Annotated in this window: 55 protein-coding genes (2 of these 55 running past the window's edge); 22 read left to right on the top strand and 33 right to left on the bottom strand. The window is 69.0% G+C overall.

The window, feature by feature from the left end; translation table 11 throughout:
* From pks13 to glf, 11 genes are all read right to left on the bottom strand, one after another.
* Positions 1-4062 carry the 5' portion of a polyketide synthase Pks13 gene (gene pks13, locus ACEWX3_RS01605; RefSeq protein ID WP_374158530.1) on the bottom strand. 1431 nt of this gene lie to the left of the window's left edge, so 4062 of the gene's 5493 nt are visible here — the first part of the coding sequence; its start codon is at positions 4060-4062; the stop codon falls past the left edge of the window.
* Between the two features lie 66 nt (positions 4063-4128).
* Positions 4129-6018 (bottom strand): long-chain-fatty-acid--AMP ligase FadD32, encoded by a 1890-nt coding sequence (gene fadD32, locus ACEWX3_RS01600; protein ID WP_207065299.1) that lies wholly within the window; start codon positions 6016-6018, stop codon positions 4129-4131.
* 196 nt (positions 6019-6214) lie between these two features.
* On the bottom strand, positions 6215-7225 hold the full coding sequence (locus ACEWX3_RS01595) for a cutinase family protein (protein ID WP_207065300.1): 1011 nt from the start codon (positions 7223-7225) through the stop codon (positions 6215-6217).
* Positions 7226-7276: 51 nt separating this feature from the next.
* Entirely contained in the window at positions 7277-7747 is a 471-nt protein-coding gene (locus ACEWX3_RS01590; RefSeq protein ID WP_374158529.1) for a DUF732 domain-containing protein, read from the bottom strand.
* A 53-nt stretch (positions 7748-7800) separates the two neighbouring features.
* Entirely contained in the window at positions 7801-8706 is a 906-nt protein-coding gene (locus ACEWX3_RS01585; protein ID WP_221359134.1) for an alpha/beta hydrolase family protein, read from the bottom strand.
* 143 nt (positions 8707-8849) lie between these two features.
* Positions 8850-9920, bottom strand: coding sequence for an alpha/beta hydrolase family protein (locus tag ACEWX3_RS01580; RefSeq protein ID WP_207065302.1), 1071 nt, complete (start codon positions 9918-9920; stop codon positions 8850-8852).
* A 260-nt stretch (positions 9921-10180) separates the two neighbouring features.
* A complete protein-coding gene (gene zomB / locus ACEWX3_RS01575) occupies positions 10181-12187 on the bottom strand; it encodes a flagellar motor control protein ZomB (protein WP_374158528.1) in 2007 nt (668 codons plus the stop codon).
* Entirely contained in the window at positions 12165-13100 is a 936-nt protein-coding gene (locus ACEWX3_RS01570) for a decaprenyl-phosphate phosphoribosyltransferase (RefSeq protein WP_207065303.1), read from the bottom strand. Before ACEWX3_RS01570 ends, zomB begins: the two co-directional genes overlap by 23 nt.
* Entirely contained in the window at positions 13097-13612 is a 516-nt protein-coding gene (locus ACEWX3_RS01565) for a phosphatase PAP2 family protein (RefSeq protein WP_207065304.1), read from the bottom strand. Before ACEWX3_RS01565 ends, ACEWX3_RS01570 begins: the two co-directional genes overlap by 4 nt.
* Positions 13605-15545, bottom strand: a complete 1941-nt coding sequence (locus tag ACEWX3_RS01560) for a glycosyltransferase (protein ID WP_374158527.1) — start codon at positions 15543-15545, stop codon at positions 13605-13607. Before ACEWX3_RS01560 ends, ACEWX3_RS01565 begins: the two co-directional genes overlap by 8 nt.
* 2 nt (positions 15546-15547) lie before the next feature.
* Complete coding sequence (glf, locus tag ACEWX3_RS01555) at positions 15548-16765, bottom strand: UDP-galactopyranose mutase (protein ID WP_374158526.1); 1218 nt, start codon at positions 16763-16765, stop codon at positions 15548-15550.
* Between the two features lie 217 nt (positions 16766-16982).
* Between glf and ACEWX3_RS01550 the strand changes: the two genes are divergently transcribed.
* Entirely contained in the window at positions 16983-17873 is an 891-nt protein-coding gene (locus ACEWX3_RS01550) for a hypothetical protein (protein ID WP_207065307.1), read from the top strand.
* Between the two features lie 199 nt (positions 17874-18072).
* Complete coding sequence (locus ACEWX3_RS01545; RefSeq protein ID WP_373889021.1) at positions 18073-19644, top strand: N-acetylmuramoyl-L-alanine amidase; 1572 nt, start codon at positions 18073-18075, stop codon at positions 19642-19644.
* A 7-nt stretch (positions 19645-19651) separates the two neighbouring features.
* On the opposite strand, the gene ACEWX3_RS01540 is transcribed toward ACEWX3_RS01545, so the two are convergent.
* The 3 genes from ACEWX3_RS01540 to ACEWX3_RS01530 are packed head-to-tail and all read right to left on the bottom strand — an operon-like array spanning position 19652 to position 22003.
* Positions 19652-20464: an HAD family hydrolase gene (locus ACEWX3_RS01540; RefSeq protein ID WP_207065309.1), complete on the bottom strand. Its 813-nt coding sequence runs from the start codon at positions 20462-20464 to the stop codon at positions 19652-19654.
* Positions 20461-21207, bottom strand: a complete 747-nt coding sequence (locus tag ACEWX3_RS01535; RefSeq protein WP_207065310.1) for a 1-acyl-sn-glycerol-3-phosphate acyltransferase — start codon at positions 21205-21207, stop codon at positions 20461-20463. The genes ACEWX3_RS01540 and ACEWX3_RS01535 overlap by 4 nt, the downstream gene beginning before the upstream one ends.
* A gap of 7 nt (positions 21208-21214) precedes the next feature.
* On the bottom strand, positions 21215-22003 hold the full coding sequence (locus tag ACEWX3_RS01530; protein WP_207065311.1) for a 1-acyl-sn-glycerol-3-phosphate acyltransferase: 789 nt from the start codon (positions 22001-22003) through the stop codon (positions 21215-21217).
* A gap of 135 nt (positions 22004-22138) precedes the next feature.
* On the opposite strand from ACEWX3_RS01530, the gene ACEWX3_RS01525 reads away from it, so the two are divergent.
* Positions 22139-23701: a Rieske 2Fe-2S domain-containing protein gene (locus ACEWX3_RS01525; protein ID WP_374158525.1), complete on the top strand. Its 1563-nt coding sequence runs from the start codon at positions 22139-22141 to the stop codon at positions 23699-23701.
* The gene (locus ACEWX3_RS01520; protein ID WP_207065313.1) at positions 23698-24036 is read left to right on the top strand and encodes a hypothetical protein; all 339 of its coding nucleotides are present in this window, start codon (positions 23698-23700) and stop codon (positions 24034-24036) included. Before ACEWX3_RS01525 ends, ACEWX3_RS01520 begins: the two co-directional genes overlap by 4 nt.
* Here the strand turns inward: ACEWX3_RS01520 and ACEWX3_RS01515 are convergent.
* Genes ACEWX3_RS01515 through serS form a run of 3 tightly spaced genes read right to left on the bottom strand, consistent with a single transcriptional unit; the run spans position 24033 to position 26721 of the window.
* A complete protein-coding gene (locus ACEWX3_RS01515) occupies positions 24033-24461 on the bottom strand; it encodes a DUF3592 domain-containing protein (protein WP_207065314.1) in 429 nt (142 codons plus the stop codon). The genes ACEWX3_RS01520 and ACEWX3_RS01515 overlap by 4 nt on opposite strands.
* Complete coding sequence (locus tag ACEWX3_RS01510) at positions 24458-25444, bottom strand: MOSC domain-containing protein (protein WP_374158524.1); 987 nt, start codon at positions 25442-25444, stop codon at positions 24458-24460. Before ACEWX3_RS01510 ends, ACEWX3_RS01515 begins: the two co-directional genes overlap by 4 nt.
* Positions 25445-25461: 17 nt before the next feature.
* Positions 25462-26721, bottom strand: coding sequence for a serine--tRNA ligase (serS, locus tag ACEWX3_RS01505; RefSeq protein WP_207065316.1), 1260 nt, complete (start codon positions 26719-26721; stop codon positions 25462-25464).
* A gap of 124 nt (positions 26722-26845) precedes the next feature.
* Here serS and ACEWX3_RS01500 point away from each other — a divergent pair, with 124 nt between their 5' ends.
* The 3 genes from ACEWX3_RS01500 to ACEWX3_RS01490 are packed head-to-tail and all read left to right on the top strand — an operon-like array spanning position 26846 to position 28866.
* On the top strand, positions 26846-28252 hold the full coding sequence (locus ACEWX3_RS01500) for a septum formation family protein (protein WP_221359132.1): 1407 nt from the start codon (positions 26846-26848) through the stop codon (positions 28250-28252).
* Between the two features lie 4 nt (positions 28253-28256).
* A complete protein-coding gene (locus ACEWX3_RS01495) occupies positions 28257-28607 on the top strand; it encodes a metallopeptidase family protein (protein WP_207069459.1) in 351 nt (116 codons plus the stop codon).
* Positions 28608-28665: 58 nt separating this feature from the next.
* The gene (locus tag ACEWX3_RS01490; protein WP_207069458.1) at positions 28666-28866 is read left to right on the top strand and encodes a hypothetical protein; all 201 of its coding nucleotides are present in this window, start codon (positions 28666-28668) and stop codon (positions 28864-28866) included.
* On the opposite strand, the gene ACEWX3_RS01485 is transcribed toward ACEWX3_RS01490, so the two are convergent.
* Together ACEWX3_RS01485 and pheA are read right to left on the bottom strand one after the other, a co-directional pair.
* The gene (locus ACEWX3_RS01485) at positions 28846-29547 is read right to left on the bottom strand and encodes a histidine phosphatase family protein (protein ID WP_221358916.1); all 702 of its coding nucleotides are present in this window, start codon (positions 29545-29547) and stop codon (positions 28846-28848) included. The two genes, ACEWX3_RS01490 and ACEWX3_RS01485, sit on opposite strands and share 21 nt — an antisense overlap.
* The gene (gene pheA, locus ACEWX3_RS01480) at positions 29544-30476 is read right to left on the bottom strand and encodes a prephenate dehydratase (protein WP_221358914.1); all 933 of its coding nucleotides are present in this window, start codon (positions 30474-30476) and stop codon (positions 29544-29546) included. The genes ACEWX3_RS01485 and pheA overlap by 4 nt, the downstream gene beginning before the upstream one ends.
* Positions 30477-30589: 113 nt before the next feature.
* On the opposite strand from pheA, the gene ACEWX3_RS01475 reads away from it, so the two are divergent.
* From ACEWX3_RS01475 to ACEWX3_RS01460, 4 genes are all read left to right on the top strand, one after another.
* Complete coding sequence (locus tag ACEWX3_RS01475) at positions 30590-31405, top strand: DUF2470 domain-containing protein (protein WP_207069455.1); 816 nt, start codon at positions 30590-30592, stop codon at positions 31403-31405.
* A 49-nt stretch (positions 31406-31454) separates the two neighbouring features.
* Positions 31455-32222, top strand: a complete 768-nt coding sequence (locus ACEWX3_RS01470) for a CPBP family intramembrane glutamic endopeptidase (RefSeq protein WP_374158523.1) — start codon at positions 31455-31457, stop codon at positions 32220-32222.
* Positions 32223-32248: 26 nt separating this feature from the next.
* Entirely contained in the window at positions 32249-33532 is a 1284-nt protein-coding gene (locus ACEWX3_RS01465; protein WP_374158522.1) for an LCP family protein, read from the top strand.
* 124 nt (positions 33533-33656) lie between these two features.
* Positions 33657-34211: a ferritin gene (locus tag ACEWX3_RS01460; protein WP_374158521.1), complete on the top strand. Its 555-nt coding sequence runs from the start codon at positions 33657-33659 to the stop codon at positions 34209-34211.
* On the opposite strand, the gene ACEWX3_RS01455 is transcribed toward ACEWX3_RS01460, so the two are convergent.
* The 3 genes from ACEWX3_RS01455 to ACEWX3_RS01445 form a co-directional block, all read right to left on the bottom strand.
* The gene (locus ACEWX3_RS01455; protein WP_207068647.1) at positions 34208-35029 is read right to left on the bottom strand and encodes a glycerophosphodiester phosphodiesterase; all 822 of its coding nucleotides are present in this window, start codon (positions 35027-35029) and stop codon (positions 34208-34210) included. The genes ACEWX3_RS01460 and ACEWX3_RS01455 overlap by 4 nt on opposite strands.
* A gap of 4 nt (positions 35030-35033) precedes the next feature.
* Entirely contained in the window at positions 35034-36062 is a 1029-nt protein-coding gene (locus ACEWX3_RS01450) for a DUF4328 domain-containing protein (RefSeq protein ID WP_221358910.1), read from the bottom strand.
* A 71-nt stretch (positions 36063-36133) separates the two neighbouring features.
* Complete coding sequence (locus ACEWX3_RS01445; protein ID WP_207068645.1) at positions 36134-36475, bottom strand: rhodanese-like domain-containing protein; 342 nt, start codon at positions 36473-36475, stop codon at positions 36134-36136.
* A gap of 388 nt (positions 36476-36863) precedes the next feature.
* Here ACEWX3_RS01445 and ACEWX3_RS01440 point away from each other — a divergent pair, with 388 nt between their 5' ends.
* Positions 36864-37019, top strand: a complete 156-nt coding sequence (locus ACEWX3_RS01440) for a hypothetical protein (protein ID WP_170311186.1) — start codon at positions 36864-36866, stop codon at positions 37017-37019.
* Between the two features lie 10 nt (positions 37020-37029).
* On the opposite strand, the gene ACEWX3_RS01435 is transcribed toward ACEWX3_RS01440, so the two are convergent.
* Complete coding sequence (locus tag ACEWX3_RS01435; RefSeq protein ID WP_221358908.1) at positions 37030-37389, bottom strand: S26 family signal peptidase; 360 nt, start codon at positions 37387-37389, stop codon at positions 37030-37032.
* A gap of 22 nt (positions 37390-37411) precedes the next feature.
* Here ACEWX3_RS01435 and sodN point away from each other — a divergent pair, with 22 nt between their 5' ends.
* From sodN to ACEWX3_RS01420, 3 genes are all read left to right on the top strand, one after another.
* Positions 37412-37834: a superoxide dismutase, Ni gene (gene sodN, locus ACEWX3_RS01430; RefSeq protein ID WP_207068644.1), complete on the top strand. Its 423-nt coding sequence runs from the start codon at positions 37412-37414 to the stop codon at positions 37832-37834.
* Positions 37835-38035: 201 nt separating this feature from the next.
* Positions 38036-38569: a peptidase gene (locus tag ACEWX3_RS01425; protein WP_152519180.1), complete on the top strand. Its 534-nt coding sequence runs from the start codon at positions 38036-38038 to the stop codon at positions 38567-38569.
* Positions 38570-39116: 547 nt separating this feature from the next.
* Positions 39117-39515, top strand: a complete 399-nt coding sequence (locus ACEWX3_RS01420) for a helix-turn-helix transcriptional regulator (protein WP_152519182.1) — start codon at positions 39117-39119, stop codon at positions 39513-39515.
* A 40-nt stretch (positions 39516-39555) separates the two neighbouring features.
* Here ACEWX3_RS01420 and ACEWX3_RS01415 read toward each other — a convergent pair whose 3' ends face one another.
* From ACEWX3_RS01415 to ACEWX3_RS01405, 3 genes are read right to left on the bottom strand one after another with little or no spacing between them, the layout of a single operon-like run.
* The gene (locus tag ACEWX3_RS01415) at positions 39556-40758 is read right to left on the bottom strand and encodes a hypothetical protein (RefSeq protein ID WP_374158520.1); all 1203 of its coding nucleotides are present in this window, start codon (positions 40756-40758) and stop codon (positions 39556-39558) included.
* On the bottom strand, positions 40755-41246 hold the full coding sequence (locus ACEWX3_RS01410; protein WP_152519184.1) for an ImmA/IrrE family metallo-endopeptidase: 492 nt from the start codon (positions 41244-41246) through the stop codon (positions 40755-40757). Before ACEWX3_RS01410 ends, ACEWX3_RS01415 begins: the two co-directional genes overlap by 4 nt.
* A gap of 33 nt (positions 41247-41279) precedes the next feature.
* Entirely contained in the window at positions 41280-42359 is a 1080-nt protein-coding gene (locus ACEWX3_RS01405) for a hypothetical protein (protein ID WP_374158519.1), read from the bottom strand.
* Positions 42360-42569: 210 nt separating this feature from the next.
* Here ACEWX3_RS01405 and ACEWX3_RS01400 point away from each other — a divergent pair, with 210 nt between their 5' ends.
* From ACEWX3_RS01400 to rraA, 4 genes are all read left to right on the top strand, one after another.
* The gene (locus ACEWX3_RS01400) at positions 42570-43226 is read left to right on the top strand and encodes a DUF6474 family protein (protein ID WP_207068641.1); all 657 of its coding nucleotides are present in this window, start codon (positions 42570-42572) and stop codon (positions 43224-43226) included.
* Positions 43223-43780 (top strand): copper resistance protein CopC, encoded by a 558-nt coding sequence (locus ACEWX3_RS01395; RefSeq protein ID WP_374159989.1) that lies wholly within the window; start codon positions 43223-43225, stop codon positions 43778-43780. The genes ACEWX3_RS01400 and ACEWX3_RS01395 overlap by 4 nt, the downstream gene beginning before the upstream one ends.
* Before the next feature lie 61 nt (positions 43781-43841).
* Positions 43842-44294, top strand: coding sequence for a hypothetical protein (locus ACEWX3_RS01390; RefSeq protein WP_374158518.1), 453 nt, complete (start codon positions 43842-43844; stop codon positions 44292-44294).
* A 12-nt stretch (positions 44295-44306) separates the two neighbouring features.
* The gene (gene rraA, locus ACEWX3_RS01385) at positions 44307-44801 is read left to right on the top strand and encodes a ribonuclease E activity regulator RraA (RefSeq protein ID WP_374158517.1); all 495 of its coding nucleotides are present in this window, start codon (positions 44307-44309) and stop codon (positions 44799-44801) included.
* A gap of 19 nt (positions 44802-44820) precedes the next feature.
* On the opposite strand, the gene ACEWX3_RS01380 is transcribed toward rraA, so the two are convergent.
* Positions 44821-46299: a flavin-containing monooxygenase gene (locus tag ACEWX3_RS01380; protein WP_374158516.1), complete on the bottom strand. Its 1479-nt coding sequence runs from the start codon at positions 46297-46299 to the stop codon at positions 44821-44823.
* A 76-nt stretch (positions 46300-46375) separates the two neighbouring features.
* Between ACEWX3_RS01380 and ACEWX3_RS01375 the strand changes: the two genes are divergently transcribed.
* Both ACEWX3_RS01375 and dinB read left to right on the top strand, forming a co-directional pair.
* Entirely contained in the window at positions 46376-47014 is a 639-nt protein-coding gene (locus tag ACEWX3_RS01375) for a TetR/AcrR family transcriptional regulator (RefSeq protein ID WP_373889107.1), read from the top strand.
* Between the two features lie 24 nt (positions 47015-47038).
* Positions 47039-48250 (top strand): DNA polymerase IV, encoded by a 1212-nt coding sequence (gene dinB / locus ACEWX3_RS01370; protein WP_374158515.1) that lies wholly within the window; start codon positions 47039-47041, stop codon positions 48248-48250.
* Positions 48251-48254: 4 nt separating this feature from the next.
* Here dinB and ACEWX3_RS01365 read toward each other — a convergent pair whose 3' ends face one another.
* From ACEWX3_RS01365 to ACEWX3_RS01355, 3 genes are all read right to left on the bottom strand, one after another.
* Complete coding sequence (locus ACEWX3_RS01365) at positions 48255-49259, bottom strand: PHP domain-containing protein (RefSeq protein ID WP_374158514.1); 1005 nt, start codon at positions 49257-49259, stop codon at positions 48255-48257.
* Between the two features lie 39 nt (positions 49260-49298).
* Entirely contained in the window at positions 49299-49994 is a 696-nt protein-coding gene (locus ACEWX3_RS01360; protein WP_374158513.1) for a hypothetical protein, read from the bottom strand.
* Positions 49995-50083: 89 nt separating this feature from the next.
* A complete protein-coding gene (locus ACEWX3_RS01355; protein WP_374158512.1) occupies positions 50084-50656 on the bottom strand; it encodes a TIGR03086 family metal-binding protein in 573 nt (190 codons plus the stop codon).
* 68 nt (positions 50657-50724) lie between these two features.
* Between ACEWX3_RS01355 and ACEWX3_RS01350 the strand changes: the two genes are divergently transcribed.
* Positions 50725-51582 carry an LLM class F420-dependent oxidoreductase gene (locus ACEWX3_RS01350; RefSeq protein ID WP_374158511.1) on the top strand — a complete coding sequence of 286 codons (858 nt, stop codon included), beginning with the start codon at positions 50725-50727 and terminating at the stop codon, positions 51580-51582.
* A 79-nt stretch (positions 51583-51661) separates the two neighbouring features.
* On the opposite strand, the gene ACEWX3_RS01345 is transcribed toward ACEWX3_RS01350, so the two are convergent.
* From ACEWX3_RS01345 to gltB, 3 genes are all read right to left on the bottom strand, one after another.
* Positions 51662-51802 carry a hypothetical protein gene (locus ACEWX3_RS01345; protein WP_207068631.1) on the bottom strand — a complete coding sequence of 47 codons (141 nt, stop codon included), beginning with the start codon at positions 51800-51802 and terminating at the stop codon, positions 51662-51664.
* 256 nt (positions 51803-52058) lie between these two features.
* The gene (locus ACEWX3_RS01340; protein ID WP_207068630.1) at positions 52059-53525 is read right to left on the bottom strand and encodes a glutamate synthase subunit beta; all 1467 of its coding nucleotides are present in this window, start codon (positions 53523-53525) and stop codon (positions 52059-52061) included.
* On the bottom strand, positions 53518-56856 hold the 3' portion of the coding sequence (gene gltB, locus ACEWX3_RS01335; RefSeq protein WP_374158510.1) for a glutamate synthase large subunit. The gene runs 1245 nt beyond the window's last position; the window shows 3339 of its 4584 coding nt (coding positions 1246-4584); the start codon falls outside the window, past its right edge; it ends in the stop codon at positions 53518-53520. Before gltB ends, ACEWX3_RS01340 begins: the two co-directional genes overlap by 8 nt.

The raw sequence follows: 56856 nt of genomic DNA, 5'->3' as shown, positions 1-56856 counted from the left end.
CTGTTCGGCGGTCTTGCCCTTCTGCGACTCGGCGAGATCGCCCACCTCGTCACGGTGCTCGACGGCGTAGGCGATCAGTTTCTCCACCGCGTACAGGTTGGCGTCGCGCACCGCGGTCAGCTGGATCGGCGGCAGGTCGAAGTCGTACTCGACGCGGTTCTTGATGCGCACTGCCATCAGCGAATCCAGGCCGAGCTCGATCAGCGGCACCTCCCAGGGCAGGTCCTCGGGCTCGTAACCCATGGCGGCGCCGACGATGTGGCCCAACCGGTCGCCGATCGTCTCGCCCGAATCCGGGCTCCACTTGGCGAAGTCCGCGCCGAGATTCGCGCCGGCGGTGAGGTTGTCGGCGACGAACGCCTCGTCGGCCTCGGGTTCGGGTTCCGGCGTCGCCGCGGCGGTGACCTCGGTGACGGTTCCGGCGCCGACCGCGGTGGGCAGCGCGGTCTGCTGACCACCCCGGGTCACGATCGCGTCGTAGACGAGGGTGAACGATTCGTCGATGCGGGCGTGCACCTGCACGCCGGCGCCGCCCGGGTGCCGGGTCAGCGTCGTGACCAGGCGCGCCCCGTCACCGGGCACCGCCCGCTGCTCCGAGGCGGTGAGCTTGGCATCCGGAAGCACCGCTGCGGCAGCGGCTTTCACCAGTGCCGACAGGTCGGTGGCGGCGTTGGCGCGCGGCAGGTACTCCCACACGTGGCGCCCGTCCGGGGTGGCGACGTGATTACCCGGCATGACCGTCGAGCTGTCACCGGTGAACTGCGCGTCGAGCCAGTGCGGCTTGCGCTTGAAGCGGGTGGGCGGGATGTCCGCGTAGTCGGTCGCCGGGTCCAGCGGGCGATCCGACGGCAGCGGGAACAGCGTGCGGAAATCCAGATCGTGGCCGTGGACGAACAGGTGCGCCATCGCGGTCGTCATCGAGTCGACCTCGTCCTGCTTGCGCGCCAGCGTCGGGATCAACTGTGCGTCGTGCAGTCCGGCCGTCGCGGTGGTGAGACCGACCTGCATCAACGCCACCGGGTTCGGCGCCAGCTCCAAGAACGTGGTGTGACCGTTGTCCACGGCGTTACGGATGCCGTGGGTGAAGTAGACGCTGTGGCGCAGGCCCTTCTTCCAGTAGTCCACGTCGTGGATGGGCTCCGACCCGGCACGGATCAGGCTGCCCTCGTGCACGGTGGAGTAGTACGGCGTCTGCAGCGGATGCGGTTCGATGCCCTGCAGTTCGGCGGCGAGCTCACCGAGCAGCGGGTCCATCTGCGAGGTGTGGCTGGCGCCCTTGGTCTGGAACTTCCGCGCGAACTTCCCCTCGGACTCCGCGCGGGCGATGATCGCGTCGATCTGATCGGGCGGCCCGCCGATGACGGTCTGCGTCGGTGCGGCATACACGCACACCTCGAGACCGTCGAAGTCGGAGAACACGGTCTCGATCTCCTCGGGCGAGTACTCGACCAGGGCCATCAGGCGGATGTACTCGCCGAACAGCATGGCCTCGCCCTCGCCCATCAGGTGCGAGCGCGAGCAGATGGCGCGCGTGGCATCCTCCAGCGACAGCCCACCGGAGAAGTAGGCCGCGGCGGCCTCGCCGAGCGACTGGCCCACCAGCGCACCGGGTTTCGCGCCGTGGGCCTTGAGTACCTCACCGAGGGCGATCTGGATCGCGAAGATGACCAGCTGGACCTTCTCGATCGGGAGCTCGGTCGTCTCGTCGGTGTAGTCGATCGCGTCGTCGAGGATCAGTTCGAGGATCGAGTGTCCGCGCTCGTCCTGCACCAGGGAGTCGACCTTGTTGATCCATTCGGCGAAGGTGTCGTCGCGCAGGTAAAGACTCTTGGCCATCTTGCGGTGCTGGGCGCCGAAACCGGCCAGCACCCAGACCGGCCCGTTGGTGACCGGCCCGTCGGCGGCCAGCACCATCGGGTTGGTCTTGCCCTCGGCCAGCGAGCGCATGCCCTTGATCGCCTCGTCGTGATCGTGGGCCAGCACCACCGCGCGCGAGCGCCCGTGGTTGCGCCGCGACAGCGACCGTCCGATCGATTCCAGCGACGACGCCCGACCTTCCGGGCTGTCCAGCCAGTCGGCCAGCTCGGCCGCGGTGGCGCGCTTACGCGAGGTGAGGAAGCCCGAAACTGCCAGTGGCACAATCGGCTTCGTCGGGTTCTCGGCTTCCGCGGCGGCCAGCTCCTCGCGCGCGACCTCCAGCAGCCGCAGCGCCTCGTCGGTCAGCCCGGGCAGCTCCGGCTCGTCCTCGACGACGCGGCCGTAGAAGTCGTCATCACCCCGCGCGTCATCGTCATCATCATCATCTGATATGAACTCGCCGTACTCGTCCATCCGCACACCGCCGACGTAGACGGCCTTCGCGTCCTCGTTGGCCGGCGTGACGACCGCGACGTCGGGCTCGGGCATCGGCTCCACCAGGTCGGTGGGCAGCACCTCACGCAACACCAGGTGCGCGTTGGCGCCACCGAACCCGAATCCGGAGACCCCGCTGATCGCGTGCCCGCTGTAGCGGGGCCAGTCGGTCACCGTGTCGGCGACCTTGAGGTGTTCGCGGTCGAAGTCGATGTAGGGGTTGGGGCCGCTGTAGTTGATCGACGGCGGAATCTTGTCGTGGTACAGCGCGAGCGCCATCTTGGCCAAGCTGGCGGCACCCGCAGCCGATTCCAGATGTCCGACATTGGATTTCACGGCGCCCAGCAGCGCAGGCTTGTCCGCGGCGCGGCCACGGCCGATCACCCGGCCCAGCGCGTCGGCTTCGATGGGGTCACCGAGAATGGTGCCGGTGCCGTGCGCCTCGACGTAGTCGACGGTGCGCGGATCGATCCCGGCGTCCTTGTAGGCCTTGCGCAGCACGGCTTCCTGCGCATCCGGGTTGGGGGCCAGCAGGCCGTTGGACCGGCCGTCGTGGTTGACCGCGCCGCCGGCGATGACGGCGAGAATCTGGTCGCCGTCGCGGCGCGCGTCGGCCAGGCGCTTGAGCACCAGCATGCCGCCGCCCTCGGAGCGGGCGTAGCCGTCGGCGTCGGCCGAGAACGACTTGATCCTGCCGTCGGGCGCCAGCACGCCGCCCACCTCGTCGAATCCGACCGTCACCAGCGGGGTGACCAGGGCGTTCACGCCACCGGCCAGCACCACGTCGGCGTCCCCGGCGCGCAGCGCCTTCACTCCTTCGTGCACGGCGACCAACGACGACGAGCAGGCGGTGTCGATGGCCATCGAGGGTCCGCGGAAGTCGTAGAAGTACGACACCCGGTTGGCGATGATCGAGCTCGCGGTGCCGGTGATGGCGTACGGATGGGCGGTCGACGGATCGGCGACACCGAGGAAGCTGTAGTCGTTGGTGGAGCTGCCGACGTAGACCCCGACGCTCTCCCCGCGCAGGCTGGAGGCGGGAATCCTGGCATGCTCCAACGCCTCCCAGGTCAGCTCGAGCGCCATCCGCTGCTGCGGGTCGATGTTGTCGGCTTCCATCTTCGACAGCGCGAAGAACTCGGCATCGAAGCCCTTGATGTCGGACAGGTAGCCGCCACGGGTGCGCGCCTTGGCCACCCGCTCGGCGACGCGTGGCTCGGACAGGAATTCCGACCAGCGCCCGTCGGGCAGATCGGTGATGGCGTCGCGGCCTTCGAGCAGCGCCTGCCACATCTGGCTCGGCGTGTTCATATCGCCGGGGAAGCGGGTGCCGACGCCGACGATGGCGATGTTCAGCCGGTCCTCGTCGCCGTCACGCGACCAGTCCTCGGCGTCGAGCGCGGCGGTGTCCTCTTCGGGCTCACCCTCGATGATCACCGTGGCCAGCGACTCGATCGTGGGGTGGCGGAAGGCGACCGTCGCGGTCAGCGTCACACCGGTGAGATCCTCGATGTCACTGGCCATCGCCACGGCGTCGCGCGACGACAAGCCGAGTTCCACCAGCGGCGCGGTTTCGTTCACCGAATCCGGGGACTGACCGGTGGCATTGCCGACCCAGTTGCGCAGCCAGGCACGCATCTCGGCGACCGTCATGTCCGGGCCGCCCACCGGGGCCGCCGGGTTCACCGAATCGTCTTGTGGATCAGTCATCGTCACCTCACGATCGATCCGGCCGCCCCCGCGGGCCGGCATTGGGGAGTCACTTCAGTGGAAACGTCAGTCGGTCTCGTCCGGGAAGGCATTGGCCACCTTGCCGCTGCGCAGGCTGCCGTCCAGGTACGCCGAGCGGCAGGCGCGCCGACCGATCTTGCCGCTGGAGGTCCTGGGGATCGCTCCGGCCGGGGTCAGCAGCACGTCGCGCACCGTCACACCGTGGCGCACCGCGATCGCCGCGCGGATGTCGTCGGCGATCGGGGCCATCTCGAGCTTGTGCGCGCCCGGGGCGCGCTCACCGACGATCACCAGTTGCTCGGAGGTGTCGTCGGGGTCGCGCTTCAGCCCGGCGTGCGCGTCCTCGAACACCTCGTCGGGCAGCTGGTTGGCCGGGACCGAGAACGCCGCGACGAACCCGGTGCGCAGGGCCTTGGTGGACTCCTGGGCGGAGTACTCGAGGTCCTGCGGATAGTGGTTGCGGCCGTCGATGATCACCAGGTCCTTCGTTCGGCCGGTGATGTAGAGCTCGCCGTCGTGGTAGGCGCCCAGGTCGCCGGTGCGCACCCAGGTGGCGTCGTCGGTGGCGCCCTCGGCGTGGGACGGGTTGGTGCGCGACTTGAGCGTGTTCTGGAACGTGGCGACGGTCTCCTCGGGCTTGCCCCAGTAGCCGGTGCCCATGTTCTGGCCGCTGATCCAGACCTCGCCGATCTGGCCGTCGGGCAATTCGGTGGCGCTGTCGTTGTCGACGATGACCGCCCATTCCGCGACACCGATCTGACCGGCACCGGCCTGCGCGACCGCCTTCGGTGAGTCCGCGGGCACCTCGACGAAGCGGTGCCGGTTGAGCTCGTCACGGTCCACGTGGATGATCCGGGGCTCGGCGTTCATCGGGGTCGTCGACACGAACAGCGTGGCCTCGGCCAGCCCGTAGGACGGCTTGATGGCCTGCGGCTTGAAGCCGAACGGGCCGAACGCGTCGTTGAACCGGTTCACGGTGGCCGCCGAGATGGGCTCGCTGCCGTTGAGGATGCACTTGATGTTGGACATGTCCAGCGGCGGCTCGCCGTCCTTGGGCACCCCCCGCACGGCTGCGTGGTCGAACGCGAAGTTCGGCGCGACGGAGATGGTGCCGCCGGTGTCGCTCTCCTTGCGGGCCATCTCGCGGATCCACCGGCCCGGGCGACGCACGAACGCGGCGGGCGTCATGAACGTGATGTAGTGGCCCAGCATCGGCGACAGCAGCACCGTGATGAGCCCCATGTCGTGGAAGAACGGCAACCACGAGACGCCGCGGTCGCCCTCCTGGCCGTCGAGCGCCTCGATGACCTGGACCACGTTGGTGGCCAGGTTCAGGTGGGTGATCTGCACACCGGTCGGGATCCGGGTGGACCCCGAGGTGTACTGCAGGTACGCGATCGTGTCGTGCTGGACGTCGACCGGCTCCCAGGTGGCGCCGACCTCGTTGGGCACGGCGTCGACGGCGATGACGCGCGGCCGCTGGTTGGCCGGCCGGGTGCGGAAGAACTTGCGCACCCCCTCGGCCGCGGCCGTCGTGGTCAGGATGGCTGAGGGCTCGCAGTCGTCGAGCACGGCGTGCAGACGGCCGACGTGGCCGGGTTCGTTGGGATCGAACAGCGGTACCGCGATCCGCCCGGAATAGAGCACGCCGAAGAAGGCCACGAGGTACTCGAGGTTCTGCGGGCACAGGATCGCGACCCGGTCTCCGGGTTCGGTGACCTGCTGCAGGCGGGCCCCGACGGCCTTGTTGCGGGCGCCGAAGTCGGCCCAGTTCAGATCGCGCTCGACGCCGTCGCGCTCGGTGGAGAAGTCGATGAACCGGTAGGCGAGCTTGTCGCCCCGAACCCGGGCCCATCGTTCGACGTGCTTGACCAAGCTGCCGTTGTCCGGGAACTTGATCAGTCCGTCTTTGATGAACGGGTTGTGGAAGGCCATCTCAATACTCCAATCAGGCGGGAGCGCTGTCCCAAACCCCGAAGATCGTACCGGTCCGACAGCTCCCCGCCCGTGAACCGCCAGCCGTCGCTCTTAGATGTTTCTTAATCTCACGTAATGCTAGGCGACCTGCGGGGCTGCGCCAAATCTGGACACCGCACCGTCACGAAACGTTGCCAAAAAGATGTGGCACACCTCACCCGTGCTTGGGCTGTGGGGCGTCGGCGATGAGGTTCTGCGCCCAGTTCAGCGTCCACTGAGTGGCCGGCATCCCGTCGATGTTCCAGAAGTCCGGGGTGGCGTACATCGCGTGCACCGGCTGACCCGCGCCCCCCGACAGCACCTCCAACGTCTTCGGCAGCGCGGTGATGTTGAACGCCGACTCGGGTGCCGCGCAGATCAGGTCGCCGCGGGCGCAGATCTCGTTGGTCCGGTCGTTGAGCGCACCGAACCCGCCGGGGCGCGGTCCGGTCATCGTCAGCCCCAGCGCCGACAGGGTCGGCACCTCGTGCAGCGTGATCTCCGCACCCTGGCCGTCGGGGTTGGGACCGACGTCCTGCCCCACCCCGTCCTGGCGGCGTCCGTCGGCGATCAGCGTCACACCGAGCACCAGATCCTGGTCCACCGGCCCGCGGCCGTTGCCGATGTCACTGGCGATGTCCCCGGCGATGACGGCGCCCTGGGAGAACCCGACCAGCACGTAACTGGTCAGCGGGCACCGGTTGTTCATGTCCGTCATCGCCCGGACCGCCGCCTGGGTGCCCTCGGCGCGGCTGTCGTTGTACGACATCTGCGCATCCGCGGACAGCGGATTGTGGAACTGCGCGGTGTAGGGAACGGTGAACACCTCGAGGCGGTCCGCGCCGAACTGCGCGCGCAGCGGGTTGGTCACGTTGAGCAGCAGCGCGGCCGGGAACTGCACCGGGTTGAACGGGTCCAGTTGCACCGAGGATTCCCAGGTGCCCGGTATCGAGATCAGCTGTACATCCGGGCAGCTCGCGTCCTGGAATTCGGGCCGCGGCTTCGAGATCGTCGGAGGCACCGCGGTGGGCGGCTGCGCGCTCGGCGGCACCGCGGTCGGCGGGGCGTCGGGCCTGCGCAGCACCACGACCACGATCGCCACGATCAGCACGACCACCATGCTCACCGCGCCTGCCGCGAACAGCGCCAGAAGGCGGTGGCGTTTGCGCCGGTTGGACTTGGCCATGACGTTCTTCGTTCTCCTCGCCTACGCGGGTGCTGGGATGTGGTCGACAGCTCAGCAGAGCTGGTCGGTCGCGATGCGGATGTAGTCGTCGGTCAACGTGTTGACCTCTCCCGCCGACGGCGTCATCGCCGTGGCCGACGAGCCGACCTCGTTGCGCACCAGAGGCAGTACGAAATCCCACACCTGCTGGTCGGTGTGCTTGGCGAAGCGGGCCTGGCACACGTAGGACCCGATCCGCAACGCGGCGAGGTCACTGCTGGGCTGCACTCCCGCACCGTGCAGCGCATCGAGGTAGTGGCGTTGAGCCGGGGTCACGACCAGCGTGTGGTCCTCGGCCCCGAGGTCGTCGGGACCGGGCACCGCCGCGGGGGATTCACTCTGCGCGGCCTCGGTCTGCGAGCCCAGCCCCATGACCATGTCATCGGTCATCGAGCAGCCGGACAACCCCGCCGCCGCCGACGCCACCAGCAGCGAGAAGCCGGCCAACCCGGCGATCCCCGATCTGCGTGACGCGTTCTGCACTCCTCCAAAGTACCGGCTGGCCCGTGCCCGACCGGTGCGCCGAGCCCTCGCCACTACCGGATGGTCGCGACCAGCTCACCCGTCATGGCGGCCAACTGGCCGCTCCACGAACCCCAGTCGTGATTGCCCGACGTCGGGAAGTCGAAGTGGGCGTTGCTGCCGCCGATCGAGCGATAGTGCTGGTAGAAGGTCCGGTTGCTGCCCTGGGCCTGATCGCAGTAGCCGATCATCGCGGCGGGGTCGGTGCACGTCACCGTGGCCGGGCTGTACACCCACAGCCGGGTGTTGTTGTTGGCCAGGAGTTGGGCGTGCACGTCTGGGTCGTGCCACTTCCACCGGCCCAGCTGTGGCAAACCCCACATGTTGCGGGTGTCCACCCCACCGAAGCGGGCGAGCCCTGCGGTGATCGCGCCGTTCATGGTGGTGGCCGACGGGGTCAGGAAGCCCGACAGCGTCCCGGCGAAGCGGTAGCGGTTGGGGTGGAACGTCGCCATGGTCAGCGCGCCGGTGCCGCCCTGGGCGGCGCCGACGATGCCGTGCCCGCCCGGAGCCAGCCCCTTGTTGGCGGCGAGCCAGTTGGGCAGCTCGTCGGCCAGGAAGGTCTCCCACTGCTTGCTGCCGTCCTGCTCCCAGTTCGTGTACATGCTCCACGCCCCGCCGGCCGGGGCGGCCACCGAGATACCCAGACCCGACAGCGTGTTCATGGCGTTGCCGGCGGTCACCCAGTTGCTCACGTCCGGGGCGGCGTTGAACGCGTCGAGCAGCACGACGGCGTGCGGGCCGCCGCCCTGGAACGCCACCGGGATGTCGCGGCCCATCGCGGCCGAAGGCACCATCAACATCTCGACGCCCTGCGCGGAGGCGGCCGGGGCGCCCGGCAGCGACGGCGTCGCCCCCGCGCCCCACAGCGTCACCGCCAGTGCGGCGGCCAGGGTCATTCGCACCAGGATCATCCGCATCAGCGCGCGCATCCGCCCCACCTCGTTCGTCGTCGACATCGCAAGGTAGTGAACCACATCACCGGTGGCAGCCGAGGACGAAAAGACTGACGGCGGTGACCCCACCCGGGGATCACCGCCGTCAATAATGCTGTCGCGTGGCGTCAGCCGCCGTTGGCGGCCGGCTCAGCTGCGGCCTCGGCCGGAGCCGGCGGAGCCGACGGCTGCGGCACCGCGCCGAGCACCCGGGCGATGTCCGGCTTCATCTGCTGCAGCTGCTGACCCCAGTAGGCCCACTGGTGGGTTCCATTGGAGGGGAAGTTGAACACGCCGTTCTTGCCACCCGCGGCGATGTACTCCTCCTGGAAGGTCTTGTTGGTGCGCAGCGTGAAGCCCTCCAGGAACTTCGCGTTGAACAGGTTGCCCGAGCTCATCCCGGAATCGAGTTCCGCCGGCTTGCCGTTGCCGCAGAAGATCCAGATGCGGGTGTTGTTGGCGACCAGCTTGTCGATGTTGACCATCGGGTCGTTGCGCTTCCACGCGCTGTTGGCGTCCTCGGTCTTGCCCCACATGTCGTTGGCGTCGTAGCCACCCGCGTCACCCATCGAGATGTTGACCAGCATCGGCCACCAGCCCTCGGACAGGTTCAGGAAGCCCGACAGCGAGCCGGCGTACTGGAACACCTGCGGGTGGTAGATCGCCATGGTCAGCGCGGCCGAACCGGCCATCGACAGGCCCACGGCCGCGTTGCGGTTCGGGTCGACACCCTTGTTGGCCGCCAGGTAGGCCGGCAGCTCCTGGGAGATGAACGTCTCCCACTTGTAGGTCTGGCAGCCGTTGTCGCCGCAGGCCGGGCTGTACCAGTCGCTGTAGAAGCTGGACTGCCCGCCGACCGGCATGATCACGGCCATGCCCGAGTCCAGGTACCACTCGAAGGCGGCGGTGTTGATGTCCCAGCCGTTGAAGTCGTCCTGCGCACGCAGACCGTCGAGCAGGTACACGCCGGGTGCGTTGGGCCCGCCGCTCTGGAACTGCACCTTGATGTCACGACCCATGCCTGCCGACGGCACCATCAGGTACTCCACGGGCAGACCGGGACGGGAGAACGCTCCCGCAGTCGCCGTGCCGCCGACGGCGGCGATCAGGCCGGGCAGCAGCGTGGCCGCCAGGGCCGCCACCGTGACCCGACGCCACGTCATCTTCGCTGCGCCGCGCAGCCTCCCAACGAGCTTCATGGTTGTATGTCTTTCCCATCTTTCGTAAAGCAGCAGCTAGCGGGCCCTGGAGTCGCCCAGGCGCCCGGCCTCGTTGCCCGTGTAGTCAACCACACCTTTGTGGTGACTTCTCCTCACCGCGGGGCCGCATCACGTCACCGTGCTGCGTTCCGCAGTGTCCGTTCCGGTCGGTCCTATGTCCTTATCCGAGCGACATGGCGTCAGCGTTACGAAAGCAGAAAACCCTCTCCGCCAACAAATCGCGCACGCCAGAGGCCTGCTCACGGTCCGGTGGCGGGCAGCCCGGTGTAGGGCGGGTTCACCGGCTCGGGCAGCGGCAGCCCGCACCGGGCCAGTTCGTACAGCGGCACCCGGTCGATGCGGTAACGGGTGAACTCCGCGGCATTGGCCAGGTTCGACAGGAACCGGCGCGGGCTCATCGGCGCTCGGACCGCGTTGAGCACCGACTCGGTTTCCGGGCAGGCCAGCGCCGCCTGAGCCTGCCGGATCCAGTCCTCGTCCAGGTACTGGGGAATCCACGGCTCCTCCTTCAGGAACGGCCCCTCGGCGACCGCCCAGTCCGGGAAGAGGTTCTTGTCGTGGCCGATCCTGCCGTCCTCGATGCGGGCGGTGTGCGCGGCCAGCGGATTGGCCAGGCCGATCTGATCGATCACCCGCACATCGAGCCCGACGTTCATCCCGAGCATGCCCAGATTCGTGAAAAACACGGTGTGGGGGCCGTTTCGGTCCCCGTCCGGTCCGGTGGGCGCGTCCGGTGGAGGCGGGATCGCCGGCACCACGTCCCAGGTGTCGTAGTTGCCCGCCGGCAGCAGCAGTGCACCGTCGGGTGTGTTCCGGATCGCGGTCAGCACCGCACGCATGCGCGGGTAGTCCAGGTAGTCCGCCGCCGTCAGCGGGTGCGCGTGCCCGGTCGCCTGCGCGTAGAAGCGCCTCTCGTCGACGATGCCGGTGGCGGTCACCCGGGTGGCGTCCGGCCCCATTCCCGGCGAGTTGGCCGCCCACAGCGCCCAGCCGACCACCGCCAGCCACAGCACGCCGGTGGCACCGGCATACAGGTACCCGGCGCCGCGGGCCATCCGCGAGGCTTCCGGCACCAGCAGCGGGATGACCGCGACCGGCGCCAGCAGGCAGAACAGCGGGGTGAGCAGGACCCGCCCATGCATGAAGTCGCCGCCCTGCCGGATCCAGTACACCGCCTGCAACACACCGCTGATCAGGATGAACGCGACCACCGCCGGCGGACTCTGCACCAGGCGCGCCAGCCGCCCGGCCTCGCCCCGGGCCGGTGTGCTCGGCCTGCCGGGGCGCCCGCGCAGCAGCAGCACCATCAGGGCGAGCCCGACCAGGAGCATCGCCGGCGCCCACAGCAGATAGGGCTGGTTGAAGTTGGCCAGGTACACGAAACCCTGGTGCCATTTCGACCCGCTGGCGTCCTTGGCCAGCGCGGTGCCGGGCACGAGCAGTCCGTAGTAGCCCATCCGGAAGATCTGGTAGCCGACCGGCAGCAGTCCACCGACGACGACGACGAGCAGCCGCCGCCGCCAGTCGGGCGCCGCGATGAGCATCATCACCAGAGCCAGTCCGCCGATCAGCGCCAACTCGGGGCGCACCAGCACGCTGAGCCCGGCCACGAACGCCAGCGCGCCGTCGAACCACCGTGTGGTGCCCCGAGCAGGTGTCGGTCTACGCGGCCCGCCGTGGGCAGCCTGCGACCAGCACACCATCATCCACCACAGCAGCCCCAGATAGGCGAGCACCAGACCGTTCTCCAGTCCGGAGGTGGCGAAGTCCCGCGCCGGGGGCACGGCGATGTAGACCAGGGCGCCGGCGGGCAGCAGCACCGCCGCCCGCCCCTGCAGCCCGGGCGCATAAAGCCGGGCGGTGCCGAGCATGACCATCACCACGCCGGCGACGCTGAACACCAGCGCCAGCGTCAGCGCCACGTACTCCAGCCGGGCCGGACCGGCCACCCAGCCGCCCAACCACATCAGGTACGACCACACGGTGGAGGTGTTGGCCTCCACCCGCTCGCCGGCGTTGAACACCGGACCGTTGCCGGCCAGCATGTTTCGCGTGGTGCGCAGGACGATCAGGCCGTCGTCGGCGATCCAGCGGCGCTGCCAGGCACCCGCACCGAACAGCACCGCCGTCACGGCCACGCTCGCCCACAGGCTGGTCCTCGTCCAGACGTCGTACGGGAAGGCGGGCCAGCGCTTGCGCCGCCCCGCCAGGCCGTCCTGCCGGTCAGCTGAGGAAGACGGCGGCACCGATGGTCCCGATCCAGGCCAGCGCCAACAGCTGGAGCACCCGGTCCTTCAACGCGATCTCCTCGGGCTCGCCGGCCATGCCGCCGTCGACGTCGACGGCGTAGCGCAGGATCGCGATCGTGAACGGCACCATCGACACGACGAACCAGGAGGCCCCGCCGGTGGCGTCACGCTCGAAGGCCCACAGCCCGTAACACAGCACCAGCGAGGTGGCCGACAACGTCCACACGAAGCGCAGATAGGAGCTGGTGTAGCTCTCCAGGGACTTGCGGATCTTGGCTCCGGTGCGTTCGGCCAGCTGCAGCTCGGCGTACCGCTTGCCGGCGGCCATGAACAGTGAACCGAACGCCATCATCAGCAGGAACCACTGCGACAGCGGCACTTCGGCGGCCACACCGCCGGCGATGGCGCGGATCAGGAAGCCCGAGGACACGATGCAGATGTCGATCACGGGCTGGTGCTTGAGCCCGAAGCAGTAGGCCAGCTGGATCGCGATGTAGACGGCCATCACCAGGGCGAGGTTGGGGGTGACCAGCCACGAGACCGCCAGGGACAGCACGCCCAGCACGCCGGCCAGCGTGTAGGCCAGCCACTCCGGAACCACGCCGGCGGCGATCGGGCGGAACCGCTTGGTGGGGTGCGCCCGGTCGGCTTCGACGTCACGGGCGTCGTTGACCAGATACACGCACGACGCGGCGAGGCTGAAGACCACGAAGGCCAGCGCCACCTTGACCAGCACCTCGCGGTAGTCGTAGACGTAGCGGTCATCACCGAGAGCGGCGACCGGGGCGGCGAAGACCAGCACGTTCTTGACCCACTGGCGGGGCCGTAGGGCCTTGACGATGCCCGAGACCAGGTTGTTGGGCGGTCCCGCCGCCGCACCGGTCTCCTGGCCGACCTGGGATGCGCTCACCGGCGCCCTCCTTCGAACCTGGCGACGGCACCCCCGACGGCGGCGCCGACCGCCACACCGGCGAGCACATCGCTGGGGTAATGAACTCCGAGCACCAGCCGCGACAACGCCATCGGCGGCACCAGCAGCGCCGGCAGCGGCCACCCGGTGGGTCGCGCCAGCAGTACCGCGGCCGCGGTCGTCGACGTCGCGTGCGCCGACGGGAAGCTCAACCGGCTCGGGGTGCCCACGTTGACCGCGATCGCCGGGTGGTGCGGACGTTCCCGGCGCACCACCCGCTTGATCAGCACCGCACAGGCGTGGGCGGTGAATGCGCCCACACCCGCGGCCAGGTAGTCGCGGCGCTGCGTCGGCCGCAGCACGGCCCCCAGCGCGGCGAGCGCGAGCCAGCCGAGACTGTGCTCACCGAAATGGGACAGCGTGCGGGCGGTGGCCAGCACCCCGGGCCGGCCGGCCAGCCCGCGCTGCACGGCGACCAGCACCGCGTCCTCGCCACGCGCCTGGTCAGGCATCTCCGACTCTCACCGCCGCCTTGGGCGCACCCGCGTGCCCGTTGAGCACCGACTCCCACTTCTGTTGGCTGGTCATCATCGGCAACGCCTCCCGGTACACCCGGCGCATCCGGTTGTACTTGCGGATCAACCGAACCTGGCGTTTCAGGGACGCACGAAGCAGTTCGAACATCTTGGCGCGGTCACGCTGGCGGTAGACCACACCACGACCGTCGGCAGTCGTCACAGTGACGCCGTCGACCTTGCACAGTACGAACCAGCGCGCATCCTGGGTGGCGACGTTGAGTTCCGGTCGCTGGTGATGGGCGGGATCGTGGTGGGTGAGCTGGTGGGCGACGCCGCGGGCCAGCCGAAAACCGATGGCCGGCAACGAGGTCGGAATCTTGATCTTCTTCCGGCGCCGGTCCGACGGCGGCGGCAGAGCGGTGGCGCCGGGCAGCACCACGGCGTCGGGGTAGTGCTGGCGCATCGCACGCACGTCGGGCAGCGCCGACTCGAGGATCGAGAAGATGTGCTCGGGCCCGGCGAGGAAGTCGTCCATCGCCCTGTTCTGGATGGCCACCGTCGAATACTCGAGGCAGAGCAGATGTTTGAACGTCGCCTTGAGATGGCTGGCGACCAGGCCGGTGACCTTGCCGTCCCAGTGCAGCGCCGAGACGACCAAGCGGTTGCGCAGGTGGAAGTACGCCTGCCAGTCGATCGCGTCGTCCTTGTCGCTCCACGCCATGTGCCAGATCGCCGCCCCCGGAAGGGTGACCGTGCCGTACCCGTGCTCGGCGGCGCGCAGCCCGTAGTCCGCGTCGTCCCACTTGATGAACAACGGCAGCGGCTGACCCAACTCCTCGGCGACCCGGCGCGGGATCATGCACATCCACCAGCCGTTGTAGTCGACGTCGACCCGACGGTGCAGCATCGTGCTGCGGTCGTCCTCGTCGACCAGCGGGTACTTGGCGAAGTCGTGGTCGTACTCGGTATTGGGCGCGTTGGTCCACATGAAGTTGGCCTGATCGACGACCTCGCCCATGACATGCAGATGAGACGGCTCCTGCAGGTTGAGCATCTGTCCGCCCACCAGTGTCGGCGACTTGGCGAACCGGTTCATGGCCAACGCGCGCAGCACCGAATCCGGTTCGATGCGGATGTCGTCATCCATGAACAGGATCTGTTCACACGCGGTGTTGTTCAGCGCTTCGTACATGACCCGGCTGTAGCCGCCCGAGCCGCCCAGGTTGGGCTGGTTGTGCACCGTCAGCCGGCTCCCCAGCGCGGCGGCGGCCGCGTCGAAACCGGGGTGGTCCTTGGCCTTGCTGGTGCCCTGGTCGGACACGATGACCGCTCCGATCACCTTGTCCACCAAGGGATCCGAAGTCAACGCGGTCAGCGCGTTGACGCAGTCGGCGGGCCGGTTGAAGGTCGGGATGCCGACCGCCACGTCGGCGCGCCCGGGCGCGGGCACCGGCGCGTACCACCCGGCGTGCTGCAGCGTGACGGCGCTGTCGGTGGTGATGTCGAACCAGATCCAGCCGCCGTCCTCGAACGGGTCGAGACCGATCTCGAACTCGACCGGTTCACCCGAGAACTCCGCGCCACCGACGGTGATGCGGGCTCCGGTGGCCTTGGTGCGGTACAGGTCGACGCGGCCGCTGCCGGTCAGCTCGACGCGCAGCACCACCGACTGCAGCGTCGACCAGCGCCGCCAGTAGCTGGCCGGGAAGGCGTTGAAGTACGTGGCGAACGAGACCTCGGACTCGGGCCCGATCTCCAGCTCGGTGCGCGCCGGCGCGTGTGCGCGGCGGGCGTTGGTGTCCGATTCGTTGATGTAGAGCTTGCGCACGTCGAGCGGCTCGCCTGGGCGCGGCAGGATGACACGGGCCAGCAGGCTGACCGCCCGCGAGGCGCCGGCATCCAGCGCGCCGGACGGGATGTCACTCATAGTCAACTGCTTTCTGTCTCGGCGCCGGCCAGCGGCGCCCCGTCGCGCAGGTGGGGCGCGAGCACGTTGTCGTACATGTTCAGCGCGCTGGCGATGGCCATGTGCATGTCCAGATACTGATAGGTGCCCAGCCGCCCACCGAACAGCACTTTGGCCTCGGCCGACTCGGCCTTGGCGCGGGCCCGGTAGGCCGCCAGCAGGGCGCGGTCGGCCTCGGTGTTGATCGGATAGTAGGGCTCGTCGTCGTCGGCGGCGAAGCGTGAGTACTCGCGCATGATCACGGTCTTGTCCGTGGGGTAGTCGCGCTCGGGGTGGAAATGCCGGAACTCGTGGATCCGGGTGTAGGGCACGTCGGCGTCGTTGTAGTTCATGACCGGTGTGCCCTGGAAATCACCCGTCGGCAGCACCTCGAGCTCGAAGTCCAGCGTGCGCCACCCCAGCCGGCCTTCGGCGTAGTCGAAGTAGCGGTCCAGGGGGCCGGTGTAGACCACCGGCGCGTCGGGGTTGGCGGCCCGCAACTGGTCACGCACGTCGAACCAGTCGGTGTCGCACCGCACCTCGATGCGCTCGTCGGCGGCCATGTTCTGCAGCCAGGCGGTGTACCCGTCGACCGGCAGGCCCTCGTAGGTGTCGTTGAAATAGCGGTTGTCGAACGTATAGCGCACCGGCAGCCGGGTGATGTTCGAGGCGGGCAGTTCCTTGGGATCGGTCTGCCACTGCTTGGCGGTGTAGTGCTTGACGAACGCCTCGTAGAGCGGGCGGCCGATCAGCGAGATCGCCTTCTCCTCCAGGTTCTGCGCGTCCTCGGTCTCGATCTCCGAAGCCTGCTCGCGGATCAACGCGCGCGCCTCGTCGGGGGTGAAATAGCGGCCGAAGAACTGACTGACCAGCCCCAGCCCCATCGGGAACTGGTAGGCCTGGCCGTTGTAGAGGGCGAACACCCGGTGCTGGTAGCCGGTGAACTCGGTGAACTGGCGCACGTAGTCCCACACCCGCTGGTTGGAGGTGTGGAACAGGTGCGCGCCGTAGCGGTGCACCTCGATACCGGTCTCGGGCTCGGCTTCCGAGTAGGCGTTGCCGCCGAGGTGGGAACGTCGCTCGAGGACCAGGACGCGCTTGTTCAGCTGCGTGGCCGCCCGTTCGGCGATCGTCAGGCCGAAGAAACCGGAGCCGACGACGAAGAGGTCCCAGTGTTGATCGGGCTGGGGCAGAGCTGTCATCGGCAGCAAGGGTATCCGACCGCCGGTGGCGGCCCCGAGTAGGCCGAGCCGCGCAGGTCGCAATTAGCTCACGATTCCGCATCGTCACTCTAGTCACAGCATTCACTTCATTAACATCGAGGTCGTACGAAGATCCAGACGCTCCCCGACGGTCACCGCACCGGTTGGCCGCGGCAGGAGGGCTGCATCTTTACGTCCAGATATTGAGGAGACTTCCGTGCCGAACCGACGTCGACGCCGGCTCTCGACCGCCTTGAGCACAGTCGCCGCGCTGGCAGTCGCGAGTCCAGTGGCCGTCGTGGCCCTGTCCGACATCTCCGAGCGTCAGCCGCAGCACCGCGAGTTCGTCCAGGCCGCCAGCATCACCGACCTGCCCGGCGAGTTGATGAACGCCCTGTCGCAGGGCCTTTCGCAATTCGGCATCAACCTGCCGCCGATGCCGACCGGCCTGCTGACCGGGACCAGCCCGGCACCGACGACGGTGACGCCCGGCCTGGGCACCCCGGGGTTGACTGCGCCCGCGCTGACCACCCCCGGTCTGACCGCACCGACGCTGACCGATCCGGGCCTGGCCAATCCCGCGTTGACCAACCCCGGCCTGACCAGCCCCACCGGTGTCGCCCCCACGCTGACCGACCCTGCGCTGGCCTCTCCGGACCTGACCGCCCCCGGCGGACTGACCACCCCGGGCGTGACGCCGACGCTGACCGATCCGGCGGTGACCGTGCCCGGACTCAGCACACCCCCCGCGTTGACCGACCCGACGCTGGGGGCGGCCCCGATCTCCACCTCGGCACTGCCCGCCACCGGCGAGATCCCGATCTCGGCGCCGGTCGGTCTGGATCCCGCGCTGGGCGCCTACCCGATCCTCGGCGATCCGTCGCTGGCGGCCCCGGTGGCACCGGCCAGTGGGGGCCTGCTCGGTGACCTGACCAGCGCCGCGAACTCCCTCGGCGCCGGTGAGGCGATCGACCTGCTCAAGGGCATCGTGATGCCCGCGATCATGTCTGCGGTCAAGCCGCCGGCCGAAGCCGCGGCACCGATCGCCGGGGCGGCCGCCGAGGCCGCCGCACTTCCGGCGGAGGCCGCTGTCACCCCTGGTCTGTAACCGGCACGCGGACAACGAAGTCCTGCCCCCTGACGGCACCGCAGAAGCATCCGCTCTGCGGTGCCGTTGCCGGTCGAAGTTGGTACCCGTTTTTGCCGTGTCGAAACACCAGCACCATCTAGCACATACGTAACATCGCCCTGTGCCGTGCCGCCGACCCGCACCATCGATCCTGTTCACCGCGATAGCGGCGACGGTGATGCTGCTGCCCTGGGCGATCAACGGCATTCCGGAGGACTCCGAGACGCCGGCCGTGGCCGCGCCCACGATGGTCCAGCAACCCCTGGCCGACCTCGGCGGCGGCGAGACGATCCGCGAGATCCACCAGGACACCCCGTTCTCCCTGGTGGCGCTCACCGCCGCGGACCTGACAGCCACCAGCGCGCGGGTGCGCGCCAAGAAGGCCGACGGTTCCTGGGGGCCCTGGTACGAGACCGAACAACTCCAGGGCGTGGGCGCCGATCTGCCCGGCCCCCGCGGCACCGAGCCCGTCTTCGTCGGCCGCACCACCACGGTCCAGATCGCCGTGACCCGACCGGCCGACGCCCCGCAGACCTCGCCCGCCCCGCCCCGCCGCGACGATTCCGGGGACGACCGGCCCGAGCTCGGCTACGTGCCCGCCACCACCGAGCAGCCGTTCGGCCAGAACATCAACGCGGTGCTGATCAGCCCTCCGCAGGCACCCGCCGACCTGGCGCCGTTGCCCAACGCCGCCACTCCGCCGGGACGCCCGCCGGCCATCATCGGTCGAAGCCAATGGGGCGCCGACGAATCGATGCGCTGCGGGCAGCCCCGATATGACGCCCGCATCCAGGCCGGCGTCGTGCACCACACCGCTGGCAGCAACGACTACACGCCGCAGGACTCCGCCGGGATCATCCGGTCGATCTACGAGTACCACACCCGCACGCTGGGCTGGTGCGACATCGCCTACAACGCGATGGTCGACCGATACGGGCAGGTCTTCGAAGGCCGCGCCGGCGGGATGGCCCGACCGGTGGAGGGCGCACACACCGGCGGGTTCAACCACAACACCTGGGGCGTGGCGATGCTCGGCGACTTCGAGGTCGACCCGCCCACCCCGATCCAGCTGCGCACCACCGCCCGCCTGCTCGGCTGGGTACTGGGGGTGGCCGGTGTCGATCCGCTCGGGACGGTCGTGCTGCCCTCGGAGGGCGGCTCGTTCACCAAGTTCCCGCTCGGTGCTCCCATCACGCTGCCGACCATCTTCACCCACCGCGATGTCGGCATCACCGAATGCCCGGGCGACGCGGCCTACGCGCTGATGGGGCAGATCCGCGACATCGCCGCCCGGTTCAACGATCCCCCGGGTCCGTCGCAGTTGGCCGAGCAGCTGCGCGGCGGAGCGATCTTCGCCAAATGGGAGGCGCTCGGAGGCAAGGACAGCTACCTCGGTTGGCCAACGTCTCCCGAGGCGTTCGGGCAGGGCACCAGCCGGTATGTCACGTTCGAACGCGGCGCCATGTACTGGTCCCCGGAGACCGGGGCCGAACCGATCACCGGCGAGATCTACACCGTCTGGGGATCGCTGGGCTTCGAGCGTGGCGCGCTGGGGCTGCCGACCAGCTCCGAGATCGCCGAACCGCAGTGGATCGTGCAGAACTTCCAGCACGGCACCCTGAACTTCGACCGCGAGAAGGGCACCGTGGTCCGCGTCCTCGACGGCGTTCCCGTCGAACTGCCGAGCACCGAGTCCGGCTTCGCGCCGATTCAGCTGGAGCGGTTCACCCCGCCGACCAACCCGGCCTGACCGCCGCTCAGGGCCACCACCGCTCCAGAACGCGCGCCACTCCGTCGTCGGCGTTGGTGGCCGTCACCTCGTCGGCCGCCGCGACCGCGTCCGGGTGGGCATTGCCCATCGCCACGCCCAGTCCGGCCCAGCCCAGCATCGGCACGTCGTTGGGCATGTCACCGAACGCGACCACCGCGGCGGCCTCGATACCCTGCGGGCGGGCCACCTCCTCGATCCCGGTGGCCTTGCTGATGCCCAGCGGCACCACCTCGATCAGCCCGTTGTTGGTGGAGTACGTGATGTCGCCCTCGGTGCCGATGTGCTCGAGCAGCGCCGCCGCCATGTCGGCGCTGCGCGCCCCGGCCTTGCGGATGAGCAGCTTGACCGCCGGGGCGCTCAGCAGATCCTCGACCGACACCTCCGTGTTGTCGGGGTTGAGCCAGGCGTGCTCGTAGCCGGGCGAACTGACGAACTGCGGGGTCGCGGCGTCGTGAGCCGAGCGCCCCACCCGTTCCACGGCGAGCCCGGCGCCCGGGATCACCCGCGTGGCGATCTCGGCGAGGCCGGCGAGCGCCTCGGCGGACAACGTGCGCGCCGAGACGATCCTGTCGGCCGACGGGTCGTAGAGCACCGCGCCGTTGGCGCACACCGCCATCGGAGCGAAGCCCAACTGATCCACGATCGGCGTCACCCAGCGCGGCGGCCGGCCGGTGGCCAGCACGAACTGCACCCCCGCCGAGACCGCGGCGTGCACAGCCGACCGGGTCCTGGCAGTGACCTTCTCGTCGTCGTCGAGGAGTGTGCCGTCGACATCGGTGGCGATGAGCTCAGGGGTCATGGGCGCTCGGCCCGCCTGCGTGCCCGCTCCGCGAGCTCCTCGGCGTCGAGGACCTTGGCTTGCTCGGGGGTCGGCGCAGAGCCGCCCAGTCGGCGTGGCACCCAGAACGCTCCCTTCGGCCGGGGATAACCGGCTTGCACATCATGCAGCAGACGCGTCATCTCCGCCCGCAGGGCGGCGTCGAGCGCCTCCACACTGCCCTCAGGCGCCAGCGGATCGCCCACCGCGACGCTGACCGGGGTCTTGGTCCGGCCCAGCGCCCGCGGGTGGTCTTTGGTCCATTTCCGGTGAGCGCCCCAGACGACCAGCGGGACGATCGGCACCTGCGCCTGCAGCGCCATCCGGGCGGCACCGGTCTTGAACTCCTTGAGTTCGAAGCTGCGGCTGATCGTGGCCTCCGGATAGACCCCGACGATCTCACCGTCCCGCAGTGCCTGCACGGCCGCGGCGAACGCTTCGGCCCCGGCCTGCCGGTTGACGGGAATGGTCTTGGTGTGCCGGATCAGCCAGCCGATGACCGACACATCGGCCATCTCGGCCTTGATCATGAACCGCATCCGGCGACCCCGGTTCTCGGCGGCCAGCGCCGCGGGAAGCCAGTCCACGTAGCCGGTGTGGTTGATGGCGATGACCGCACCACCTGACCTGGGCAGGTGGTGCAGCCCGTGGTAGGTGATCCGCGTTCCGGTGGCCCGGACCACCGCGTGGGCCGCGATCTCCAGCGTGCGGAAGACCGGCTCCATGGCGCGCCTAGCCCGGCGCCCCGGTGGAACCGTCACCCGCCTGCGGCGGCTGCGCCCGTCGCGCGGCCTTGGCCGCTGCTTCCTCGGCGTCCATCCGGTTGGCCTCGGCCAGCGACGGCGCCCCGCCGCCCATCCGGTGCGGAACCCAGAACTCACCGGGCGGGTGCGGGCCGTACGCATCCTGGACCTGCTCGAGCAGGTGCTGCATCCGCGAGTGCAGCAACGCGGTCAATTCCTCTGCCGGCAGTGTCGGCTCGATCGGCTTGCCGACGGCCACCGAGATGGGCACCTTGGGCCGGCGCAGATTCTTCGGGTGCCCCTTCGTCCAGATCCGCTGGGCACCCCAGACGATGTGCGGCACGATCGGCACCCCGGCGGCGATCGCCATCCGCGCGGCCCCGGATTTGAACTGTTTGATCTCGAAGCTGCGGCTGATGGTCGCCTCGGGGTAGACGCCGACCAGCTCACCCTCCTTGAGCATGCGGCACGCCGCTTCGAACGACGCCGCCCCGCTGTCCCGGTCGACCTCGATGTGGCGCAGGCTGCGCATGATCGGCCCGGTGATCTTGTGGTCGAAGACCTCTTTCTTGGCCATGAAACGCACCTTGCGGCCCAGATGCTGCCGGTAGGCGGGCAACCCGGCGAAGGTGAAGTCGAAGTAGCTGGTGTGGTTGATCGCGACCACGGCACCACCGGTGCGCGGCAGGTTCTCCACACCGGTCACGGTGAACGTCAGCCCCTGGGCGCGCCAGACCAACCGGGCCAGCTGGATGACTGTGCCGTATACCGGTTCCACAGTCGCCAGCGTAATCCGACGACCGGCTCACCAGAACGACGGGGCCCATCGGACAGGACTAAGCTGCGATGCGGAGTACGCAGCTGTTCAGACGATCCGCGACAGCGTCGTCGAGGGCGTATCGAAGGGGTATTTGTGCAGGTCACCAGCGTCGGACACGCCGGATTCCGGATCGACACCAAGGCCGGGTCCATCCTGTGCGACCCGTGGGTCAACCCGGCCTACTTCGCGTCGTGGTTCCCGTTCCCCGACAACAGCGGGTTGGATTGGGCGGCGTTGGGCGACGTCGACTACCTCTACGTCTCCCACCTGCACAAGGATCACTTCGATCCGCAGAACCTGCGTGAGCACGTCAACAAGGACGCCGTGGTGCTGCTGCCCGATTTCCCGGTGCCGGACCTGCGTCGCGAACTGGAGGGACTCGGATTCTCCCGGTTCTTCGAGACCACCGACTCGGTCAAGCACCGGGTGAGCGGACCCAAGGGCGACCTGGACGTGATGATCATCGCGCTGCGCGCCCCGGCCGACGGGCCCATCGGGGACTCGGGACTGGTCGTCGACGACGGCGAGACGGTCGCGTTCAACATGAACGACGCGCGGCCGGTCGACCTCGACGTGCTCCACACCGACTTCGGCCAGATCGACGTGCACATGCTGCAGTACTCCGGAGCCATCTGGTACCCGATGGTCTACGAGATGCCCGCCCGCGCCAAGGAGGCGTTCGGAACGCAGAAGCGCCAGCGCCAGATGGACCGCTGCCGCCAGTACATCGCCCAGGTCGGCGCCACGTGGGTGATCCCGTCGGCCGGGCCGCCCTGCTTCCTGGACCCGGACCTGCGCGACCTCAACGACGACCACGGCGACCCCGCCAACATCTTCCCCGACCAGATGGTCTTCCTCGAGGAGATGCGGGCGCACGACCACCACGGCGGGTTGTTGATGATCCCCGGCTCCACCGCCGATTTCCGCGGCGCACAGCTCGATTCGCTCACCCACCCGCTACCTGAGGGCGACGTGGAGGCGATCTTCACCACCGGTAAGGCGGACTACATCGCCGACTACGCCGAGCGGATGGCGCCGGTGCTGGCCGCCGAGAAGGCCCGGTGGGCACCCGCGCAGGGCGAGCCGCTCCTCGAACCGCTGCGCGAGCTGTTCGAGCCGATCATGGTGCAGAGCGATCAGATCTGCGACGGCATCGGATACCCGGTGGAGCTGCGGCTCGACGGTTCCGGCCACTCGGAAACCGTGGTCATCGACTTTCCGAAACGCGCTGTGCGCGAACCCATTGCGGATGAGAAGTTCCGCTACGGTTTCGCGATCGCGCCGGAGCTGGTGCGCACCGTGCTGCGCGACCGCGAACCGGACTGGGTGAACACGATCTTCCTGTCCACCCGATTCACCGCCTGGCGGGTGGGCGGTTACAACGAGTATCTGTACACGTTCTTCAAGTGCCTGACCGACGAACGGATCGCCTACGCCGACGGGTGGTTCGCCGAGGCGCACGACGACAGCGCGTCGATCACGCTGGACGGCTGGGAGATCCAGCGCCGGTGCCCGCACCTGAAAGCCGACCTGTCGAAGTTCGGTGTCGTCGAAGGCGCCACGTTGACCTGCAACCTGCACGGGTGGCAGTGGAATCTGACCAACGGACGGTGCCTGACCACCAAGGGCCACGAGTTGCGGTCGGCCAAGGCATGAGCGCCCCCGCGCGGCAGTTCTACGACGACGGCCGGATCCAACTGGATCGGGAGGCGTTGACGTTGCGCCGCTACCACTTTCCGTCCGGCACCTCGAAAGTCATCCCGCTGCGCGACATCCGCAGTTACCGGGCCGAGCCGTTGGGGTTGTTCCTGCAGCGGTTCCGCCTGTGGGGCAGCTCGGATCTGCGCCGCTGGCTGCCGCTGGACATCTACCGGCCGATCAAATCGACGCTGGTGACCTTCGACGTCGCCGGTTCGTTCCCCGACCCGGCGTGTACCCCGGTGCGCCCCAAGGAGTTCCTGGCCCTGCTCGACGATCTGCTGCCGAGTTAAGACCGCCGCGCGCGGTGGATCAGGCCGGCGCCCACGCCCGCCCCGACGGCGACGCTGACCATGACGGCCGACCCCGCCGCGGCACCGATCGCCACTGCTCGATTCTCCGGACGGCCGGCACGCACCGCGTCGCGCGGATCCCACGGGTCGTAGACGACGGCGATCTCGTCACCGACCCCCGGTGCCCCCGGCGCCCACCACCGCACCACGGCCACCGACCGGGACCCTCGATAATTGGCGAACTCGACCGAGACCGAGGTGACGTCGCTGTCGACGACCCTCGCCTGGGTCGCCAGGCCGTCGCGGTCCAGGTACCGGCCGTAGGCCCACGTCCCGTAACTGAACGCGGCCAGCAGCAGCGCCGCGAACAGCGCTGCGGCGGTGACCGCCCACAGCAGCAGCGCCCAGTACCGCGGCGGCGTCATCGCCCGCGCAGCAGCGTCGCTTCCAGCACGCTCTGCAGTCCCCGCATCGTGGCCTGCCCCGCCGCCGCCGCGGTCCGGCGCCACACCCCGGCCGGAGCGGGCACATCGACCTGGACCGGGTCGCCCACCTGCACCACACCGGGACCGGTGACGTCGGCGTAGACCCCGAGAAATCGGTCGGTGGCCTGCGCCAGGCGCCTGGTCAGTGCGCGATCCGGTGGCAGCCCGGGCTGGGCCCGGGTCGGCACCACGCACCGGATCGTCGGATTGGTCACCCGCACCGTCACCGCACCGACGGTGACCTCCGCGCCGACCCAGCCGCTCTCGGGGTAGCCGCCGCCCGGCTGCGTGACGTCCACGAGCACATTCGGCCGGAATCGACGTACGTCGTAGGGCAGGCCCTCACCGGCCAGCGACGCCAGGCTGGTGGTGCTGAGCAGGTGGACCGGGCTGAGATCGACGAATGTCCCCGGCGGGGTGGCGAAGCGGGCCAACGTCAGCATCTGCCTGGTGGAGAACACCGATGTGTCGGGCAGCGCCTCGGTATCCGACAGACCGAAGTCGCTGCGCACCTCGCTGGGCGCGAAACCGGCACGGCTCTGGCGAATCGACAGCCGGTGCAGGCTGACGTCGCCGGCGGCCGGCAGCGACGTCAGGCGCACGTCACGGTCGGCCACCGCGGACAGCGCAGCGTCGACGCCGGGATCGGCGCTGGACACCTCGGTGCCGTCGGGCAGCGTGATGATGACCTCGGGGGCGTTGCCCGGTCCGGCGTCAGGTCCGGGTTCGGCGGCGTAGCGCGCCGAACAGCCCAACAGGGCGGGCACTTTGCGCGCCGACGCGGTGATGTCGCGTTCCACGTCGCGGACCGCCCACAGCCGGTCGGCATGCACGCCGCGCCGGTCGATGCGGAGCCGGTCGACCGGTGCGCCGCCCATCGACTTCACCGGGAAACGCCACAACTGCACCACCGACGCGGTCATGGGCAACCCTAACCGGCTCAGCGCGCCGGGGTCAGCACCTCGGCGCCCACGTAGGGCACCAACGCCGCGGGAACCCGCACGCTGCCGTCGGGCTGCTGGTGGTTCTCCAGGATCGCCACCAGCCAGCGGGTGGTGGCCAGCGTCCCGTTGAGCGTCGCGGCGGTCTGCGGCCTGCCGTTCTCGTCGCGGTAGCGCACCGCCAACCGCCGCGCCTGAAACGTCGTGCAGTTCGACGTGGAGGTCAGCTCGCGATAGGTCTTCTGAGTCGGCACCCAGGCTTCGCAGTCGAACTTCCGCGCCGCCGACGACCCGAGGTCCCCGGCGGCGATGTCGATCACCCGGTAGGGCACCTCGATGTGGGCCAGCATCTGGCGCTGCCACCCCAGCAGCCGCTCGTGCTCGGCCTCGGCCTCCTCGGGACGGCAGTAGACGAAGCCCTCGACCTTGTCGAACTGGTGCACTCGGATGATGCCGCGGGTGTCCTTGCCGTAGCTGCCGGCCTCGCGCCGGAAGCACGACGACCAGCCGGCGTAGCGCTTGGGTCCCGCCGACAGGTCCAGGATCTCGTCGGCGTGGTAGCCGGCCAGCGGGACCTCCGAGGTGCCGACCAGGTAGAGGTCGTCGGCCTCGACGCGGTACACCTCGTCGGCGTGGGCGCCGAGGAACCCGGTGCCGGCCATCACCTCGGGCCGCACCAGCACCGGCGGGATCATCAGCGTGAACCCGTTGTCGACCGCGACGCGCACCGCGAGCTGGAACAGTCCCAGCTGCAGCAGTGCTCCGACACCGGTCAGGAAGTAGAAGCGGGAGCCGGACACCTTCGCACCGCGCTCCATGTCGATCAGCCCGAGCGACTCCCCGAGCTCGAGGTGGTCTTTGGGGTCCGTGATCGCCGGCGGTTCGCCCACCGTGTCGAGCACCACGAAGTCGTCCTCGCCGCCGGCGGGCACACCGTCGATGATGACGTTCGAGATCGCCATGTGCGCCGAGGTGTAGGCGCGCTCGGCCTCGGCCTGCGCCGCCTCGGCCGCCTTCACCTTCTCGGCCAGGTCCTTGGCCGCGGCCAGCAGAGCGGGCCGCTCCTCGGCAGAAGCCTTGCCGATCTGCTTGCTCGCCGATTTCTGCTCGGCGCGCAGGTTGTCGGCCGAGGAGATCGCCGCCCGGCGGGTGGCGTCGGCCGCGGCGAGCGCGTCGACGAGACCGGCGTCCTCCCCGCGGGCCTGCTGCGAGGCCCGCACCACATCGGGGTTTTCGCGAAGCACCTTGAGGTCGATCACGGCCAGAACCCTACGGGGTGAGCACCCCGCCCGGCACAACCGCATCACGTTACAACTGCATCTCTTGGCACAGCACCTGACACGCCTGTCACAATGGAGCGCGATGGCGGAGGGACCCGAACACATGCACGACGAATCCGGGGCGAACCACGGACAGGCGCAGGCGCCGAAAGCGCGGTGGTGGCGCAGCCTGCAGGCGGAGTCGACCCGGCGCGCGTTGCTGCTCACCGCGCTCGGCGGACTGCTGATCGCCGGCGTGATCACCGCGCTCCCGCAGTCCGAGCGCAGCAGCGGGCTGACCGCCAACGCGATCTCGCTGGGCCCACGCGGCAACGACACCTTCGATCACGCGAAGGCAGGCGACTGCCTCAGCTGGCCAGAGCGCACCCCCGATGCCGCCGAGATCGTCGACTGCGCCGCCGAGCACCGGTTCGAGGTCGCCGAGTCGGTGGACATGCGCACCTTCCCCGGCAGCGAATACGGCCCCGAGGCGCCCCCGCCGTCCGCGGCGCGCATCCAGCAGATCAGCCAGGAACAGTGCTCGGCGGCGGTGAAGCGTTATCTCGGCCAACGTTTCGACCCCAACAGCCGGTTCACCATCAGCATGCTCTGGTCCGGCGAGAAGGCCTGGCGCACCACCGGGGAGCGCCGGATGTTGTGCGGCCTGCAGTTACCCGGTCCGAACAACCAGCAGCTGACGTTCACCGGCAAGGTCGCCGAGATCGACCAGTCCAAGGTGTGGCCCCCCGGAACCTGTCTGGGCATCGACCCGGCCACCAATCAGCCGACCGACATCCCGGTCGACTGCGCAGCCCCGCACGCGATGGAGGTCACCGGCGCGGTGAACCTCGCCGAGCGTTTCCCCGACGCGCTGCCGCCCGAGCCGGAGCAGGACACGTTCATCAAGGACACCTGCACCAAGATCACCGACGCCTACCTGGCCCCGATCGAGTTGCGCGAGACCACGCTGACCCTGGTGTACAGCACCATCTCGTTGCCGAGCTGGTCGGCGGGTAGCCGCCAGGTCTCCTGCAGCATCGGCGCGACGCTCGGCAACGGTGGCTGGTCCACGCTGCTCAACAGCGCGAAGGGGCCGCTGTTGATCAACGGTCAGCCGCCGGTGCCGCCGCCGGACATCCCGGCCGAGCGGCTCAACCTGCCGCCCATCCCGATCCCCGACGAATCCCCGTCCCAGTCGTCGTCGCAGTCCTCGCAGTCGTCCTCGCAGGGGTCTCAGTCGTCGCAGGGGTCCCAGTCCAGCGACAGCCAGAGCGATCAGACCCAGCATCTGCCGCAGCTGGCCACCGGTGGCGGGGCCCCGCAAACCGAGCAGGCTCCCCCGGCCGACGGCCCCGCCCCGAGCGGCAACACGTTCCTCAACGGTCCGCCACCGCCGCCGCTGCCACCGCCCGGTGACGTCGCGGCGCCCCCGCCCGCCGATGCGCCGCCGCCCGCCGATCCTGCTGCGCCGGCGCTGCCGCCGCCACCGCCGGCGCCTGCCCCCCTGCCGCCGCCACCGCCGGGGATGTAGTCCGGTGGCCGTGCGGATGAGCCCGCAACGGTTCGAGGAACTGGTCGGTGACGCACTCGACCTGATCCCGCAGCAGCTTGCCGCGGCGATCGACAACGTGGTGATCCTGGTCGCCGACCGCAATGCCGAGGAGCCCGACCTGCTGGGACTCTACGAGGGTGTTGCGCTCACCGAACGGGACTCGTTCTACGCCGGGGCGCTGCCCGACACCATCAGCATCTACCGCGAGGCATTGCTGGACGTGTGCGACAGCGAGGCGCAGGTGGTCGACGAGGTCGCGGTCACGGTGATCCACGAGGTCGCCCACCACTTCGGCATCGACGATGAACGCCTGCACGAACTCGGCTGGGCGTGAGGCGAAAGGCTGCGCGCGGCAACCTGATTCTGTCGGCGACAGGTGCTATGAACGGATCATGACCGAACAGTGCCGCGCCTGCCGGGCGGGCTTGGAGCACTGTCACGGTGCGTTGATCCACCATCCGTACCGCCGTGACGAGTGCACCGAGCCCGACTGCTTTGTCACCGATGTCGCTCATGCATTGCACCTGGACTGTGACGCGGTGGGCTGCACGTGCGACGTCGCGGTCGCGGTGTCAGCCCATCGGGTCGGCTGACACCGACGCGCCGCCGTCGCGCACCGTGACCGCGCTGGGTTCGGGGTGAAACGGCGGGCTCGCCGTGCCCCACTGCAGGCAATCCCACCGCTGTCCGTCGACCGGGGCCAGCACCACCGACTCGGTGTTGGCCAGGTGGTGGTCGATCGCGAAGGCCCCGTCCACGTCGCCCAGGACCGCCGCCACCAGCCGGATCGCCGCGCCGTGGCTGACCACGACGATGTCGTGGTGCCACCCGTCGTCATCGAGGTACTGCCTGCGAAGCCGGTCGAGGACCGGCAGATAACGTTCCAGGACCTGGTGGCCGTTCTCTCCGCCGGGCAGCGCCAGGCTCAGTTCGCCGCCGTGCCAGCGCCGGTAGGTGCCGTTGAACTCGTCGTGGGCAGCCTCGTCGCTGCGGTTCTCCAGGTCACCCACCTGGACCTCGTGGATTCCGTCGAATTCCTGCAGCCCGTGCACGACGGCCGGGGCCGCGGCGTGGACCTCGCCGGCGGTCTGCACGGCCCGGGTCGCCGTCGAGTGCACGATCAGTCCAGGCGGTTCGGCCAGAGCTGCCGCGAAGCCCCGAGCCTGCTCGCGGCCGAGGTCGGTCAGTTCGGCACCGGGCGGCCGGGTGTCCAGGCGCCGCGCCACATTGCTGTGCGACTGGCCGTGCCGCACCAGTACCAGCCGGCCGCTCACGGGTGTCCCTCGCGCAACCCGTCGAGCCATGCTGTCGCCTCGTCCATCGGGGGCGGCACCGCGCCGGCGACCTCTCCGGTCGGCCACGAGCCCAGGTAACGGACGTCGGCGCAGCGCCGGTGCAGTGCGCGCAGCGCCTCGGCGACCGAGTCGTCGTCGATGTGTCCGACGAAATCCAGGAAGAACATGTAGGTACCGAGTTCCGTGCGGGTGGGTCGGGACTCGATGCGGGTCAGGTCGATGTCGCGGATGGCCAGTTCTGTCATCGCCGCGACCAGCGCCCCGGGCGCGTTGTCCAGCCGCAGCACGACCGAGGTGCGGTCCGCTCCGGTGCGCTTCGGTGGCCGGGCGGGCGCGCCCACGAGTACGAACCGGGTGCGCGCGTTGGCCTCGTCGACGACGTCGCCGGCCAGGGCCTGCAGCCCGTACCGCTGGGCCGCCAGCGCGGTCGTGACGGCGGCGTCGGCCTGACCGGCGGCGACGTCCTTGGCGGCGGCGGCATTCGAATTGGCCGGCACCAGTTCGGTTTTGGGCAGGTGGGCGGCCAGCCAGTGTTTGACCTGGGCGGCGGCCACCGGGAAGGCGGCCACGGTCCGCACGTCACCGGCTGCGGTTGCCGGTCGCACCGCGATGGTGAACGACACCTCGAGTGTCAGCTCGGCGAAGATCTGCAGCGGTGCGTCAGCGGCGAGGCTGTCCAGTGTCGGGGACACCGACCCGTCGATCGAGTTCTCGATCGGCACGACGGCGTAGTCGGCGTCTGCGGCACGCACCGCGGCCAGCGCGGCGACGGTGCTCTCGGTGGGAATCGGAGTCAGCGGCGAGGGATCGAGCGTCTCGGCGGGCGGGATCAGGCCCTGCGCCTCGATGGCACGCAGCGCCGCCTCGGTGAACGTTCCTTCGGGGCCGAGATAAGCGATGCCGGGCACCGCACCAGCGTATCCGGTCGGCCCGGTAATGCCGTTCCGCTGCGGGAAAGCCTTGCATCGCCGGCGGACATCGAGTTAAGTTAGCCTCACCTTACCAACAGAAAGGTGTTGCGATGGCCGCTTCCGCACCGACTTCGGCGCCCACCACAGCGGAACGGATCCGCAGCGCCTGTGTCCGCGCCGACGGGGCGATGCTCGCGGTGGCCGGGGGCGACCCCACCCCCACCCCCGTGCACCACCTGCTCGACGACGGCTCGTTCGTGGTCGTGGCACCCGACGACGCCACGCCCGGAACCGTCCTCTCTGCCACCGCGTGCGCGGGTGCCGCCGGGGTACCCGCCGTGCTCGAGATGACCGACTACGCGCCGCTTGCGCTGCGTGAACCGGTGCGCGCGCTGGTGTGGATCCAGGGCCGACTCAGACAGGTGCCGGCCGGTGAGCTGCCCGCGCTGCTGGACCGCGTCGCCAGCGCCGACCCCAACCCCGCTCTGCTGCAGGTCAATTCGGACGAGTCCAACATCGGGCCGGAAGGCGACGTCCGGCTCGCCCTTCTGCGGCTGCAGATCGAATCCGTGGTGGTGGCCGATGCCACCGGCGCCGAGTCCGTGCCTCCGGCGGCCCTGCTGACGGCCCGACCGGATCCGTTCTGCGCGATGGAGTCCTGCTGGCTGCAGCATCTCGAGGCCGCACACCACGACGTGGTGGACCGACTGGCCGCCCGCCTGCCGAGCGCATTGCGCCGGGGGCGGGTCCGGCCGCTGGGCCTGGACCGCTACGGCGTCCGGTTGCGCATCGAATCCGCCGACGGTGACCACGACGTCCGCCTGCCGTTCACCCGACCGGTCGACGACGTGACCGCTCTCAGCCAGGCGATCCGCGTGCTGATGGGCTGCCCGTTCCTCAACGGGCTGCGCGCCCGCGGCGCCTGACCGCTGCCGGAGACCGCGGCCTTTCCCGGGGGCGGCTACCGTGGCTGCGGTGACCGGCCCGACCGACGAGCTGACCGATGAACAGCGACGTGCGCTGCGCATCGAGATCGCCGTCGTCCTGGCGGTCACCTTCGCGCTCAGCGCCTACACGTCGCTGCTGAGCCTCATCGAAAGTGTCCTGTTGGGGCTGTCGGGCCAGATCGTGGCGCTCAACCCACGTCGCTCACCGTTCGACCTCATCGACCTCGGCCTCAATCTCGCCAGTCTGTTCCAGTTGCTGGCCTGGGGCGCGCTGGCCGTCTACCTGCTGTGGCGAGGCGGCGACGGGCCCGCCCGCATCGGCCTGGGCCGGATCCGTTGGCGCGGCGACGTACTGGGCGGGCTCGGGTTGGCCACCCTGATCGGAGTGCCGGGGCTGGCGCTCTACCAGATCGCGCGCGTCCTCGGTGTCAACGCAGCTGTCGAACCGGCCGAGCTCAACGACACCTGGTGGCGTGTCGCGGTGTTGCTGCTGCTGTCGTTCGGCAACGGCTGGGCCGAGGAGGTCATCGTCGTCGGGTTCCTTCTGACGCGGTTGCGCCAGCTTCGCGTCAACCCCTGGCTCGCCCTGCTGATCTCGAGCCTGCTGCGCGGCGTCTACCACCTCTATCAGGGGTTCGGCGCCGGGCTGGGCAATGTCGCGATGGGACTGGTGTTCGGTTACGTCTGGCAGCGCACCGGGCGCCTGTGGCCGCTGATCATCGCCCACACACTGATCGACGCGGTGGCATTCGTCGGATATTCCCTGCTGGCAGGCCGGCTGGGCTGGCTTCAGTAGTCCCCGGCGGCGCGTACATTCTTGCTGTGACCGACGAGCGGCCGCCGTATCCGGGGTTTCGCCGACCCCCGGCAGGCTTCCCCGAGCGTCGGGAGCCCCCACCGGCGATCCGTCGCGACCCTCGTCACCAGCCGCCTCCGCCTGCACCTCCGCCGCCGTATCGGCCACCGCCACCGCCGCAGCACCACCGGCCGCCACCGCCACCGCCGGGACCCGCGCGGCGGCCCGCGCCGCCGCGTCGCCCGGCGCCCCCTCCTCCGCGACCCCCTCGCTCTGCGCAACCTGCTCCCCCACCACCGGCACCCCCGCAGCGACCCGCGCCGCCGCCGCGTGCCCGGCGCAAAACCGGACGCCTCCGCCGCTTCCTTCGGGTGGCGCTGGTCTGTGTGCTGCTGGCAGGCGTCGCGCTGGTCGGCGCGGCGTTCTGGGTGGATTCGACGATGACGCGCGTCACTGCGCTCACCGACTACCCCGACCGACCGGCCCAGGGCGCCGGCACCACCTGGCTGATCGTCGGCTCCGACAGCCGCATCGGACTGACCCCGGAGCAACAGGCCCAGTTGGCCACCGGCGGCGAGGTCGGCGAAGGACGCACCGACACCATCCTCGTGGTGCACCTGCCGGCCCTGTTCTCCGATTCGACGGCCACCATGGTGTCCATTCCCCGCGACTCCTATGTGGAGATCCCGGGCTACGGCAGCGACAAGATCAACGCCGCCTTCGCCGTCGGCGGGCCTCAACTGTTGGCGCAGACCGTGGAGCAGGCGACCGGCCTGCGCATCGACCATTACGCCGAGGTCGGCTTCGGGGGTTTCGCCGGACTGGTCGACGCGGTGGGGGGCGTCGAGATGTGCCTCAGTGATCCGATCACCGACCCGCTGGCCGGGATCGACCTCCCCGCCGGCTGCCAGCAGCTGGACGGCCAACAGGCCCTGGGGTTCGTCCGCAGCCGCGCCACGCCCCGCGCCGACCTCGACCGCATGGTGCATCAACGTCTGTTCATGGCCGCACTGATCCACCGGGCGGCCAGCCCCGCGGTGTTGCTCAATCCGCTGCGCTGGTACCCGCTGGCCAGCGCTGCCGGAGCCACCCTCAGTGTCGGCGACGGCGACCACGTCTGGGATCTGGCCCGCCTGGCGTGGGCCCTGCAGGGCGACCCGACGACGGTCACGGTTCCGATCGGCGAGTTCACCGAGAACGGCTCGGGGTCGATCGTGGTCTGGGACAGCGACGCCGCGCAGCGGCTGTTCGGCGCGCTCGCCTCGGACTCCTCGGTGCCCGCCGACATTCTGCAATCGGGCACGCCCTGAATTCAGCAAACCCCTTGCCGTATTGTGCCCATCGTCACGCTGGCGACCCTAACTTAGGAAACGCTCTCCTGCATTAGGCCTACCTCAGTCAAAAACAGCATCTGAGCTGCGATAGTCTGCGCGCATGACGAACCTCGCAGTCGACCGCGCACTGGATTCGAAGTTCCACCACCTCCTGCAGGACCAGATCGGCAGCGAACTCGGCGCGTCCAACCAGTACCTCGCGATCGCCGTCTACTTCGACGGCGAGGACCTGCCACAGCTGGCCGCGTTGTTCTATCGCCAGTCGGTCGAGGAACGCAATCACGCGATGATGCTCGTGCAGTACCTGCTCGACCGCGACCTGCCGGCCGAGATCCCCGCCCTCGAGCCGGTTCAGAACACCTTCGCCGCGCCGCGGGAGGCCCTCGCGTTGGCGCTCACACTCGAACGCGCGGTCACCGACCAGATCAGCCGCCTCGCGGCCACGGCCCGCGACGAGGGCGATTACCTCGGCGAACAGTTCATGCAGTGGTTCCTCAAGGAACAGGTGGAAGAGGTGGCGCTGATGACGACCCTGCTGCGGATCGCCGAACGGGCCGGGACCGATCTGTTCCATCTCGAGGACTTCGTGGCGCGCGAGGTGTCGGCACCGGCCTCAGATCCCGCCGCACCGCGAGCAGCCGGCGGCGCGCTCTAATCGCGGCCCGCCCCCGTCAGTCCGTTCTGCAGCCACGTCTTGGTGCGGCCCGGGTGGTTCGTGGCCACCCACGCCACCCCGAGATCCCGGCAGTACTGCACGTCCTCGTAATGGTCGACGGTCCAGCAGTACAGCGCGCGCCCCTGCGCTGCGGCGCGATCGACCAGTTCGGGATGCTCACGCAGCGTCGCGATCGACGGTCCGACGGCGGTGGCGCCGACCGTCGTCGCTGCGCTGCCACCCAGGTAGCGGGAGGTGTCGCCGAGCAGCACCGTCGGCAGTAGCGGCGCCGCCCGGCGGATCCGCCACACCGCCGCGGCAGAAAACGACATGACCACCGCACGCGACAGATCCGCCGAGGCGGGTGAGGCGATGCCGTAACGATGCAGCAGGGCCAGCACCTTGCTCTCGACCAGCGCGCCGTAGCGGACGGGGTGCTTGGTCTCGATGAACATCTTCACGGGACGGTTCCAGTCCAGCACCAACGAGACCAGGTCGTCGAGGGTGAGCAGGCCGGTGTCCCCGTGGCTGCCGTCCGCACGCCAACTCGGGTGCCACGACCCGTACTCCAGGTTCCGCAGTTCGGCCAGCGTCATCTCGCTGACCAGCCCGCTCCCGGTCGAGGTCCGGTCCAGGCGACGGTCGTGGACGCACACCAGGTGCCCGTCCCTGGTCAGCCGGACATCACACTCGACGCCGTCGGCCCCTTCGGCAAGGGCGCGCTCGTACGCCGCGCGCGTGTGTTCGGGGCGATCCGCTGACGCGCCGCGGTGCGCCACCACGAACGGATGGTTGCCGACCGTCGGGCCCGGGCTCATACCGCTATGCTGCCGGGTCTTGCCCTTCGGGCTCAACCGCACGCGCGGAACGGGAGTCTTTCGGGTTCGGCGGCTCGGCGGCCACCATGACCCACCGGTGGGCGGGTTTCTCCACCGGCTGGCGTTCGAAACCGAGGAAGACCTGCAGCGCCAGCAGCACCGCCGCCATGCCGAACAGATAGGCGACGATGGTCGCCATCGTGTTGTCGGCGATTCCCTGGGCGTCGGTGGTGAACGCGGTCGCCGTCGAGAAGGCCGAGACTCCCGTGGCAACCAACCAGGCCAGCCACCACACCACGATCGGCCGGCGAAGCCACCGCTGTCTGGCTTCCACGTCGGCCAGCTCGATGACGAAGGTCGGCGCCCAGGCCAGGTTGAGCACCGGGATCAGACAGCCGGCCCGCAACGCCCACGTCGGTCGTGGGTCCTGCTGACCGCGGTGCGCGTAGGCGGCGGCCCGCCGGGCGATGAGCCAATTGGTCAACACCACCGCGCTCGCCACGACCAGGAAGGCGGCCAGGACACTCACGACGATCCCGCCCCACGTCGCCGCCCCGGCCACCCAGGGATTCAACAGGACACTGCGGTTGATGATGAGCAGCACGTAGCGCACCAGGTGCACGAATGCCGCAGCGCCCAGCACCGCAACGGTCGCGAGCAGAACCTTGCGCACCGCGGCCGCAGAGGGACCCGAGCGCGCCACCTGCTTCTCTTCGGGGGTATCGAAATGCTCGACCAGGCCCCAGCGCGGAATGCTCAGATACCGCGGGGTCGGGCCCAGGTCGCGTCGCCGGCCGCGGGGCGGCGGCGGAGCGCCGGGACGTACCGCCACCCAGCGGTAGCCGGCGGGCAGTAGCGGGCCGGTGCGGCGCGGGCCCTGCTGCGAGGACCCGGCCTGCGCGGGCGGGCCCCACTGCGACTGGGGTGCGGCGCCCGACGGCGCAAGCAACGTGCCGTGGCAGCGGGGACACCACACCCGCTGCTTGTCACGGACGTTCCACCGCGTCCCGCACTGGGAGCAGACCTGGATCACCGGACCAGCCTAATGGCGGCCCCGCCGGGCGTCAGAAATCACGTGGAAGAGATCCGGTGACGGGTCGCGCGTCACACACTCCCGGCGTTCCCGTCGCCGGTGACCACCGGACGTCCCGCCTCGACCCAGCTGAGCATGCCACCGGAGACGTTGACCGGTTCGAAGCCGTTACGGGCCAGGTACTGAGCGACGCGCTGCGAACGGCCGCCCGCATGGCACACCACGAACAACTGGGCTTCGGTGTCGATCTCGGCCATGCGGGCCGGAACCTCACCCATCGGGATGTGCTGCGCGCCGGGCGCGTGCCCACGCTGCCACTCGTCGTCTTCGCGCACATCGAGGAGCACCACGGTGTCGTCGAACGTCGTGGGCACATCACCGATAGCTGCCTGGGGCACCGTTGCGTCGTCCATACCTCTCATGCTGACACGGGTCGAGTAGCCCGAACGATGGACCTCACCGGCGCGTCGACCGGGGGCAGCAATGTGCACGCTATCCACAGTTTCCACAGATTCATCCACAGGCCGAGTTCCCGGCCTCACCCGCTGTGAGCCGCCCAGTCGGGGCGGCGGCGACAGTTTTCTGTGGACAAGTCCGGCCCGCGAGGCGCATGTGATCAACAGGGCTGGGCGAATGCGAGCGAAATCGCTCGCTACGCTAACTATTCGCTACGCTGGCGCTCAGCAGTCTGTGCCCGATTTCTCAGCAGCGAACAGCTGGGGTTATGATCGGCGTCACACGAGTCGCATGTGACAGATCTCACTGGGGGAGGTATTACAGCGTGCAGGTGAAGGACCACTGATGGCGTCGTCGACCGGCTCAGGCCCCGCGTTCCGGCCATCCGAATGGCAATCGGCATCGCGCGTCTACACCCGCAGTCAGCTGATGGCCTTCCTGCGTGCGGGCATCATCGCGCTGATCCTGCTCGGCGTCCTCGCGCTGATCGTCCTGTACTGACCCTGCTCCCTCAGTGCCGTCGCTCGCCCGGTGCACGAGCCGTCCAGATCACCAGGTAGGACCCCGCTGCGGACACCCAGCCCAGTTCGTGTGAGTCGACCGCACCGCGCGCGTCGGGATTGTCGGACCGGAACTCGAAGATTGTTCTGCGGCCGTCGCCGTAGACCGCCGAGACCCGTTTGACCAGCCAGCGGGTGGACCGGCGAGGGTCGCGGAACAACCGCAGCTGCCCCACCTTCGGAGCGCCGAGGCGCACCGCCACCAATCCGTCGCCGGGCTGCAGAGCCGGGCGCATCGAGTCCTCGGCGACGACGAAACGGCGCAGCGGCCAGCCGGATCCCCTGGGACCCCACCCATGGTTTCGCCGCATGCCGTAAGGGTAAGTTAGGACCATGCTGCATCGACTTTTCGCCAACTCAGAACCCGCCCATGCCCACTGCGATCTGTACTGCGGCGTCTATGACCCCGCGCAGGCCAAGATCGAGGCGCTGTCATGCCTCAAAACGCTGCAGAAGTACCACGACTCGGATGACGACCACTTCAAGACGCGCGCCATCCTCATCAAGGAGCAGCGCGCTGAAGAGGTCAAGCACCACCTGATGGTGCTGTGGGCCGACTTCTTCACCAAGGATCACTTCGAGCAGTTCCCCAACCTGCACCAGCTGTTCTGGGACGGCGTGCACGGTGCCGGCGACGTCAAGAAGTCGCTGGACGTGGCTGTCGCCGAGAAGCTGCTCGCCACCATCGACGAGATCGCCGACATCTTCTGGCAGACGGAGAAGGCCAAGGGAATGGGCGTCTACCCGCCCGCCTGACCACGTATCCGTCCACTCGGGCATCAGGGACCCGGCGCAGTCTTCGGACTGGGCCGGGTCCGTTGTTTCCGGCGTGTTTGCGCCCCCTTCGGTCGGCGTTAGCAGTCGTGTCCTCTTGCGTGCCAGCCAGGACCTGCCGCATCCTGAGCTCATCGACCCACAGGCGTGTCGGGCGACAGCTCTGCGATGCCGGGAGGCGAGATGGATTTCGGGTCCGGGCGGGCGATCGAGATCGCCCCGTTTCATTCGCGCGGGTCTCTCAAGGGTTTCGTGGTGTCCGGGCGGTGGCCGGACTCGACCAAGGAGTGGGCGCAGCTCCTGATGGCGGCGGTGCGGGTTGCCTCCTTACCCGGGCTGCTCTCCACCACAACGATTTTCGGGGTGCGAGAAGAACTCCCCGAAGAACCCGAACCTGGCACCGTCGGGCTGGTCCTCGCCGAGGGCACCGTGGTCGGCGATGCCGCGGTGGGCCCGGGCCATTTCGCCCAGCGTCAGCCGCCGGCGTTGATGATGCTGCATCCGCCATCGGAGACGACCCCCTCGCTGCCGGAGTGCAACGGCGCCGCCTCGGGGTGCGTGCTGCTGCCGGGGCTGCCTCATCTGGGTCTGGAGCACCGTGCGGCGTGGGTCGAGGCCGAGTCGGACGGCACGGTCACATCGATGGTCAGCCGCGTCGGCGTCGACCCCATCAGCCACCCCGACACCGCCATCCTCGCGATGCTGCTCGCCGCCTGAGGGCGCACGGCACCCCGGTTCCCGGGTGCGTCGTCGTGTCCTCGTTCGTCCTCCCCCGTACTCCCGGGACAGCACAATTGTGGCCGCCGACGGCGTCGCCACCGGCGATGCCACTGGCTACTGACAGTTTCCGCACCTGCGCGACATCTCCGTGCGCCCACAGTTACGCCTGCGACATGGCGTGAAGCCACGGTGCCGGGAGCCCGATCAGGCGATGTAGAACAAATGACCAGCAAACTTTACGCTTCGTGCGAGTCCGATCCGTGACCGTTGCCGGCGGAAACAGCGGGGCCCACGTCGAGGACGAGTGTGAAATTGGCGGGCGACTAATAGCTACGCTCCCGTTAGTATTTGCTTAACAGCACTGTAGACACGCGGTGCGAAGTGCACGCGGCGGCACCGCTCGGGGAGGCCGGAACGGGGTCGCGGTGCGAGCCCGGTTATCTTTTGCCTGGTTTGCACTTGGTTGTGCAGACAACTGTCGCTACGATGATCAGCAAATACGCCGCCCCGATGTACCGCTCGTCTTTCTGTGGAGGTCACACCCATGAGCAACACGTTCGCCGCTCGCCTCAATCGGCTGTTCGACACCGTCTACCCGCCCGGACGTGGCCCGCACACCTCTGCCGAGGTGATCGCAGCGCTCAAGGCCGAGGGCGTCACCATGTCTGCGCCCTACCTGTCGCAGCTGCGTTCCGGCAACCGAACCAACCCGTCTGCGACGACGATGACGGCGCTTGCCAACTTCTTCCGGATCAAGCCCGCCTACTTCACTGACGACGAGTACTACGAGAAGCTCGACAAGGAGCTCACGCTGCTCGCCGGGATGCGGGACGAAGGGGTTCGCCGAATCGCGGCCCGCACGGTCGGGTTGTCCGCCGAAGCCAAGCAGGACATCGTGCAAAAGGTCGACGAACTGCGTCGCCGGGAGAACCTCACCGATTAGCCTGTCGGCGGTGCCGAGGGAGTTATCGGCGAACCGCGGCTCACTGCGGTGCCGACTGCCGTTCGGAACCTCCTTCTCCGCGGGCGCACTGCCGGTACTGGTCGGCGATCTCGAGGATCCACTCCCGGTCGGAGTACGAAGGCGGCTGGCGTAACCACGCGAGACCCGGAAACGCCGCACGCCCGGCGTCCGTCTCGCCGTCGCGACCCGCGCAGATCCAGGAAGCGACCGCCGCGGCCTGCTCGCCCGGTGACACGTGCGGGGAATCCTCGGAGTCGTCGGGGCCACCGTTGTCGTCACGAGGTTCGCTGTCGTCGCGAGGTTCGTCGGGGTCGGCCGCCGAGCCCACGCTGTCGACCCGGCGCAACGCGCTTCGCGCAGCCGTGGCCTCCAGGAACAGCGCGTCAGAGATCAGCGACATCCGCTCGGCGACCCGGAACACCAGCGGACCGCGGGGCCGTACCCCGATTCCGACGTCGGGATGGCGGCGGCCCAGTTCGTCGAGCAACGGCCCGATGACACGCAACTCCCGGCGAGCCCCGAACCAGTCCTCCAGGCTGGGCAACAGCGAGCCCGCGGCGACCACCAGCATCGCGCAGCCCAGCAGGGTGGCCGCCGCACCGACGCCGACCAGGCCGGTGGTGCCGACCGCGCGCAGGACGAAGAACGCCAGGGCCAGCGCGATCAGCACTATTCCGACGGTGAAGACGAACAGGGCGCGACCGCGCCGGGTGCGGTTGGAATGCCGCAGCCCGGCCCACACCACCAGGCTCAAGGCGAGCAGGACATACAGCAGCGGCAACAACCACGGCAGGGCGGTGCCGTCCGAGCCGAGGTTCCGTCGCAGGTATTCCTGCGGCGCCATCTCGGGTTGGCGGCCCGCGGCGAAGAACACCGCCAAACTGACCACGGCGATGACCGCGGCCACGCCGTATTGGGCGAGCGCGATCTTGCGGATGGCGGCCGCACTGCGAACCGACGACACCGACGTGATCATCACGCAACTACCCGCGGCACAGCCGATCAACGCGACCTGACTCAGGCCGACGGAGATGTTGGGCCAGCGCAGCACGGTGTCGATCAACAGCGTCAGTGGCGGCCAGTTCAGGGCCGCGACGGCGCCGAGGCTGCCCAGCGCAACGATCATCGCCGTACTCACCAGCGACTGCTTGTTGACCAGCGCCCAGCCGATACGCAGGCCGGTGGCCAGTCCGAGCAGACCGGCGATCACCCAGATGATCAACCAAACGCCTCTCCGAGGCGCACCTGGACGATCGAAGACCGGTCCGACGGCAGTCGGCCCAGCCGATAGATCAGCAGCGCGGCGAAGTCCTCGGCCTCCTGCTCGGCGTCCTCGCCACTGGGCCCCATACAGCCGGTGCGCTGGTTGAGCATGTACCCGATCAGGTCCGACGTCGCAAGCTCGGTGCTCTCCTGCGCCGCCTGGGTGATCGAGATCCCCTCATGCCCGAGCACCAGGTGCCCCAGTTCGTGGGCGAGGGTGCGGTCCCAGGCGGGTAGTCCGCGCTGGATCAGGAAGACGTCGTGATCGCTGTACTGGCGCCACTGGCCACAGACGCCGGGCGGCAGATCGGCGTGTGCGATGTCGATCGTGCGGCCGCGGCTGTCGCTGACGGCCTCCACGAGTCGCGTCAGCGAGACCTCACCATGGCGCGGCGCCAGTGCGAGCACGTCATTGACCGCGCGGGTCACCACACGACTCGCTGGCATGCGTTCCCCTCTCCCTCGTCGGCCCTGCTCCGTTCAGCGGCCCGGCTGGTTCATGAACCGTGCCACCCCACTGGGCCGCACCACATGCCCCGCCTTGGCCTGCCGGTACCCTACTAATCCTCCCGCCCCGGTGAGTACGAGAAGGCCCGCCAGACCCGGCAGTGCCAGCGCCGCGATCTGCGAAACACCGGCGGTGCGCAGGTACTCCGCATATCCCACGCGATAGGACGTCGCCGGCATCGTGACGTTGCTGCCCGCCGAGGCCGGCAGAGGTTGCCGGGCGCGGGGTGGCGCAGCGGTCGCCTGCCGCGGCGCCGCGGGCAGCCCCGCGACGCCGCCACCGGCGCCTGCACCGGCGGCCGCTGGTCCCGCCACCGGCGCGGGTCCCGCAGCGACGGGCGCTGGAACGATCAGTGGCATGTTCACCGGCGCCCCGGCCGCCGGGATCCCCACCCCCGGCACCACATCCAACACATCCGGGTCAGGCGGTTCCTGGATCGGCGGCACCACTTCGGGCGGTTGTGCGCCACCGAGAGGCGGCCGCACCACCGGCGGGCTCATCGGCGCGCCCCCGCCGTAACTTCCGTCCGAGCCGGTCGAGTCTTCGACGGGTTCCTCGGGGTCGGGCTGCGGCCACGGCCACGGCCAGCCGCCGTGTCCGCAGTCGTCGTCGTCAGCGCAGCAGGGCGGGCGGGGGCCGGCGTCCTCGTCCTCCTTGCCGATCGAGCCTTCCTTGTCGATCGAGCCTTCCTTGTCGATCGGGCCCGCCTCACCCTCGTCGGCCTCGGCCTCCACGTCCGGCGCATCCGCGGCGTCCTGCCCATCGGGATCGTCGAAGGCGACCGGGTCGTTCTCGTCGTCCGGCCCGGTCTGGACGTCCGGGTCGGTCTGGTCGTCCCCGTCGGCGCGAACGTCGCGGTCCCTCGAGTCGGCGGCGCCGCCGCTGTCGTTCGCGCGGCCACCGTCCGTCGGCGACGCGGCGCCCCGATCCCCGGACTCCTCGCCGGCCGACGAGCCCGGGTCGGCCGAGGCGGTCGCCGCCGCGGGTACACCCACGACCAGCCCAGAGGCCACCAGGCAGGCTGCCGCCGCGACGCGCGTACGCGAACCCACCTCGTCACCACCCCTTGAGGCATGGCGCCCCGTCCGACCCGATGATGTGTCGATTCTCGCACAATCACCTCAGCCGGTTTGCTGAGAACGGCATTCCGTCCGGGGGTCGGGGCGCGGACACGCCCGGCTGCGCTGACCGCTAGGGTTGGTCGTTGTCACCGTCGGTTCGGTGGCGACGACGTGCCGATGACATGACGGGAGGCCGCTGGGATGGGTCTGTTCACGCGACGTAAATCCCGCGCCACCCGAAGGGCGGAAGCCCGGGCGATCAAGGCCAAGGCCAAGCTCGAAGCCAGACTGTCGGCGAAGAACGACGTCCGCCGCTTCAAGGCCGAGCAGAAGGCGCAGGCGCGCGCCCTCAAGGCTCAGCTCCGCGCCCAGCGCGAGAGCGACCGCGCTGCGCTCAAGGTTGCCGAGACCGAGCTCAAAGCGGTTCGGGAGGGCAAACTGCTCTCGCCGACGAAAATTCGCCGAGCGCTGACCGTCTCACGTTTGCTGGCGCCGATCCTGGTTCCGCTCGCCTACCGGGCATCCATCGCGGCGCGAGGCCTGATCGACGAACGCCGCGCCGACCGACTGGGAGTGCCGCTCACCCAACTCGGGCAGTTCTCCGGTCACGGCGCGCAGCTGTCGGCCCGAATCGCCGGCGCCGAACAGTCGCTGCGAACCCTGACGGAGAAGAAGCCCAAGGACGCCGAGACCAAGCAGTTCGTCGCGGCGATCACCGAACGCCTCAACGATCTGGCGGCCGCGGTGACCGCGGCCGAGCGCATGCCGACCGCCCGGCGTCGCGCCGCGCACGCCTCGATCACCGAACAGCTCGACGGCATCGACGCCGACCTGATGGCCCGCCTGGGTGTGGGCTGAGGCCGGTGACCCGCCTGTTCGGACTGGCGGCCGTCGCGACTCTCGCGTTCGGCCTGTCTGCCATCGCGTTGACCTCGGCCGGCCCTGCGTGGTCGCACGCCACGCTGGTCTCCAGCAGTCCCGCCGACGGTGAGCAGGTCTCGGTGCCGCCGTCGAGGGTGAGCGCGACGTTCAACGAGCCGATGCAGACCCAGTTCGCGGCCATGACGCTCATCGGCCCCGACGGCCTCCAGTACGGCGCCGGTGAGCCCACCGTCGAGGGCACCGTGATCAGTGTCGCGGTGCGCCCCGGGGGACCCGCGGGTGACTACACCGCGAACTACCGGGCGACGTCCGCCGACGGGCATGTCGTGTCGGGATCCTGGACCTTCCGGGTGTTGGCCGCGGCGCCGACCACGGACGATCCCGCACCCACCGCGACCACCGCACCCCCGGACACCGCCGCACCCACCGACACCTCCGGGGACGGCGGGACCCCGGTGTGGCCGTTCGTCGCGATCGCGACGGCGGTCGTGGCCGCCGGCGCACTCTGGGCGGTCCGGCGCCAGTCGTAACCCCGGCGCTGGCATGATGGGGTCCACTGCCGCGTGCCTACACACTCGAAGGAGCAGCGACATGGCAGATCAGCCGGATCCGCCCGACGACACCCCGGACGCCGTGCCGCCAGTTCAGCCACCCGCCGCCGAGAAGGCCGACCCGGCGAAGAAGACGCCGGCCAAGAAGGCTCCGGCGAAGAAAGCCGCCGCGAAGAAGACGCCGGCCAAGAAGACCCCCGCCAAGAAAGCACCGGCGAAGAAAGCCGCGGCCAAGAAGACTGCGCCGGCCGACAAGGCGCCGTCCGCGCCGGCGATCGCGAAGACCAACGGCGATCTTGCCTCGGCCGCCAAAGCGGCCGCCGCGCAAGCCAAGTCGACCGTGGCCAGCGCCAGCGACGCCGTGTCCAACCCACCGGCGCCCCAGCCCGACCGTGATGATTCGCCGGTGAAGCCGATCGCGGCGGCGTTGATCACCGGCCTGTTGGCGGTGGTGGTGGTGCTTTGGGTGGCGCGGCGCGGCGGAGATGACTGAAATACTGTCGCGGTGACATCGACACCGCGCCCGCAACCGCGTCCCACCGCCGACCTCGTCGACGACATCGGTCCGGAAGTGCGCAGCTGTGACCTGCAGATGTTCCAGTACGGTGGCCGGCCGCAATTCGCCGGGCCGATCACCACGGTGCGCTGTTTCGAGGACAACGCTCTGCTCAAGTCGGTGCTGTCGGAGCCCGGGGACGGCGGGGTGCTGGTCATCGACGGCGACGGCTCGTTGCACACCGCGCTGGTCGGCGACGTGATCGCCGACCTCGGCCGCTCCAACGGGTGGTCGGGTCTGATCATCAACGGCGCGGTCCGGGATGCCTCGACGCTGCGCACCCTCGACATCGGCATCAAGGCGCTGGGCACCAATCCCCGCAAGAGCACCAAAACCGGCGCGGGCGTGCGTGACGAGGCCGTCGAGTTCGGCGGGGTCGTCTTCGCTCCCGGCGATGTCGCCTACAGCGACGACGACGGGATCGTGGTGGTGGCGCCGGACTGAGCCGACGCCACCGGATCGATCACGCAGACGTCGAGTTCACCGGAGCGCGATGCCGGGAGAAGGCCAGCGCCTCGTCGTCGACCTTGCCGCGCCGGATCAGCTGCAGATCGAGCAGGTAGTTCTGCTTGAGCCGCCACGGTGCCCGGGAGCCGGACTTGGGCAGGTAGTCCAGCGCGCGCAGCACGTAGCCCGGCGTGAAGTCCATCAGCGGGCGCTCGTCGACGCTGTTGCCGGGGTGGGTGGGTTCGACGGTGTCGTATCCGTGGTCGTCCATGTAGTTGATGACGCGGCAGAAGAACTCCGACACCAGGTCGGCCTTGAGAGTCCACGACGCGTTGGTGTAGCCGATGGTGAACGCCATGTTCGGCATCCCGGTCAGCATCATGCCCTTGTAGGCCATCGTGTCGTTCAGTTCGATCGGCTCGCCGTTGCGCGAGATGGTCGCGCCGCCGAACAGCTGCAGATTCAGGCCGGTGGCGGTGACGATGATGTCGGCGTCGATGTGCTCGCCCGAGTTCAGCTGGATGCCGGTCTCGGTGAAGCGCTCGATGGTGTCGGTGACGACGTCGGCCTTGCCGGAGCGGATCGTCTTGAACAGGTCGCCGTTGGGCGCCAGGCACAGCCGCTCGTCCCACGGGTTGTAGCTGGGACCGAAGTGCTTGTCGACGTCGTAGCCCTCGGGCAGGCGCCGCTGCGCCATCGTCATCAGCGTCTTGCGCATGAAGTTCGGGAACCGGCGCGCAAGCTGATACTGGGCGGACTGGAACACGATGCTCTTCCACCGGTTGACGACGTAGGCCGCCTTGGTGGGCAGGGTCTTGTTCATCCGCACCGTGAACGGGTCAACGTCCGGCAGCGCGCCGATGTAGGTAGGTGAGCGCTGCAGCATGGTGACGTGTCCCGCGCCGGAATCGGCGAGAGCCGGGATGAGCGTGACGGCGGTGGCGCCGCTGCCGATCACCACGACCCGCTTGCCGCGGTAGTCGAGGTCCTCGGGCCAGTGCTGCGGATGCACGATCGTGCCCGCGAAGTCGTCGGATCCGGCGAACTCCGGTGAGTAGCCCTGCTCGTAGTTGTAGTAGCCGCTGCAGGCCATCAGGTAGGCGCAGGAGATCTCGATCTGCTCGCCGTCGCGGTCCACCCGCACCGTCCACCGACCCTCGGCGTCGCTCCAGTCGGCGGACAGCACGTTCTGGCGGTACCGGATGTGCTTGTCGATGCCGTACTCGGCGACCGTCTCCTCGAGGTAGGCCATGATCGACGGTCCGTCGGCGATGGCTTTCTCCGAGGTCCACGGCTTGAAGCGGAAGCCGAGGGTGAACATGTCGGAGTCCGACCGGATACCGGGGTATTTGAACAGATCCCAGGTTCCGCCCAGATTCTCCCTGCGTTCGAGGATCACGTAGCTCTTGTCGGGACAACGGTCCTGCAGATGCCAGGCGGCGCTGATACCGGAGATCCCGGCTCCGACGATGACGACGTCGACAAATTCGGTCATGGCGTCAAGCTATCAACAGGGTGTCGACCCGGTCAACACCCTGTTGATTATCTCGACACCGTGTAAAGTCTCGCTCGTGACCGTCAGCCCGAGCCGCCCCGCGCGCGCCCGCCGTGCCGCGCGCCCGTCCGGCGACGACCGCGAACTCGCCATCCTGGAGACCGCCGAACGTCTGCTCGAAGACCGGTCGCTGGCCGAGATCTCCGTCGACGACCTGGCCAGAGGTGCGGGCATCTCCCGACCGACCTTCTACTTCTACTTTCCGTCCAAGGACGCGGTGCTGCTGACACTGCTCGAACGGGTGATCGCCGAGGCCGACGCCGCGCTGGAGCGGCTGATCGCCGAGCGACCGGCCGACCGGCGGGCAATCTGGCGCCACGGCATCGCGGCGTTCTTCCAGACGTTCGGCGCCCACCGCGCGGTGTGCGCGGCGACCGTGGCCGTGAAATCGGCGCATTCCGAGGCCCGCGAGCTGTGGGCGACGTCGATGCAGCGCTGGATCGACCACATCGCCGCGGTCATCGAGGCCGAACGCGCCGCCGGCGCGGCGCCGGTGACCGTGCCCGCCGTGGAGCTGTCGACCGCGTTGAACCTGATGAACGAGTCGGTGATGACGGCGACTTTCGCCGGGCACCAGCCGGCCATCGCCGATCACCGTGTCCTGGACAACCTGGTGCACATCTGGACGACGAGCATCTACGGCCAGGCCGGCTGACCTGTCGGTGGCCGATGCGAACATGTGTTCGTGTCGACTTCCGGCTCGGCCACCATCCTGCACGCTGACCTCGACTCCTTCTATGCGTCGGTGGAGCAGCGCGATGACCCGTCGCTGCGCGGGCGGCCGGTGATCGTCGGCGGCGGTGTGGTGCTGGCCGCCAGCTACGAGGCCAAGGCCTACGGCGTGCGCACCGCGATGGGTGGCGGCCAGGCCCGCGCTCTGTGCCCCCACGCGATCGTCGTCCCGCCGCGGATGTCGGCGTACTCGCAGGCCAGTGCCGCGGTCTTCGAGGTGTTCCACGACACCAGCCCGATCGTGGAGGCGCTGTCCGTCGACGAGGCATTCCTCGACGTGTCGGGGTTGCGACGCGTCTCCGGCACCCCGGTGCAGATCGGGGCGCGGCTGCGCGAGCGGGTGCGCGAGGAGGTGGGCCTGCCGATCACCGTCGGTATCGCGCGCACCAAGTTCCTCGCCAAGGTCGCCAGCCAGGAGGCCAAACCCGACGGGCTGCTGATGGTGCCGCCGGACCGCGAACTCGCCTTCTTGCACCCGCTGCCGGTGCGCCGGCTCTGGGGCGTCGGCGCCAAGACGGCCGACAAACTCCGCACGCATGGGGTCGAGACCGTCTCCGACGTCGCCGAACTCAGCGAGACAGCGTTGACGGCACTGCTCGGTCCGGCGATGGGCAGGCAGCTGTTCGGGTTGTCCCGCAACATCGACCGGCGCCGCGTCGTCACCGGCCACCGGCGGCGCTCGGTCGGGGCTCAGCGGGCCCTGGGAAGAGCCGGCAGCGCAATGTCACCCGAGCAGGTCGACGCGGTCGTGGTGAACCTCGTCGACCGGATCACCCGGCGGATGCGCGCGGCGGGGCGCTCGGGGCGAACGGTCGTGCTGCGGTTGCGGTTCGACGACTTCGGCCGCGCCACGCGGTCACGCACGTTGCCGAGGTCGACGGCATCTACCGACGTGATCCTCTCTGCGGCAAGGGATCTGGTCATCCAGGCGGCTCCGGTCGTCAGTGAGCGGGGCCTGACACTGATCGGCTTCGCGGTGTGCAACATCGACCGCGAGGGTGCGGAACAGCTGGAGCTGCCGTTCGAAAAAGGTTGTGACACGTACACGATCGACTCTGCGGTCGACCTGGTTCGCCAGCGCTACGGCAACGCGGCACTCACCCGCGGGGTGCTGCTCGGCCGCGACGCGGGATGGGAGATGCCGCACCTCCCGGATTGACACCTCAGCGCGCAGCCCACTCCAGTAACGCATCGGCCGGCCACGTGTTGACGATGCGCTCGGCCGGCAGTCCGGCATCGAGGGCCCGCTGGGCACCGTAGCCCAGGAAGTCCAACTGACCGGGTGCATGGGAATCGGTGTCGATGGCGAAGACACACCCGATGTCCATGGCCAGCGTCAACAGCCGGGTCGGCGGATCGCGGCGTTCGGGACGGGAGTTGATCTCCACCGCGGTGCCGTGGTCGCGGCACGCGGTGAAGACCTTTTCGGCGTCGAACTGCGACTCCGGGCGCATTCCACGACCTCCGGTCACGAGCCGTCCGGTGCAGTGTCCGAGCACGTCGGTGTGGGGATTGGCCACCGCCTTGAGCATGCGGCGCGTCATCGCCGCCGCGTCCATCGCCAACTTGGAGTGCACGCTGGCGACCACCACGTCGAGACGCTCGAGCAGCGCAGGCTCTTGGTCGAGCGAGCCGTCCTCGAGGATGTCGACCTCGATGCCGGTCAGGATCCGCATCGGCGCGACGAGCTCACGAACCTCGTCGATGACGTCGAGTTGCTCACGCAGTCGGTCGGCGGACAGCCCGTTGGCGATTCGCAGGCGCGGCGAGTGGTCGGTCAGCGCACAGTATTCGTGCCCCAGGTCGCGCGCGGCGAGCATCATCTCCTCGATGGGCGCCGAGCCGTCCGACCAGTTGGAATGTACGTGGAGGTCGCCGCGCAGGGCCGCCCGCAGAGCGCCGCCGCCGAGATCCTCGGCCGAGTCTTTGAGCTCGATCAACACGTCGGGTTCACGCCCCGACCACGCCTGCGCGATGACGGCGGCGGTCTTGGGCCCGATCTTCGGCAGGCTCTGCCAGCTGTTGGACTTTCCGTGCGTGGCGCGCTGCTCGTCGGTGAGCGCCTCGACGACATCGGCTGCGTTGCGGTAGGCCATCACGCGCCGGGGATCCTCGCGCGCACGGTCCTTGTAATAGGCGATCTGTCTCAGCGCGGTGACCGGATCCATGACCTCAGTGTGCCCCGGACCCGGTCCGCCGCGCGTCGATCAGTTGCCGCTGTCGCCGGGGGTGCCACCCAGCGCTGCGCCGCAGGCCGCCGGATAGGTGGCTTCCGCGGGCACACCGGTGGCGTTCATGACCTGAGCGATCTCCGATTCGCCGATCGGCGAATCCATGTTGTACTGCCCGTTGCCGTCCACGTCGACACCGTGCTCGACGACGGTCAGATCCGCCAGGTGCGCGATGGTGCCGTCAGGCAGTTGTTCGGCGGTCAGGGTCCGGTCGTAGACCACCTGTCCGGTGTCATCGGCGACCGGGAACCTGTCCAGAGCCAGCGCGCTGTTCGAGTCGGTGGCGCCCTCGGTGGTCAGCGAGATGAAGATCGGTCCGTACGCTGCGGATCCGTCCACTGCCGAGAGCAAGCCGTCACCGTTGCGGTCCCTGCTCAGATCCTCCGCGGGTCCCGGGCACACGAAGTCCCGCCCCTCGGCATTGCCGTGGATGTGCTGGGCATGGGGCTGGTTCGGAAGCATGCCGGACGCGTTGACCTGCACGCGCAGGCTGCCGTCCGGGTTGGGGGTCAGCGTGGCGGTGCCGGTCACGTCGGTTCCGTTGAGCGGAAGCAGCGGGATGACGGTGGGCACCGCAGGAGGTGGTGGCGGCTCCTGCGCCGTCGCGGTGCCGGCACCGGCCAGCGGGAGCGCCGCGGCCGCCGCCGCGGCGAAGATTGCCTTGGATCGCATTACTGTCCTCCTCGTTCGGGTCGCTCCATCTCCAGATGGGTGCCATCAGGACTGCTACCCGGTGTGCCAGCTGACAAACAGCGGGGAGGTCAGCGCGGGGGTTGCCAGTGCGGATCCCGGCCGGTCAACGCCACCACCCGGGTGAGCGCCGGGGCGTCATCGGCGACGGGCCGCGGTGCGTCGAACAGACCTTCGACAGGGTCTTCGGCGAACGAGGCGACGTGCGGCAGGATCGCTGCGAGCAGCGCCGGCGGCACGTCGTACGCCAGACGGGCAGCGCGCGCGAGATCCCACCCGTGCACGACCACTTCGGTGAGCGCGATCAAGCCACAGACCTCAGCGGGGAAATCGATCCCGGCTGCCCGGGTCGTGCCGGTCCACGCCGCCGGGTCGGCCCACGATGCGCCCAGCGCGGCGAGTCGGCCCGGATAGCTCGTCCGCCAGTCGGCGTCGAGTGCGGCGTCGGGGGTCGGCCCGGTGTCGGTCAGCTCGCCGAACTGCTTGCCGGCCGCAGCGGTGAAGGCGAGGGACAGTCCGCCGAGGTGCGCGAGAAGCGCGGCGATGTCCATGTCGCGGCACGGGGTGGGATCGCTGAGCCGTCCGTCGTCGAGGGCCGTGAGAAGGCCGGCGGTGGTGAGGCACGCGGGGGTCATGTCGATCATGGCCGTACAGACCGGCCGGGCGCGGCGTTCTCATCGGTCTGCCAGTTCGCGGTTCTACAGTCGCAGGGGTGAGATTCGCCTTCAAGACATCCCCGCAGAACACCACGTGGCCGGACATGCTGGCGGTGTGGCAGGCCGCCGACGACATCGACGTCTTCGAGTCGGGCTGGACGTTCGACCACTTCTACCCGATCTTCTCCGATCCCACCGGCCCCTGCCTGGAGGGGTGGGTGACCCTGACCGCGCTGGCCCAAGCGACGACGCGGCTGCGCGTCGGGGTGCTCGTCACCGGAATCCACTACCGGCATCCTGCGGTGCTGGCCAACATGGCCTCGACATTGGACATCGTGTCCGGTGGGCGCCTCGAACTCGGGATCGGCGCCGGCTGGAACGAGGAGGAGTCCGGCGCCTACGGCATCGCGCTGGGTACGGTCAAAGAGCGCTTCGACCGTTTCGAGGAGGCCTGTGAGGTGCTGACCGGGTTGCTGTCGCAGGAAACGACGAGCTTCGACGGCGCGTTCTACCGGCTCACCGAGGCGCGTAACGAACCCAAGGGCCCACAGCGGCCTCATCCGCCGATCTGTATCGGCGGCAACGGCGAGAAGCGCACCCTGCGGATCACCGCCCGGTACGCCGACCACTGGAACTTCGTGGGAGGGCCGCCGGAGGAGTTCGCCCGCAAGCGCGAGGTGCTCGCCGCGCACTGCGCCGACATCGGCCGTGATCCGGAGGACATCATGCTGTCGGCCCATGTGCGGCTCAACCCGGAGCGCGATTACGACCGGGTCATCGATGAGGCCGCGGCGCTCGGCGCCGAGGGCCTGGACATGGCGATCGTGTACCTGCCCCCGCCGTACGATCCGGCAGTACTGGAACCGTTGGCGGAAAGGATCCGGGAATCGGGTCTGGCCAGCAAAGACGGCTGACGGTCACGAAAATATAACAGTTCGGCAAATAGCGGATCACCCGCCCCGCCGGCCCCGTTCCGAGCCGGCGCGGGGTTCGCTAGATGCCGTAGCGAAGGAGCTCGTCGGCGGTGACCAGCCGCTCGGCCTTCGCAGGAAATTCGCGGCTCTTGACGGGGTGACGGAACAATAACCAGGCAATTCGACTTACCCGCGACCGGGTAATCTGGTTGATGTACACGGTGACCACTCCTGCGGTGTGCAATAGCTGACCCGGGGAGCCACCTTACCGCAGCGCCCTCACCAAGTCATTAGATACCCAGGGGCTGGCAAACTCTCGGAAACACGCCGATTAATGATCGGATGTTTTTCAAGAGGCAGAAGTGACGGATGTGACTCGATTCAGCCGCTGACACGCCGAGATTGCGCGGAGGGTTGCGCGGCCCGCTCGACCACAACCACCCACGCAATCTCGCGCTGGGAGAGCTACCCAGCGCTCATCGCTGCGGAGCGGTGGTGGGTTTGATCGGCGCCGGCAGCGCCGTGTGGCCCACCAGGTAGCGGTCCACCGCGGCGGCCGCCGCGCGCCCCTCGGCGATCGCCCACACGATCAGCGACTGACCGCGGCCCATGTCGCCTGCCACGTACACCCCCGGCACCGATGTCGCGAACGCGTCGTCCCGGCTCACATTGCCGCGATCGGTGAACTCCACACCCAGATCGTTGAGCAGACCCGGCCGCTCCGGACCGGTGAAGCCCATCGCCAGCAGCACGAGATCGGCCTCCAGCACGAAGTCGGTGCCCTCGATCTTCTCGAACTTGCCGGCGTTCATCTTCACCTCGTGGGCCCGCAGGCCGGTCACGTGGCCGTCCTCTCCGATGAACTCCTCGGTGTTCACCGAATAGACGCGGTCGCCGCCTTCCTCGTGCGCGGACGTCACGCGGTACATCAGCGGATAGGTCGGCCACGGAGTGGAGTCAGCGCGGCTCTCCGGCGGTCGCGGCATGATCTCGAACTGGTGCACATGCGTGGCGCCCTGGCGATGCGCGGTGCCCAGGCAGTCGGCGCCGGTGTCGCCACCGCCGATGATGACCACCTTCTTGCCCTTGGCGGTGATCGGCGGCTCACCGTCGTCACCCTTGACGTCATCGCCCGCGGCAAAGCGGTTGGCCCACGGCAGGTATTCCATCGCCTGGTGGATGCCCGCCAGGTCGCGGCCCGGAATCGGCAGATCCCGACGTGCGGTCGCACCGCCGGCCAGCACCACCGCGTCGAACTCCTTGCGCAGCTGCTGGGCGGTGATGTCGACACCGACGTTGACCCCGGCACGGAACTCGGTGCCCTCTGCGCGCATCTGCTCCAGACGGCGGTCGACGTGACGCTTCTCCATCTTGAATTCGGGGATGCCGTACCGCAGCAGCCCGCCGATGCGGTCGTCCCGCTCGAACACGGTGACCGTGTGCCCGGCACGGGTGAGCTGCTGAGCGGCGGCCAACCCGGCCGGCCCGGAACCGACGACGGCAACGGTCTTGCCCGTCAGCCGATCCGGCGGCAGCGGCACCACCCACCCCTCGGCGAAGGCGTTGTCGATGATCTCGACCTCGATCTGCTTGATCGTGACCGGATCCTGATTGATGCCCAGCACGCACGAACCCTCACACGGCGCCGGGCACAGCCGGCCGGTGAACTCGGGGAAGTTGTTGGTCGCGTGCAGCCGCTCGATGGCGTCGCGCCAACGGCCGGTGCGCACCTGGTCGTTCCATTCCGGGATCAGGTTTCCCAACGGGCAGCCGTTGTGGCAGAACGGGATACCGCAATCCATACAGCGGGTGGCCTGCTCGGTGAGCGTGTCGTGGGAGAAGTCCTCGTAGACCTCTTTCCAGTCACGCAGCCGCAGATCCACGGGGCGCCGCTGCGGCGTCTCCCGATGGGTGTACTTGAGAAAACCGCGGGGATCAGGCACCGGCGGCCGCCATGATCGCTTCGTCGACATCTTTGCCACTGCTCTGCGCGTCGGCGATCGCCTGCAACACCCGCTTGTAGTCGCGCGGCATCACCTTTGTGAAGTGCGCCATCTCGTTCTCCCAATCAGCCAGAATGCGTTGCCCCACCGCGGAATCGGTGGCATCGACATGGGCGGTGATCATGCCGTGGACGTACTCGGCGTCCTCCGGCCCCAATTCCTCGAGCAGCACCATCTCCGCGTTGAGGTTGTCACCCAACACGTCGTGCGGATCGTGGACGAAGGTGATTCCGCCGGACATGCCCGCAGCGAAGTTGCGCCCCGTCGGCCCGAGGATGATCACCCGTCCGCCGGTCATGTACTCACAGCCGTGGTCTCCGACGCCTTCGACCACCGCGTGCGCCCCGGAGTTGCGCACCGCGAACCGCTCGCCGACCTGACCGCGCAGGAACATCTGCCCTTCGGTCGCACCGAACAGAGCGACGTTGCCGGCGATGATGTTGTCCTCGGCGACATAGGATTCCGGGGCGTCCTCCGGCGGGCGCACCACGATCCGTCCACCCGACAGGCCCTTGCCGATGTAGTCGTTGGCATCGCCGTAGACCCGCAGCGTGATGCCCTTGGGCAGGAACGCACCGAAGCTGTTGCCCGCCGAACCGTCGAATGTGATGTCGATGGTTCCGTCGGGAAGCCCTTGCCCGCCATAGGCCTTCGTCACCTCATGGCCGAGCATCGTGCCCACGGTGCGGTTGACGTTGGCGATCTTGGTCGAGAAACGGACCGGGGAGCCGCTGTCGAGCGCTTCCCGGCTCTGCACGATCAACTGCTGGTCCAGCGCCTTGTCCAGCCCGTGGTCCTGCCGCGAACTGCAGTACAGATCCTGGTTCATGAACGCCGACTCGGGCTCGTGCAGCACGGGCGCCAGATCCAGCTTGTGCGCCTTCCAATGCGCGGCGGCCTGAGTGGTGTCCAGCGAGCCGACCTGCCCCACCATCTCGTTGACGGTGCGGAAGCCCAACTGCGCCATCAGTTCCCGGACCTCTTCGGCGATGAACATGAAGAAGTTCTCGACGAACTCGGGCTTGCCCATGAAGCGCTGGCGCAGCACCGGATTCTGGGTGGCGACGCCGACCGGGCAGGTGTCGAGGTGGCAGACCCGCATCATGATGCAGCCGGACACCACCAGCGGCGCGGTCGCGAAGCCGAACTCCTCGGCGCCGAGCAGCGCACCGACGACGACGTCGCGGCCGGTCTTGAGCTGACCGTCGACCTGCACCACGATCCGATCCCGGAGCCCGTTGAGCAGCAGTGTCTGCTGGGTCTCGGCCAGGCCGAGCTCCCAGGGCGCGCCCGCGTGCTTCATCGACGTCAGCGGCGTGGCGCCGGTGCCGCCGTCGTGCCCGGAGATCAGCACCACGTCGGCGTGCGCCTTGGACACCCCGGCCGCGACCGTGCCGACTCCGTTCTCGCTGACCAACTTGACGTGGATACGGGCGGACGGGTTGGCGTTCTTCAGATCGTGGATCAGCTGCGCCAGGTCCTCGATCGAGTAGATGTCATGGTGCGGCGGCGGCGAGATCAAGCCCACGCCGGGGGTGGAGTGCCGCACCTCGGCCACCCAGGGATACACCTTGTGGCCCGGAAGCTGGCCGCCCTCACCCGGTTTGGCGCCTTGGGCCATCTTGATCTGGATGTCGGTGCAGTTGGTCAGGTAGTGGCTGGTCACCCCGAACCGGCCCGACGCGACCTGCTTGATCGCGCTACGGCGCCAGTCGCCGTTCTCGTCGGGATCGAAGCGGGTGACGGATTCACCACCCTCACCGGAGTTCGACCGGCCGCCGAGACGGTTCATCGCGATCGCCAGCGTCTCGTGCGCCTCGGCGGAGATGGAGCCGTAGCTCATCGCCCCCGTGGAGAACCGCTTGACGATCTCGCTCGCCGGTTCCACCTCTTCCAGCGGAACCGGTGGGCGCACCCCGTCGCGGAACTTCAGCAGACCGCGCAGCGAGGCGATGCGCTCACTCTGGTCGTCGACCAGGCGGGTGTACTCCTTGAAGACCTCGTACTGGCCCGTGCGGGTCGAATGCTGCAGTTTGAAGACGGTCTCGGGGTTGAACAGGTGATACTCGCCCTCGCGGCGCCACTGGTACTCACCGCCCACCTCGAGCTCGCGGTGCGCCCACTCGTCGGGCCGGTCCAGGTAGGCCAGCGAATGCCGGGCCGCGACGTCGTCGGCGATGTCGTCGAGATCGATCCCGCCCACCGGGCAGGCCAGGCCGGTGAAGTAGTCGTCCAGCAGAGGCTGGCTGATCCCGATGGCCTGGAAGAGCTGGGCGCCGGTGTAGGAGGCGAGGGTCGAGATGCCCATCTTGGACATCACCTTGAGCACACCCTTGCCGGCGGCCTTGACGTAATTGGCTTTGGCCTGATCACTGCTGATTCCGGTGATCACCCCGCGGTCGACCATGTCCTCGATGGACTCGAAGGCCATGTAGGGGTTGATCGCGGCCGCACCGAAGCCGACCAGGCAGGCCATGTGGTGCACCTCGCGGGCGTCACCGGCCTCGACGACCAGACCCACCTTGGTCCTGGTGCGCTCACGCACCAGATGGTGGTGCACGGCCGACACCGACAGCAGCGACGGGATCGGTGCCATCTGCTCGTTGGACTCGCGGTCGGAGAGCACGATGATGCGGGCACCCTCGCGAATGGCCGTCGACACCTTGGCACGGACGTTGTCCAGCGCTTCCTTGAGCCCCTGACCGCCGCGGTTCACCGGGTAGAGGCACCGGATCACCGCCGCACGCATGCCGTGCTTGTGGCCGCGGATCTCGTGGTCGGGATCGACGCAGATCAGCTTCGACAGCTCGGCGTTGCGCAGGATCGGCTGCTGCAACACGATCTGGCGGCACGAGTCGGCGGTCGGGTTGAGCAGGTCGCCCTCCGGACCGACGGTGCCCTGCAGGCTGGTGACCACCTCTTCGCGGATCGCGTCCAGCGGCGGGTTGGTCACCTGGGCGAACATCTGCTGGAAGTAGTCGTAGAGCATCCGCGGCCGGGCCGACAGCACCGCGATCGGCGTGTCGGTGCCCATCGAACCCAGCGCCTCGGCACCGGTGCGCGCCATCGGCGCCACCAGCAGGTTGAGCTCCTCGTAGGTGTAGCCGAACACCTGTTGGCGCAGCACCACGCGGTGGTGGGGCATGCGCACGTAGTCGCCCTGCGGCAGTTCGTCGAGATCGAACAGGCCCGCGTCCAGCCACTCCTGGTAAGGCTGCTCGGCGGCGAGCTCGTTCTTGATCTCCTCGTCGGAGACGATGCGCCCCTGCGC

The organism is Mycobacterium sp. G7A2 (assembly GCF_041902445.1).
In the GTDB taxonomy this organism is placed as follows: Bacteria; Actinomycetota; Actinomycetes; order Mycobacteriales; family Mycobacteriaceae; genus Mycobacterium.
Note: the sequence above shows the minus strand (reverse complement) of the source record. Positions and strands in the feature narration are given on the sequence as shown.

What these genes read in the sequence shown, in the direction of transcription:
- fadD32 (WP_207065299.1), bottom strand. Translation starts at nt 6,018, where the DNA reads ATGGCCTTCCACAACCCGTTCATCAAAGACGGACTGATCAAGTTCCCG.
- ACEWX3_RS01585 (WP_221359134.1), bottom strand. Translation starts at nt 8,706, where the DNA reads ATGCGGATGATCCTGGTGCGAATGACCCTGGCCGCCGCACTGGCGGTG.
- ACEWX3_RS01360 (WP_374158513.1), bottom strand. Translation starts at nt 49,994, where the DNA reads ATGCGATCCAAGGCAATCTTCGCCGCGGCGGCGGCCGCGGCGCTCCCG.
- sodN (WP_207068644.1), top strand. Translation starts at nt 37,412, where the DNA reads ATGCTGCATCGACTTTTCGCCAACTCAGAACCCGCCCATGCCCACTGC.
- ACEWX3_RS01540 (WP_207065309.1), bottom strand. Translation starts at nt 20,464, where the DNA reads ATGACCCCTGAGCTCATCGCCACCGATGTCGACGGCACACTCCTCGAC.
- ACEWX3_RS01500 (WP_221359132.1), top strand. Translation starts at nt 26,846, where the DNA reads ATGCACGACGAATCCGGGGCGAACCACGGACAGGCGCAGGCGCCGAAA.
- ACEWX3_RS01380 (WP_374158516.1), bottom strand. Translation starts at nt 46,299, where the DNA reads ATGACCGAATTTGTCGACGTCGTCATCGTCGGAGCCGGGATCTCCGGT.
- glf (WP_374158526.1), bottom strand. Translation starts at nt 16,765, where the DNA reads ATGACAGCTCTGCCCCAGCCCGATCAACACTGGGACCTCTTCGTCGTC.
- ACEWX3_RS01410 (WP_152519184.1), bottom strand. Translation starts at nt 41,246, where the DNA reads ATGCCAGCGAGTCGTGTGGTGACCCGCGCGGTCAATGACGTGCTCGCA.
- ACEWX3_RS01460 (WP_374158521.1), top strand. Translation starts at nt 33,657, where the DNA reads ATGACGAACCTCGCAGTCGACCGCGCACTGGATTCGAAGTTCCACCAC.
- ACEWX3_RS01515 (WP_207065314.1), bottom strand. Translation starts at nt 24,461, where the DNA reads ATGACGCCGCCGCGGTACTGGGCGCTGCTGCTGTGGGCGGTCACCGCC.
- ACEWX3_RS01420 (WP_152519182.1), top strand. Translation starts at nt 39,117, where the DNA reads ATGAGCAACACGTTCGCCGCTCGCCTCAATCGGCTGTTCGACACCGTC.
- ACEWX3_RS01400 (WP_207068641.1), top strand. Translation starts at nt 42,570, where the DNA reads ATGGGTCTGTTCACGCGACGTAAATCCCGCGCCACCCGAAGGGCGGAA.
- ACEWX3_RS01520 (WP_207065313.1), top strand. Translation starts at nt 23,698, where the DNA reads ATGAGCGCCCCCGCGCGGCAGTTCTACGACGACGGCCGGATCCAACTG.
- ACEWX3_RS01545 (WP_373889021.1), top strand. Translation starts at nt 18,073, where the DNA reads ATGCTGCTGCCCTGGGCGATCAACGGCATTCCGGAGGACTCCGAGACG.
- ACEWX3_RS01560 (WP_374158527.1), bottom strand. Translation starts at nt 15,545, where the DNA reads ATGAGTGACATCCCGTCCGGCGCGCTGGATGCCGGCGCCTCGCGGGCG.
- ACEWX3_RS01435 (WP_221358908.1), bottom strand. Translation starts at nt 37,389, where the DNA reads ATGCGGCGAAACCATGGGTGGGGTCCCAGGGGATCCGGCTGGCCGCTG.
- ACEWX3_RS01445 (WP_207068645.1), bottom strand. Translation starts at nt 36,475, where the DNA reads ATGGACGACGCAACGGTGCCCCAGGCAGCTATCGGTGATGTGCCCACG.
- ACEWX3_RS01455 (WP_207068647.1), bottom strand. Translation starts at nt 35,029, where the DNA reads ATGAGCCCGGGCCCGACGGTCGGCAACCATCCGTTCGTGGTGGCGCAC.
- ACEWX3_RS01535 (WP_207065310.1), bottom strand. Translation starts at nt 21,207, where the DNA reads ATGGAGCCGGTCTTCCGCACGCTGGAGATCGCGGCCCACGCGGTGGTC.
- ACEWX3_RS01565 (WP_207065304.1), bottom strand. Translation starts at nt 13,612, where the DNA reads ATGCCTGACCAGGCGCGTGGCGAGGACGCGGTGCTGGTCGCCGTGCAG.
- ACEWX3_RS01595 (WP_207065300.1), bottom strand. Translation starts at nt 7,225, where the DNA reads ATGGCCAAGTCCAACCGGCGCAAACGCCACCGCCTTCTGGCGCTGTTC.
- ACEWX3_RS01510 (WP_374158524.1), bottom strand. Translation starts at nt 25,444, where the DNA reads ATGACCGCGTCGGTGGTGCAGTTGTGGCGTTTCCCGGTGAAGTCGATG.
- ACEWX3_RS01440 (WP_170311186.1), top strand. Translation starts at nt 36,864, where the DNA reads ATGGCGTCGTCGACCGGCTCAGGCCCCGCGTTCCGGCCATCCGAATGG.
- ACEWX3_RS01425 (WP_152519180.1), top strand. Translation starts at nt 38,036, where the DNA reads ATGGATTTCGGGTCCGGGCGGGCGATCGAGATCGCCCCGTTTCATTCG.
- ACEWX3_RS01355 (WP_374158512.1), bottom strand. Translation starts at nt 50,656, where the DNA reads ATGATCGACATGACCCCCGCGTGCCTCACCACCGCCGGCCTTCTCACG.
- ACEWX3_RS01365 (WP_374158514.1), bottom strand. Translation starts at nt 49,259, where the DNA reads ATGGATCCGGTCACCGCGCTGAGACAGATCGCCTATTACAAGGACCGT.
- ACEWX3_RS01490 (WP_207069458.1), top strand. Translation starts at nt 28,666, where the DNA reads ATGACCGAACAGTGCCGCGCCTGCCGGGCGGGCTTGGAGCACTGTCAC.
- ACEWX3_RS01580 (WP_207065302.1), bottom strand. Translation starts at nt 9,920, where the DNA reads ATGAAGCTCGTTGGGAGGCTGCGCGGCGCAGCGAAGATGACGTGGCGT.
- ACEWX3_RS01475 (WP_207069455.1), top strand. Translation starts at nt 30,590, where the DNA reads ATGGCCGCTTCCGCACCGACTTCGGCGCCCACCACAGCGGAACGGATC.
- ACEWX3_RS01390 (WP_374158518.1), top strand. Translation starts at nt 43,842, where the DNA reads ATGGCAGATCAGCCGGATCCGCCCGACGACACCCCGGACGCCGTGCCG.